This is a genomic window from Aeromonas sp. YN13HZO-058 (assembly GCF_001921245.1).
In the GTDB taxonomy this organism is placed as follows: Bacteria; Pseudomonadota; Gammaproteobacteria; order Enterobacterales; family Aeromonadaceae; genus Aeromonas; species Aeromonas allosaccharophila.
The window spans coordinates 1-55533 of sequence record NZ_MQSY01000027.1; the positions used below are offsets into that span (position 1 = coordinate 1).

Genomic DNA, 55533 nt, shown 5'->3' on the forward strand with positions numbered 1-55533 from the left:
TCCATGATGGTAGACCTCAAGGTGATGGCCTACTTCAAGATTAGCCTTTCAACACGTAATTGGGACAGAGCCATAAAAAAGGGCCACCTCTTGCGAGGTGGCCCTTTCCAAACGTTTGGTGGAGCTGGGGGGATTTGAACCCCCGTCCAAAATTACTACATCCTTGGTACTACATGCTTAGTCACTCTTTACATTCGCCAACCCGCTGCGGAGAGACACGCCACGGATTGACTAGCTCGATTGGTTTTAATGCTTCCGCCCCGAGCAGGACTTCCACACGATCCTGTGAAGGATGACCTTCCGATTCCCTAGGACACAGGCAAGCTAGGGTAGAAGGGCTCAGCGCAGGTTATTAAGCTGCGAGTGCGTAGTTTTCGTCGTTTGCGACTATTTTTTTGCGGTTTGTTAACGAGGCCTACCGCACCTCGGCATGCACCTTGGGTTTCGTGAATCTTGTCGAATCCAGAATCAGCCCCAAGTTGTCAAAAGTGATTGTACGCAAAAATGTTGTGATAGCAAGGCGTTGATGCCCATTCCCTCTGGCAACCACGCTGTTTGCCGATTTATTGTGCGCAGCTGAGTCAGGGTTCCGCTGCGCTGGGGGAAGGTGAATGGGCGTCTGGAACCGGTGGGCGGCCGATTAGCCGCGATTCTTGTTCTTCATGATGCGGGCTTTTTCCCGATCCCATTCGCGGGCCTTGGTATCTTCGCGCTTGTCGTGCTCTTTCTTGCCCTTCACCAGGCCGATCTCGACCTTGACCCAGCACTCTTTCCAGTAGAGGGCCAGTGGCACTATGGTGTAACCCTGACGGGCGGTCAGGCTTTCGAGTTTGTCGAGTTCGCGACGACTCAGCAGCAGTTTGCGGGTGCGGGTCGGGTCACAGACCACATGGCTGGATGCCGCGTTCAGTGGCAGGAAGGTGGAGCCAAACAGGAAGGCTTCTCCTTGCAAGAAGATGACATAGGCTTCGCTGATGTTGGCCTTGCCCGCCCGTAGGGATTTGACTTCCCACCCTTGCAGGGACAGACCGGCTTCCACTCTCTCTTCGATGAAGTATTCGTGGCGGGCGGTTCTGTTGAGTGCAATGGTGCTGGACCCGGCTTTGTTTTTACTGTTTTTTTTGCTCATGACGGGCGATTTCCGGCAATGACTAGGAGGCTCGTATTATACGTAGGCGTGAGCGGCTGTAAAACGCGCAGCAGGTCAAGTGGTGGCTTTGTGAGCGGTTTGGTTGAGGTTTTACCTCCACAACCCGAAACATGGTGATAAAATCGCGCCGATTGGATGAGGAAAAGCCATGCCCCGAATTACGCGCAGTGCCCTGGTGATGTTCAGTGCAGAACAGATGTTCAAGTTGGTTAACGATGTGGATGCCTATCCGCAGTTTTTGCCCGGCTGTGTCGGCAGCCGTGTCCACGAGGCTGGCGATGACTACATGATGGCGTCGGTCGATGTGGCCAAGGCGGGCATCGCCAAGACGTTTACCACCCGCAATCAGCTGGATGTGAACCGTCAGATCAGGATGGAGCTGGTGGATGGCCCGTTCCGCAAGCTGGCGGGTTGGTGGACCTTTACCCCGCTCGATGTAGACGCCTGCAAGGTGGAGTTTGATCTCGATTTCGAATTCACCTCCAAGCTGATCGAGGTGGCGTTTGGTCAGGTGTTCCGCGATCTGGTGAGCTCCATGGTCTCTGCCTTCTCAAACCGCGCCAAGGTGGTATACGGTGTCTGACCAGCTAAATATCGAAGTCGTTTATGCCTTGCCGCAGCAGCAGACGGTGATTGCGCTGCGGGTGGCGCCCGAGACCTGCGTGCAGGCGGCCATCGAGCAGTCCGGCATCGTGCAAAAGCACCCCGAGATCGATCTGGCGGTCAACAAGTTCGGTATCTACAGCCGCCCGGTGAAAGGGAGCGAGCCGCTGCACGATGGCGATCGCATCGAGATCTATCGCCCGCTCATCGCCGATCCGCGCGAGATGCGCAAAAAGCGCGCCGAGAAGGCCAAAGAGGAGGGGAGAGCCGATAGTGTGACCGGCGGCCGCCCCGATGTGCATCGCAAGCTCCGCGAGTAGCGCTCAGGTTTTTCTTGCAGAAAAAGGCGCCGAGGCGCCTTTTTTTGATCCCGTCAGTCAGTAATTGGACTGCGCGAGATATCAAGGGAGGGCCGCGTTAGCTGAGGGCTGGTTCTGTCACGCCCAGCCGGGCGCGTGCCCAGGCGGCCAGCAGTTCGACACCGCTTTGCATCACCCGCTCATCGAAATCGAAGGCGTTGTGGTGGTGCGGCGCCGCCAGATCGGCCCCCAGGATCAGGTAAGCTGCTTCGCCCCCCTGCTTTTGCACCCGCTCCATCAGAAAACCGGCATCTTCACTGGCGCCAAAGCGGCGAGTCTGGATGGTGGCGAGCCCCTGCTTGCGGGCCAGCGCCGCCAGCTCGGCTTGCAGCGCCGGGCTGTTGTCGAGGGTAATCGCCTCACCCTGTTTGATGATGCGGTAGGTGACGCCGTGGGCGAGGGCGGTGCCTTCGACGATGCGCTGCACCTGACTGAACATGTAGTCGTTGAGGGTGCTGTCGGCGCCACGGGTTTCACCGTGCAGCTCGGCATGGTCAGGAATGACATTGCGCCCGCTACCGCCGTGAAGCTGGCCGACATTGATGCGGGTCATGCCGTCGCGGTGGCGGGGAATGCCGAGCATGGCGGTGGTGGCCATGCAGGCGGCGGCCAGCGCATTGCTGCCAGCGTTGGGCTCGAGCCCGGCGTGGGCCGCGGTGCCCATAAAGTGGACGTCGAACTTGGTGGAGCAGAGAAACTCGGTGGGGTTGATCACCAGCTCGCCGCTGCCGGCGTGAATGCCGATATGGAGCGAGAGCAGGGCATCCACGTCATCGAGTGCACCACCGGCGGCCAGCGCTTTGCCACCGCGGCACCCCTCTTCGGCGGGCTGGAAGAAGAGCTTGATGCGACCGCACAGCTGCTCCTTCATCGTCATCAACTGGCTGGCCAGCCCCATGCCGATGGCGGTGTGGCCATCGTGAGCGCAGGCGTGCATCCACCCCTTGTTGTGGGAGGCAAAGCCCTCCTGCTGCGGCTGGTGCTGTTCGGCGTCGGACTCTTCTACCTCCACCGCGTCGATATCGAAGCGAAAGGCCAGGGTCGGGCCGGGACGGCCGGTATCCAGCTCTCCCATCAGTCCGGTGACATCGCCGATCCGCTCCAGCCAGTCGGGATGGGCTCCCTGACGGCGGGCGCGAGCCTTCTCGGCCGCCACATCCACATCACGGCCCATCATCAGATTGCTGGCCAGCAGCTTGTCGCCGAGCACGACGTGATAACCGAGCTCGCTCAGGTGGTGGGCAATCAGGCTGGTGGTGCGAAACTCTTTCCAGGCGGCTTCCGGCAGGCGGTGCAGGTCGCGGCGCCACAGGATCAGGTGCTCAAGGGTCATCTTGGCTTCCTTGGTGATTCGATTTGTCGGCTATTGTGCCTTTTTTCCCGGCAGACCACACGGGGCCAGCAGCTGGTCGGGGGAGCTTTGAGTGCAAGTAGTGGCAGTGGGGGTCGAGAATGGGGGTGAGCTCGCATAAAAAACGCCTCCACAATGGAGGCGTTGTCGAGATGTGGTTATCAGGCCGCGTGATGGTAAGCGGAGGCTTCAAACAGCTTCTTGTTGGCCACCAGATCGATGGGGTCAAAATCATCGACGTTGATGGTGCGCAGGCGACTTACTTCGGCGCGACGCAGCAGCTCCGCTTCGCTCTGGGTCAGTACGCCAGCGGCCAGGCCAATGTCGGCCACCTTGTCCAGCGCCATGAAGGGGCGCTTGATGCCATCAGCCTTGCAGACTTTCTCGAACAGCGGCTCGGCGGCCAGCACATCATCGAGCGCCTGTTCCAGCAGACCGAAGGGGTTGCCCTCTTCGCGGGTCAGGTATTGGCCCTTGGCCAGGCGGCTGCGGGTTTCGCTCGGGGTTTGCAGCAGACGGGCAACCTGTTGATCCAGCTTGTCGCACGGACGGTTCAGGTCACGGCCGAGTGGCAGCACCACGGCGCGCAGGGCAAGGCCAATCCAGCGGTTCGGGAAGTTGCGCAGCAGCTCGTCGATCGCCTCTTGTGCCTTGAACATGGCATCTTGCAGTGCCCAGTGCAGCAGCGGCAGATCGGCCTGCTGGCGTCCCTCGTCCTGATAGCGCTTGAGGGCGCTGGAGGCCAGATAGAGCTGGCTCAGCACGTCGCCAAGACGAGCGGAGACCCGCTCCTTGCGCTTGAGCTCGCCACCCAGAGTACCCATCGCCATGTCTGACAGGAACGCCAGGTTAGCCGAGAGGCGGGAGAGCTGCTGGTAGTAGCCCTTGGTTTGGTCCTTGTACGGTGCCGCGGCAAAGCGGGCGCCGGTGATACCGAGCCAGAAGCTGCGCACCAGGTTGCTGATGGCAAAGCCGACGTGGCTGAACACCGCCTTGTCGAAATCCTTCAGCGCCTGCTCTTTATCCGGATGGCTGGCGGCCAGCATCTCCGGCAGCACGTGCGGGTGGCAGCGGATAGCGCCCTGACCATAGATGATCATGCTGCGGGTCAGGATGTTGGCCCCTTCCACCGTGACGGCGATGGGGGCACCCTGATAGCCACGGGCCAGATAGTTGTTGGGACCCATGCAGATGGCCTTGCCGCCGTGGATGTCCATGGCATCGATGATGCACTTCTGGGCACGGTCGGTGAGGTGGTATTTGACGATGGCGGAGATGACCGACGGCTTCTCGCCAAGGTCGATACCGGTCACGGTCAGGTTGGCTGCGGCGCCCATGATATAGGCGTTGCCACCGATGCGGGCCAGCGGCTCTTCAATCCCTTCCATCTTGCCGATGGGCAGTTTGAACTGGCGACGGATGCGGCTATAGGCACCGCTCGCCAGGGCCAGCATCTTGACGCCGCCGGTACTGTTGGAAGGCAGGGTGATGCCACGACCGACCGACAGACACTCGACCAGCATGCGCCAGCCCTGACCAGCCATGGTCGGGCCGCCGATGATGAAATCGAGCGGGACGAACACATCCTTGCCCTGGGTCGGGCCGTTCTGGAATGGCACGTTGAGCGGGAAGTGGCGACGGCCAATGCCGACACCCTTGATGTGAGTGGGGATCAGCGCGCAGGTGATGCCGAGCTCTTCCTCGTCACCCAGCAGGTGTTCCGGGTCACGCAGCTTGAATGCCAGACCCAAGACGGTGGCGATCGGGGCCAGAGTGATGTAGCGCTTGTTCCAGGTCAGGCGCATACCGAGCACCTCTTTGCCTTCCCACTCGCCTTTGCAGACGATACCGAAGTCGGGGATGGATCCGGCGTCAGAACCCGCCTCCGGGCTGGTCAGGGCGAAGCAGGGGATCTCTTTACCCACCGCCAGGCGGGGCAGGTAGTAATCTTTCTGCTCGTCAGTGCCATAGTGCTGCAACAGCTCGCCCGGGCCCAGCGAGTTGGGCACGCCGACGGTGGAGGCGAGCACGGCGCTGGCGCCGCACAGCTTTTGCAGTACGCAGGACTGGGCATAGGCCGAGAACTCCAGACCGCCATATTTCTTCTTGATGATCATGGCGAAGAACTTGTTGTCCTTCAGGTATTGCCACACCTCGGGGGAGAGATCCGCGCGCTCGTGGGTCACTTCCCAGTCGCTCACCATGCGGCACACTTCCTCGACCGGACCATCCATAAAGGCCTGCTCTTCGGCAGAGAGAGTGCTGACCGGAATGGCGTGCAGTTTTTTCCAGTCCGGGTTGCCGGCGAACAGATCGGCTTCCCACCAGGTGGTGCCCGCTTCAATCGCCTCTTTCTCGGTGCGCGACATCTCCGGCATGATCGATTTGTAGATCTTGAACAGCGGCTTGGTTATTTGATTGCGGCGAAATTCCACCAGATTGAGCGGGATGGCGATCACCGCGAACAGCGCCCAGACCAGCAAGGGCACATGACCATAGATGGCGCCAAGCACCAGGGCGGCGCCGGTGACCAGGGTGGAGATGAACAGGGATGCCCGGCGATAGGCCAGGGCTCCGATAACCAGGATCACCCCGAGCAGAGTGAGGGTCGTCGTCATTGCTTGCTCCTTGCGTGGTTAGGTTGCCAACGTGGCGTAACTGATCCAGAGGTCTGACCTGTTGGATATGGCCCCTGTTGTAATTCATACGCACAAAGTTATCAAGCTGTTTACATCCTCATTACCTTCTCTCTGTGATCCCCATAACGCTCAAGTGCCGCCAGCGCTGTGGCTCGCAGGGGGGCGACTGTGCGATTCGCTTGTGCGAGAATAGCCGCGATCTACACGCACACTAAAAACAGTGGAAGAGACATCATGTACCAAGAATTGATCCGCAATGAACTGACCGAAGCTGCCAGCGTGCTGCAGGCCTTCCTGGCTGATGAGCAGAACCTGAAAAACATCGAAGCGGCCGCCAAACTGCTGGCGGACTCTTTCAAAGAAGAGGGCAAGGTGCTCTCTTGTGGCAACGGTGGTTCCCACTGTGACGCCATGCACTTTGCCGAAGAGCTGACCGGTCGCTATCGCGAGAACCGTCCGGGTTATGCCGGTATCGCCATCTCCGACCCGAGCCACCTCTCTTGTGTTTCCAACGACTTTGGCTATGACTATGTCTTCTCCCGCTACGTAGAAGCGGTCGGCCGCCGTGGCGACGTGCTGCTTGGCATCTCCACCAGCGGCAACTCCGGCAACATCCTGAAAGCTATCGAAGCGGCCCGCGCCAAGGGCATGAAAGTGATCGCCCTGACCGGCAAGGATGGCGGCAAGATGGCGGGTCTGGCGGATGTCGAGATCCGGGTGCCGCACTTTGGCTATGCCGACCGTATTCAGGAAGTGCACATCAAGGTGATCCACATCCTGATCCAGCTGGTCGAAAAAGAGATGGCCAAGTAATCAGGCTATCGCGATCAGACAAGTGCATCACCGGTTGCATGGTTCGCCATCGGCCGGTTGTTGCCAGCTACAGGGGAAGGGATTGCACCTTCCCCTGCTGTCTGTCGAACCAGCGTGCTGGTCGAACATGACACAAGACAAATCATGAAAGGAGTCTGCCGATGTGCGAACTGCTCGGCATGAGTGCCAATGTGCCGACCGATATCTGCTTCAGCTTTACCGGGTTGATGCTGCGCGGTGGCAAGACAGGGCCCCACAAGGATGGCTGGGGGATCACCTTCTACGAGGGGAAGGGCTTTCGCACCTTCAAGGATCCCGAGCCCAGCGCCCAATCTCCCATCGCCAGACTGGTACAGGCGCTGCCCATCAAGAGCTGTGCCGTGGTCAGCCACATTCGGCAGGCCAACCGTGGCTGCGTGTCACTGGAAAATACCCACCCCTTTACCCGTGAGCTGTGGGGCCGTTACTGGACCTTCGCCCACAACGGTCAGCTGACCGGCTACAAGAAGCTGCCGACCGGCCGCCACCGGCCGGTGGGGGATACTGACAGCGAACACGCCTTCTGCTGGCTGCTCGATCGGCTGGAGCAAAAATATCCCAAGCGTCCCGCCAACTTTCCCGCCATGTTTCGCTATCTCGCAACCCTGTGCGATGAGCTGAGAGCGTTCGGGGTGTTCAACATGCTGCTCTCGGACGGGGAGTATGTGATGAGCTACTGCACCAACAACCTGCACTGGTTGACCCGCTGTGCGCCGTTTGGCGAGGCGAGCCTGCTGGATGAAGAGGTGGTGATCGACTTTCAAAGCGAGACCACCCCCAACGATGTGGTGACCCTGATCACCACCCGTCCGCTGACTGGCAATGAGAATTGGGTCAAAATGGCGCCCGGCGAATTCAATTTGTTTCGCATGGGGGAGCGGGTGGCGACCAATCAGGGCGTGCCTGGGTGAGATAAAAAAATACCAGGGTAGATTCCTACCCTGGTTCTTCGCAGCAGCCATAAAAGGCAAAAGGGATGAGAGGTGTTGCTGAGCATCATCACTCTGACGGAATTGAGTGTTGATCAATTGTTAATTTGTGGCAATGAAGTTGTTGTCTTGACGGGCGTTTCTACATCGCTATTTCGATACCGATCACATTTTTTGCCACTTCATTCCCCGAGCTATCCAGTCGGATGGGTCATCACTGTCTGGCCGTGAGCCACGACATCGAAAACTATCTATAGTATGGTCTGTTTGAATACCGTTCTGGAGGAGCCTCGCATGGAGTGGGTGGATCGCAAGGTGTTGCAGCAGCTGGCAGAGGATATTGGTCAGGATATGCTGCCGGTGGTCATCGCAGTATTTATCGAAGAGGTGGGCGAGCAGCTGAGTCAGCTCAGACCCCTCTATGAGCAGGGAGAGTGGGAGGCGCTGGCCCGAGTGGCGCACAGCATGAAATCATCTTGTGGCAGCTACGGCGCCATGCCGAGCTATCAGCAGGTGATGGCGCTGGAGATGGCCTGCAAGCAGGCGGATGTGGCCGAGGCAGAGCGCCAGTTGCAACTGCTGGAGGCCTCCTTGCCCCAGGTGCTGGCGTTTCTGTCCGATTATCAGTAGCGGCGCCATGCAGGGATGCCGGGGCGCCGTGGCCGTTGCTTAACGCTGGTTGAGCAGTTGCTGGATGATTCGGTCCAGCGCCAGTTTCAGCTTCAACCGATCGTGCCGATGGGGCAGCTCAATCTCGCCCAGCTCGGCTTCGATCAACCGACCCTGCCAGGCTCCCGCATCACCCGCGCCCCGGGGGGCCAGGATGGCATCCAGCCGACCCTGACCGACCCGGGACTCCAGCCAGCGACACTGACTCATCAGATCAAGTTGGCTGGCAGGGCCGTTTTCAGCCACCAAATTACAGACGAAGACCAGCATGGCGCTGCTCTCGTTGATGGCCTGGGCAATCTCGGCCAGCAGCAGTGGCGGCATGATGGAGGTGAGAAAACTACCCGGCCCCAGAATGACCATGTCCGCCTGCTGCAGTGCCAGCACTGCTTCACGGGTTGCTTGTACCTCCGGCATCAGGCCGAGGGAGAGAGGAGGGGTTGCCAGCTGGTCGATGGACACCTCTCCCAGGATCTGGGTGCCACACTCCATATGGGCGCAGAGGTCGGTGGGAAATTCAGACATGGGTAGCAATTGTGACTCGATTTTGAGCATGTCACTGATCAGCTTGATAGCATCAAGAGGACGGACACAGAGATTATCGAGCGCCAGCAGCATCAGGTTGCCAAGGTTGTGGCCCGCCAACTCGCCTTTGCCGGCGAAGCGGTACTCGAACAACAGGCTGCCGATACTGGGATCGGTGACCAGTTGGTTCAGGCAGTTGCGCAGATCGCCCCAGGCGATGCACTCCTGACTCTTGCGCAGCCGTCCGGTCGAGCCACCATCATCGGTAGTGGTGACGATGCCGGTGAGTCGTTGACCAAGGAACGAGAGGGACGAGAGTACGCGACCCATGCCGTGGCCACCACCGATGGCAACGACCCGATCGAAGTCATTGATGTTTTTTTGCCACATGTGGGCATCCTGTCATTGGTCTCAGTTGACCGCTATGTTAGCAAGTGAAGCGAGATAATTGTTTGATAAGGGTATGATTTTTGCTTGCGACTGCTATCCGATAAAACAAGGAGATGGTGTTGAAATTTCTGACCGTTCACTCCCTCGCCCGGAATTCATCGCTGGCGGCCCAAGAGATCTGCACGCAGCTGCGCCACCATGCCGATCAGGCGCCCTCCCTGCTGCTGCTCTATTTTACCCAAGCCCATGACGGGGCGATACTGCGCGACGCGCTCAAACGCCAGTTCCCGACCACCCGTCTGCTTGGGTGCAGCTCCTGCGGTGGGGTGATGACCGAGATGGGACACCACGCCATAGAGGGGTTCGGAGTGGCGGTGGCAGCTTTTTATGATGAGAAAGGGGCCTTCGGGGTGGCCGGTGCCAGCGGTGACGGGGTGGATGTGCGGCAGTTGCTGCGTAGCGCCATGAGCGATTGCGGTCGACCGGGCGAGTTGCCCCAGCTGATCCTGTTTCACGCCAGTCCCGGCAAGGAGGAGGGGCTGCTGGCCGGTATCGAAGCCGAGCTCGGTGCCTCGGTGCCGGTGGTCGGTGGATCCGCGGCAGACAACAGCGTCAGCGGTGACTGGCAACTCTGCTGGGATGAGGCGGTGAGTCAGGATGGCATCGCGCTGGCGGTGCTCTATCCCGATTGCCAGCTGGCCTTTCAGTTTCACTCCGGTTATGTCCCTGCCGAATTCAGTGGCGAGATCACCGCCTGCGACGGGCGGGAGGTGCTCACCATCGATCACCTGCCCGCCGCCGAGGTTTATGCCCGCTGGTGCGGACGCGATCATCCCTGGCCGGTGGGGGCGATTTTGCGGGAGACCACGCTCACCCCGCTGGCCCGTCAAGTGGGATCGCTGGATGGCATTCCCTACTACAAACTGTCCCATCCCGAGGCGGTGACCGAACAGGGTGGGCTGCGGCTCTTTACCGATGTGGTGCAGGGGGAGCGTCTGCTGCTGATGTACAGCAGTCAGGAGGGGTTGCTGCAGCGCAGCCTCAATGCCATGCGCATTGAACCTGGCTATGGGGTCGATGTGGAATGGCAGCCGATCGGCGCCCTCATCATCTTTTGTGCTGGTTGCCGTTTGGCGCTAGGTGATATGTTGTGCCAATTTGTCGAGCAGAGCCAGGCTCGTCTCGGCAAGATCCCGTTTATCACCCCCTTTACCTTCGGCGAGCAGGGGCGGCTGCCCAATGGCGAACTGGCTCACGGTAACCTGATGGTATCGAGCGTGATTTTTCTGACCCGCTGAGTCGGCAGAACATAACAGAGCAGGCAACAAGATGATTGGCAGCAGTGAACTGGAAGCCCTCGGCGACAAATTGCAGACCACCCTGGTCGATCTTATGCGTTGCCGCGAGCGCGAGGCCAGGTATCGTCACGAGTCCCAGACCCTGCTGGGCGGGGTGGCCACCCTCGCCGATGCCAAGACGCTGGAGCAGGTACTGGAGAGTCTTATCCAGGTGCTCAAACCCTTTATCGGCTTTGAGCATGCGGATGTGGTGGCCTGGGAAGGGGAGCGGGGGAGTACCCACCTCAGTACCGAGCCGATGCGCGCTGCCCGCAGCTGGCACATGACCCCGGCCTTTGCCCGTGCCATCGCCGGTGAAACCCTGGTGATTTACGATCCCTCCCAACTGCCCGAGCTGGCGCCACTGGCGAACGAGCCGGGCTGGGCCAGCGTGATGCTGACCGGGCTGCAGGCACCCGGTTTTACCGCCACCCTCATCTGCCGCCACGCCCGGGCGGGCACCTTCGATCTCACCAGCAAGGCCGCCATGGAGCGTTGTCGTCCGCTTATCGCCCAGGCGCTGGTCAACATCACCTATCGGGCCCGCCTGCAGGAGCAGGTGGCGGTGAAGACCGAGGCGCTGCAGGCCAGCGAACGCCGTTTTCGCAGCTTCGCCGCCATGGCTTCTGACTGGTTCTGGGAGACCGATGCCGAGCATCGCCTCAGTTATGCCTCCGAACCGGGTTATCTGGATGAGCTGACCCCGCAGGCGATCCGGCCGACCCTCTATGACTACGTCTGCAACAAGCAGAGCTGCGAGGCGCAGCAATACCTGTGGTTGCTGGAACAGCGCCAGCCGGTGCGAGGGGTGCGGATGCAGGTGGCGCTGCTTGATGGCCCCTGCTGGATGGAGGTGAGCGCCGAGCCCTGTTTCGACCACGAAGGTCTCTTTACCGGCTATCGCGGCACTGCCCGGGATATCAGCTCCCAGATCCGCCGTGAAGAGGAGCTGGCGCGGGCGCGGGATGAGGCTGAAGCGGCCAACCGTGCCAAGTCCCAGTTTCTGGCCATGATGACCCACGAGATCCGCTCGCCCATGAATGCGGTGCTGGGGATGCTCGATCTGGTGCAGCATGCCGAGCTGGCGCCGGAGCAACAGAGCCTGCTGCGCCATGCCACCCACTCGGCCAGATTGCTGCAAACCATCATCGATGACGTGCTCGATTTTTCGAAAATCGAGTCGCAAACCCTGGTGTTTCACTGCGAGACCCTGCAACCGATCCAGCTTTGCCAATCCCTGGTCGAACCGCTGCAGGCCCGCGCCATCGCCAAGGGGATTACGCTGGTCTATCGGGTCGATGACTCCGTCCCTCTAGAGTTGCAGGGGGACCCGATGCGTCTGTCGCAGGTGATGGGAAATCTGCTGGACAACGCCCTCAAATTTACCGAGCAGGGGCAGGTCACACTGCACCTTGGCTGGCAGGATGAGAAGTTGCGGATCTCGGTCTCCGACACCGGGATCGGGATCGCTGACGCTGATCAGGCGCGGCTGTTTGAACCCTTCTCCCAGGTTGACAACTCGGCGACCCGGTGTTTTTCCGGAACCGGCCTCGGCCTTGCCATCAGCAAGCGTCTGGTCGCCCTGATGGGGGGGGAGATCCACCTGAAGAGCGAGCCGGGCAAGGGAAGCTGCTTCTGGTTCGAGCTGTCGGATATGGCGCTGCCTTGTCATTGTCAGCCACTGCGGGAGGAGAGCGTTGCTGCGTTGCTGCCGCTGGATGTGCTGGTGGTGGAGGATAGCCCGGTCAACCAGCTGGTGGTGTCGTTGATGCTGCAAAAGCTGGTAGGCAAGGTGCGGCTGGCCGCCAATGGTCTGGAGGCGCTGGCGCAGGTGGATGAGCAGTTCCCGGATCTGATCCTGATGGATATGCGGATGCCTCTGATGGACGGGCTGGAAGCGACCCGACGGTTGCGGGAGCTGGGATGCACCATGCCTATCGTCGCCCTGACGGCCAATGCGATGGCGGAGGACAAGGCGTGCTGTCTGGCGCAGGGGATGGATGATTTCCTCGCCAAGCCCATCACCTTGTCACGGCTGAGAGAGTGTTTGCAGCGTCACTTTGGTCAGCGGTTGCCGACGCGCGGATAAAAAAAATGGTCAACTTTGTGGGTTGACCAGTTCTTCAGCAAATACTGAAGAGAGCACGGGATAAATCGGGTTGTATCAATCTATATGAAAAATATGTGCCAACTTTTTTGGGACTCTTTCGTGTTCAATTTTGGCCGTTTAGCGCATCGGCTCTCGTTTGTAATGCTTTGTCGTTCTTTTTGTTAATTGCAAAATGCGAATATCATATTTTCATTATTGGAATAATTGCAATTTGCAACGCTGTGTCTGTCATTGTGAAATCAGGCGATGCAGGAATTTACGTGCCGCTTCGCTGTTTTGTTTGGCAATCAGCATCTGCTTTTCATAAATCGGCATCGGCAATATCTCGAGCCAGCGCTGGCAGAGCCAGGCGGCATCTTCAAAGCGCTTGTCCGGATAGAGCTCATCAAGCTCCGGATACTGCTCGAACACTTCCCGCAGGCGATTGACCAGCAGCTTGTCGTTGAAATCGGAGTGAATGCTCGGCCAGTTCGGCAGCATCTCCACCTTGGCCCGGCGCAGGCCCATCTCATCTGTTTCCATTTCGTGGATGCAGAAGCGCTCCAGTCCCAGCACCGTCACCCCCAGCAGGCCATCATTAAGGGTGTAGAAGTCGGTCACCTTGACCCGGGTACCCACCGGCAGGATGCGACCGGATTGTCCCGAGGTGGTGGACTCTTCCATCACGATGCCAAAGCCCTGATCGTTGATGAACGACTCCTTGAGCATCTGCAGGTGGCGTGGCTCGAACAGACGCAGAGGAAGCTTGCCGCCCGGCAGTATGTGGGAAGGCAAGGGGAACAGTGCCAAAGGTTGTAGTTTCATGTTCCATCCTCCATTGAGTAGTTGCTGAATAGGACAATGCAGCGACTGTGCCAGAGAATGAAAAAAGCCACCGGACGGTGGCTTTTCGGCAGGAAGAGGGCGCTTAGTTGCGCTGCTCCAGATACATGACAGCCGCTTCCACGCGGCTTTGCGCCTCGAGTTTCTTCAGCAGGCTCTTCACGTGAACCTTGACCGTTCCCTCGGAGATATGGAGCACCGAGGCGACCTGTTTGTTGGAGAGGCCTTTTGCAATTTCACGCAGGATTTGCATTTCGCGACGCGTTAAGCTTTCCAGTTTCTGCTGCAGGTGATCCAGCTCGTAGATGTTTTCGAGGTAGGGGCGCAGCGGTTCGCTCAGGATCTGCTTGCCGGTCATCACGTCGGCCAGCTGGGCCAGCAGCAGATCAGGCTCGGTATCCTTGAGCAGGTAGCCATCGGCACCGGCCTTGAGCAGGGCCACCACATCCTGACGGGCATCGGAGACGGTGAGGATCACCACTCGGGAGGTGATCTCTTCGGCCCGCAGTGCCTTGAGGGTATCTAGGCCGGAGAGCCCTTTCATATTGAGGTCGAGCAGGATCAGGTCCGGCTCGGCCTCTTTGGCCAGTGCCACGGCATCTGTGCCGTTGGAGGCTTCACCGGTCACCTCCATGTTCTCTTCCAGAGCCAGCAACTGCACAATCCCTTTGCGCATGAGGGGATGGTCATCTACGACCAGAACACTGTATTTCATCTCGTCCATCAGGCGTCTCTCGTTAGGCTGGTGGGAAAGGTCAGATGCACGCGGGTGCCTTGTGGTTGCTGCTCGTTGATGGTCAGCAGACCATGCAGTTTGCTGGCGCGCTCGTTCATGATGCTCAAACCGTAATGGTTGATCGCCGAGCTGGCGAGTCCGATCCCGACCCCGTCATCTGAAATCTGAACCTCGATGTTACCACTGGCGAGGGTCTCACAGCTAACATCAATCACTTGCGCGTTGGCATGTTTGATGGCATTGAGCACGGCCTCACGGATCAGTTGCAGAATGTGGATATGCTGGCCCGCCTCCAGGTCGTTGTCGGCCAGTCCGTAATGGAACCGGATTTCGGCCTTGGTCTGAGGTTGCAGCTGGTCGAGCATCACCCGGATCGCTTCCCCCAGATTGGCATCGCCAATGGTGAGGCGGAAGGTGCCGAGCAGTTCGCGCAGCTGGGTATAGGCATTGCTGAGCCCTTCGTCGATCTGCTGCATCGCCTCCTGCGCTTTCTCCTGTTGCCCCTTGGCGTAGGAGCGCTTGAGCAGGGTGGACTGGATCTTGAGGTAGGAGAGGGCCTGCGCCAGCGAGTCGTGCAGTTCCCGGGCGATCACCGCCCGCTCCTCCATCAGCAGCAGCCGCTGCTGTTGCAGCAGGGTCTGGTCTTTGTGCAGCACCTGGGCCAGCAGCATGGTGAAGTTTTTGATCAACCGCTCGTCGATGGGGTGCTGGCTGATGATGTCGAGGCGGCCGAACTCCTGCTCATCCATCTGCAGATAAAAGCTGGCGACCGCATCGAGATCGCCGGGCCAGCCGGTGCGCCCGGAGATATAGACCGGCATGGCGTTGTGCTCGAAGCGGGTCAGCCGGATGTGGTCGATATGCTGGTGGGCGGCGGCGCGGTCCAGCAATTTGATGAGGGTGCGAGTGCTGAGCGGGGCGGCGTGTAGCTTCTGGGCGGTCGAATAGAGAAACGAGAGGGTGTCGTTGGCCTGCTGCAGTTTGGCGGTTTTCTCCTCCACCTTGTTCTCCAGCTCCCGATAGAGCTTGCCCAGCTCGTCGGCCATGGTGACGAAGGCGCGCGACAGCTCCCCCAGCTCATTTTCGCCGTGGGCGGGCAACTGGAGGTCGAAGTCTTGCCGCTGGATCTGGCGGGCACAATAGACCAGCTGGTTGAGGGGGGCGACCACCTGCTGGCGAGTGAAGCGCACCGTGAACCAGGCGATGGTGATGATGGCCAGCAGGCCGAGCCCCTCCGCCAGCGCCAGCATTCGCACCTTGAATTCCACGTGGTACTGCATCTGATTGACGAAATTGTCGATGGCTGCCACAAACTGCTCGGTGTTATCGGTGTACCGTCTGGGAGTGCGATCCTCGATGTGCTGGCGCATCACTTGCCACTGGCCGAGCACCTCGCCATAGGTGCGACGCAGGGAGGCGGGCGTGATCCAGCGCTGGGTCTCCTGCAGCTCTTCGGCGTGCAGGGTCTCTTCAAACTGGGAGAGGCGCCCCAGCACGCTGTCGCCCCGCTCGATTTCGTAGGCCATCCGGTAGGCCTGCATCCGCAGCGAACCGGAGAGGTTGATCGCCTTGGCATCGGGTACCGAGTAGAAGAGGGTGACCATGGCGACCAGTGCAATCAGGCTGGCCATGAAGAGGATCAACACCATGGCGCGGCCAATGGCGCTGCTGACCGAATGGACCCTGAGCCGTTTTCCCATACTGATGCGCACCTCTGGATAGTGATAAGGACCCCGCAAGATGCGTGGGAGTGTACTCCAACTTGTGTTAGCATCGAAAAACTAGATGAACTCCGAGCGGTTTTGCCTACGTCCTAGCGATAGGGGGAAACCAGCCGTCAGCCGACAGTTGAACACAATCGTCGAGCTGTAAGGGTCAGGAAAGAAATGCCCTGGCCTCCCGTATTTGGAAAGGTGTTTATGTTGCCACTTGAAGATGGTTTTTCCCGTCGTTTTTACTATTTGCGTCTGTCAGTGACCGATGTGTGCAATTTCCGTTGCACCTATTGCCTGCCAGATGGTTATCGCCCCCCCGAAGGTCACAAAGCGGGGCGTCAACCCTTTCTCTCGATTGACGAGATCCGCCGCGTGGTCAGCGGTTTTGCCGCCATGGGCACCCGCAAGGTGCGTATCACGGGGGGCGAGCCCTCCTTGCGCCGCGATTTCACCGAGATCGTCAAGGTGATTGCCACCACCCCGGGTATCGAGAAGGTCGCCATGACCACCAACGGCTATCGCCTCAAGGAGCGGGCCCAGGAGTGGTTTGATGCCGGACTCAACGCGCTGAATGTCAGTGTCGACAGTCTCGACCCGCGCCAGTTCCACCAGATCACCGGTGAGAACAAGCTGGCGGAGGTGATGGAGGGGATCGAAGCGGCACTGGCCGCCGGTTTCAAATCGGTGAAGATCAATGCGGTGCTGCTCAAGGGGCTCAACGACTACCAGCTCGATGCCTTTCTGGGCTGGATCAGGCACAAGCCCATCGAGCTGCGCTTTATCGAGCTGATGCAGACCGGCGAGATGGATAACCTGTTTCGTGACCACCATGTCAGCGGCGAACAGATCAAACAGCGCTTGCTGGAGAGCGGCTGGGTGCAGCAGTTGCGGGGCAAGGATGACGGCCCGGCGCAGGTCTTTATGCACCCTGATTCGCAGGGTGGCGTGGGTCTCATCATGCCCTACAGCAAGGATTTCTGTGCCGGTTGCAACCGGCTGCGGGTCTCCTCGCTGGGGAAGCTGCATCTGTGCCTGTTTGGCGACAACGGCATCGAGCTGCGGGATCTGCTCGGCGCAGATGCGCAGTCCGATGAGCTGCAACAGCGCATTCGCGCCGCGCTGGCGGGCAAGAGTGCCACCCATCGTCTCCATGAGGGCAATGCCGGTATCACCCCTCATCTCGCCTCGATCGGCGGATAACCGCAAAAAATCGCCAACGATTAAATAGCAATCCTCACATGGAGGTATTTTAACCGATACCTCCATTTTTATTGTGCTGCAAGGCTTTGATCTGGCGCAAGAATCCCCCCTGTTTATCTCCCTGGTGGTATATCCCTGACCTTGTCAGGGCCGCAATATACACCCACTCTTATAATTGGTATCAAGAATGCCAATCATGGACTCGCACTGTCCCCTTCTTCACCAGAACAGGAGTCAATATGCCGGATGAGATCGATCTTGCCCGCCGCGGCCTGTTCCGGGGGCGGTTGAGAACTGCCGAACCGCCGGTGCAGTTGCCCTGGTCAGTCAACTGGTCGGCATTTGTCGCCGACTGCACCCGCTGCGGGGACTGTCTGGCCGCCTGTCCGGAGCAGATCCTGGTGAGTGGCGAGGGCGGTTTTCCGGTGGTCGATTTCCAGCGTGGCGAGTGCACCTTCTGCACCAAGTGCGTCACGGTCTGCAAGGCGCCGCTGTTTCGCCCGACCAGCGAGTCCCCCTGGCACTACAAGGCCCATATCGAGGCCAACTGTCTGGCCAATGGTCAGGTGTTCTGCCAGCGCTGTCAGGACAGCTGCGAGCCCAATGCCATTCGTTTTATTCCGGTGCTGGGGCGTGTGCCCACCCCGACGGTGGAGCCGGATCGCTGTAACGGTTGCGGCGCCTGCGTGCAGGATTGTCCGGTTGGCAGCATCAAGGTCGACGGGCGAGTCGCCCCATCCGGTGGTGCGAGCCAGCCCACCCTCAAGCAGGAGTCAGAATGAGTCAGAAACCGTGTGACACAGAAGCCACAATGGATCAGGAGTTCCATGTATCGAGTCTGGTGGTGCTGACCCAGCCCCCCTTGCGCCATCAGCTCGCCGAGCAGATTGGTGCCCTTGAAGGGGCCGAGATCCACGCCGTCAGTGACGAGGGCAAGCTGGTCGTGACCCTGGAAGGTCCGAGCCAGCGGCCGATCATGGCGGCCATTGATGCGATACAGGCGATGCCGGGCGTGCTCTCTGCCGCCCTGATTTACCACCAGTTCGATGAACTGGGCGGTCACTGAAAAGAGTGATGGGATGCCGGGCGTACCATCTACCGCTGATGGCTGGCTCCCGTTCGACAGATTCGACAACTATTACGCGATAAGCAATGTGAGGATATGCCATGAAGCTGAGTCGACGCGACTTTATGAAGGCCAACGCGGTGGCAGCTGCCGCTGCCGTGGCCGGTGTCAGTGCCCCCACGCTGGCAGCCAATCTCATCACCAGTACCGACAAGACGGCCATCCATTGGGATAAGGCACCTTGCCGCTTCTGCGGTACCGGCTGTTCCGTGCTGGTGGGCTCTCAGGATGGTCGGGTTGTGGCGACTCAGGGCGACCCCGATGCACCGGTCAACCGTGGCCTCAACTGCATCAAGGGCTACTTCCTCTCCAAAATCATGTATGGCCAGGATCGCCTGACCCAGCCGATGCTGCGCATGAAGAATGGCCAGTTCGACAAGGATGGCGACTTCGCCCCCATCAGCTGGGATCAGGCGTTCGACATCATGGCCGAGAAGTTCAAGGCGACCCTCAAAGAGAAAGGGCCTACCGCAGTCGGCATGTTCGGCTCCGGCCAGTGGACCGTCTGGGAAGGCTATGCCGCCGCCAAGCTGATGAAGGCCGGCTTCCGCACCAACAACATCGACCCCAATGCCCGTCACTGCATGGCCTCGGCGGTCGTTGGCTTCATGCGTACCTTCGGCATGGACGAGCCGATGGGCTGCTACGACGATATCGAGCAGGCCGATGCGTTCGTGCTGTGGGGCTCCAACATGGCCGAGATGCACCCCATCCTCTGGTCGCGGATGTCCGATCGCCGTCTCTCCAATCCGGATGTACAGGTGCACGTGCTCTCTACCTTCGAGCACCGCAGCTTCGAGCTGGCGGACAACGGCATGGTGTTCACCCCGCAGACCGATCTGGCGATCCTCAACTATGTCGCCAACTACATCATCCAGAACGACAAGGTGAACTGGGACTTCGTCAACAAGCACACCGTGTTCAAGAAGGGGGTCACCGACATTGGTTACGGCCTGCGCCCGACCGATCCGCTGCAGCAGAAAGCGAAGAACCCGGACAGCGGCGATGCCACTCCGATGACCTTCGAGGAGTTTGCCAAGTTCGTGGCGGATTACGATGTGGAGTCGGTCTCCAAGCTCTCCGGCGTATCCAAAGAGAAGCTGGAAAAGCTGGCCAAGCTCTATGCCGATCCGAGCAAGAAGGTGGTCTCCTACTGGACCATGGGTTTCAACCAGCATACCCGTGGCGTCTGGGCCAACAACCTCTGCTACAACATCCACCTGCTGACCGGCAAGATCTCCGAGCCGGGTAATGGTCCTTTCTCACTGACCGGTCAGCCCTCTGCCTGTGGCACCGCGCGGGAAGTGGGTACCTTTGCCCACCGCCTGCCTGCCGACATGGTGGTGACCGAGCCCAAGCACCGCGCCATCGCCGAACAGATCTGGAAACTGCCGGAGGGGACCATTCCCGACAAGGTGGGTTTCCACGCCGTGCTGCAAGACCGCATGCTCAAGGACGGCAAGCTCAACGCCTACTGGGTGATGTGTAACAACAACATGCAGGCCGGTCCCAACATGAATACCGATCGCCTGCCGGGCTATCGCGATCCGCGCAACTTCATCGTGGTCTCTGACCCGTACCCGACCGTCACTGCCCAGGCCGCTGACCTCATCCTGCCCACCGCCATGTGGGTGGAGAAGGAGGGGGCCTACGGCAACGCCGAGCGCCGTACCCAGTTCTGGCACCAGCAGGTGAAAGCGCCGGAAGGAGCCAAGTCCGACTTGTGGCAGCTGATGGAGTTCTCCAAGCGCTTCAAGGTTGAGGAGGTGTGGCCGGCAGACCTGATTGCCAAGATGCCGGAAGTGAAGGGCAAAACCCTGTTCGACATGCTCTATGCCAACGGTCAGGTCAACCAGTTCCCGAAAGAGCAGAGCAAGGGGCTGCTGAACGACGAAGCTGAACACTTCGGGTTCTACGTCCAGAAGGGGCTGTTCGAGGAGTACGCCACCTTCGGTCGTGGTCACGGCCACGATCTGGCGCCGTTCGATCAGTACCACGAAGCACGCGGTCTGCGCTGGCCTGTGGTAGATGGCAAAGAGACCCTGTGGCGCTACCGCGAAGGGTTTGACCCCTATGTCAAAGCGGGCGAGGGGGTGCGTTTTTATGGCAAGCCAGATGGCAAGGCGGTCATCTTCGCGCTGCCGTTCGAGCCCGCCGCCGAGTCACCGGATAAAGAGTACGATCTGTGGCTCTCCACCGGTCGCGTGCTGGAACACTGGCACACCGGCACCATGACCCGTCGGGTACCCGAGCTCTATCGCGCCTTCCCGGATGCGGTGCTGTTTATGCACCCGGACGATGCCAAGGCCCGTGGCGTGCGTCGTGGTGAAGAGGTGATCGTCTCCTCCCGCCGTGGCGAGGTGAAGACCCGTGTCGAGACCCGTGGTCGCAATAAACCGCCCAAAGGTCTGGTCTTCATGCCCTTCTTCGATGCGAGCCAGCTGGTCAACAAGCTGACCCTGGACGCCACCGATCCGCTCTCGAAAGAGACGGATTACAAGAAGTGCGCCGTCAAGGTGATGAAGGCATAAGGCGGGGGGCACGAGATGAGTCGTAGTCGTCGCCAGTTTCTGGTCGACATGGCCTCTCTGGCAAAAGGGGCTTGCGGTGTAGGCCTGCTTGGCGTGGGGCTCGGTGGCGTGGCCCGCCAGCAGGCACACGCTGTGCCTGCCCAGGCGCTGCGTCCGCCTGCCGCTCTCGACGAAGGGGAGTTCCTCAGCGCCTGCGTGCGTTGCGGGCTCTGCGTCGAGGCGTGCCCCTACGACACCCTCAAGCTCGCCCGGCTGTTTGACCCTGTGACCACCGGCACCCCCTATTTCAAGGCGCGTGCCGTGCCGTGCGAGATGTGTGATGACATCCCTTGCGTGGTGGCCTGCCCGAGCGGGGCGCTGGATCAGCAGATGACCGACATCGATCAGGCGCGGATGGGAGTGGCAGTGCTCATCGATCACGAGACCTGCCTCAACTATCTGGGTCTGCGCTGCGATGTCTGTTATCGGGTCTGCCCGCTGATTGACAAGGCGATCACCCTGGAGTTGCAACATAACCAGCGCACCGGTAAGCACGCCATGTTCCTGCCCACGGTGCACAGCGATATCTGCACCGGTTGTGGCAAGTGCGAGCACGCCTGCGTGTTGGAGGAAGCTGCCATCAAGGTGGTGCCACGCCAGCTCGCCAAGGGGGAGCTGGGTCATCACTATCGACTCGGTTGGGAAGAGAAGACCAAAGCGGGGAACAAGTCGCTCATCGGCGATCGGCTCACCCTGCCGACCCGCAAACCGGAGGGGTTATGAGTCGTTATCCGGGGGAAGAGGCTCGCATCAAGCTGGGGTGGTGGCGTTCCCACCGTTTCCTGTTGCTGCGTCGCCTCAGCCAATTCAGCGTACTCGGGCTGTTCTTGCTGGGGCCGCTGGCGGGTATCTGGATCCTCAAGGGCAACCTCTCCAGCTCGCTGTTGCTGGAGACGGTGCCGCTGACCGATCCCCTCACGCTGTTGCAGTCGCTGGCGGCGGGTCACTGGCCCATCACCACTCTCTGGCTGGGGGCTGCCATCGTGCTGATCGGTTACTGGCTGGTCGGGGGGCGGGTGTTCTGCTCCTGGGTCTGTCCGGTCAACCTCATCACGGATGCTGCAGCCTGGCTCAGGGGGCGACTTGGCCTCAAGGGCAATGGCCAGTTCAGCCGTGCGACCCGCTACTGGCTGCTGGCCATGGTGCTGGTGGTGCCAGCGGTGGTCGGGGTGATGGCGTGGGAGCTGGTCAATCCGGTGTCGCTCGCCATGCGTGGTCTGCTGTTTGGCATGGGGGCGGGCTGGGCCCTGCTGGTGGCGCTGTTCCTGTTCGATCTTTTCGTGGTTGAGCGGGGCTGGTGTGGTCATCTCTGTCCGGTGGGGGCCTTCTATGCCCTGGTCAACCGGGTCGGATTTATCAAGATTTCTGCCAAGGGGCGCGAGCGGTGCAACAACTGCATGGATTGTTATGCGGTCTGCCCGGAGCGTCCCATTCTGCGCGGGCCTGTTCACGGTGCCAAGCGCGGTCACGGGCCCTTGATTGCGGCTCAGGAGTGTACCAACTGTGGCCGCTGCATCGATGTCTGCGCGGAACAAGTTTTTGAAATCACTGTAGGTTTTGCCGTCAAGGCAGAAAAAACGTCGGAGAACAAATAATGAAAAAGCTGATTGGAGCAATGCTGGCCTGCCTGATGGCGGGATCCTTGATGGCAGCGGCACCCGAGATCACCAATAGTACCGGTGGCCTCAAGTCCGAGCGTGGTGCCACCGATCTGGTGACCGAAGACACCGCTGCACCGCTGAAAAATTTCCGCAAGGATGGCGCGCCCTATGATCGCCAGTACATGCATCAGCCGCCGCTGATCCCCCACGACATTCGCAACTACGAGGTGGATACCAAGGTCAACAAGTGCCTGGCCTGCCACAGCTTCAAGAATGCCAGCGCCATGAAGGCACCCAAGATCAGCCCGACTCACTTCGAGACCCGCGACGGCATGACCCTGGGTGAAGTGTCGCCGCGTCGCTACTTCTGTCTGCAGTGCCATGTGCCGCAAGCGGATGCCAAGCCGCTGGTGGAAAATACCTTTAAACCGGTTGAAGCGCTGAACTGAGGAGCCTATCGATGAAATTACCCGGCTTTATCCAGCGTCTGTGGACCACCTTCAAGTCTCCGTCGAAGGCGGCCCTCTGGGTGTTGCTGCTGATGGGCTTCTTCGGCGGCGTGATTTTCTGGGGCGGCTTCAACACCGCCATGGAAGCGTCCAACACCGAAGCCTTCTGCACCAGCTGTCACGAGATGAAGGACAACGTGTTCGAGGAGTACCGCGACACCATCCACTACGCTAACCGCTCCGGCGTGCGGGCCAGCTGCCCGGATTGCCACGTGCCGCACGAGTGGACCTACAAGATCATCCGCAAGGTGCAGGCTTCCAAGGAGCTGTGGGGCATGATCACCGGCAAGGTGGATACCCGCGAGAAGTTCGAGTCGCACCGGCGCGAGATGGCAGAACGGGAGTGGCAGCGGATGAAAGAGACCGATTCGCGCGAGTGCCGTAACTGCCACAACTTCGAGTACATGGACTTCTCCCTGCAGGGGCAGCGTGCCGCCAAGATGCACTCGGCCAACCTCGGCAAGGAGGGGCAGGGCACCTGCATCGACTGTCACAAGGGGATTGCTCACCAGCTGCCCGACATGACCGGGGTGAAAGGTTTCTGATCCTGCAACGACAGGCCGGGTTTCCCCGGCCTGCGTTTTGTTCATATCTGGGACAAGCATCAGATTTGTGTGTCTTTTAAATCCCATATCTCGTGAAACCTTTGATAGAATCAGCCCGCCGTCACACGCTTGAGCAAGTTGGTCACTCCTGTCTGCGTCAGTTTTTGCGCCCTGACAGCTGGCCTCTCATACCCCTTATCTTCCTGCCTCGTTGACGGCCCATAGCCACAAGGAGCTGCCCGATGGGACAGAAAAACAACGCATTTATTCCCCTCAAGATCGCCGTGCTGACGGTCTCCGACAGCCGCACCGCCGCCGATGACAGCTCGGGTGACTATCTGGTCTCGGCCCTCACTGATGCGGGCCATCAACTGGCCGATCGGGCGCTCTGCCCGGACAACCTGTTTCGTATCCGCGCGCGGGTGAGCGAGTGGATCGCCGATGAAGGGGTGCAGGTGGTGCTGATCAATGGCGGCACCGGCTTCAACGAACAGAACCGGGTACCGGAAGCGGTCGGTGTGCTGTTCGAGCGTACCGTACAGGGCTTTGGCGAGATGTTCCGTCAGCTCTCTTTTGCCGAGATTAAAGGCTCCGCCATGCAGAGCCGTGCGCTGGCGGGACTCGCCAATCGCACCCTGATCTGCTGCCTGCCGGGCTCCACCGGCGCCTGCCAGCTGGGCTGGGAGCAACTGATCCGCGATCAGCTCGATGCCCGCACCAAGCCGTGCAACTTTGTCTCCCACCTCTGAGAGCAAACGATGAACCAGACCGATCCCAAGCAGACCCAGCCTAACCTGACGCATTTGAACCAGAGCGGCGAAGCCCATATGGTGGATGTGACCGACAAGCAGGTGACCGAGCGCGAAGCCCGTGCCGAGGCGTTTGTTGCCATGGCCCCAGAGACGCTGGCGCTGATCCTGAGCGGCCAGCATCACAAGGGTGACGTGTTCGCCACCGCCCGCATCGCCGGCATTATGGCAGCCAAGAAGACCTCCGATCTTATCCCCCTCTGCCATCCGCTGGCATTGACTAGGGTCGAGGTGGAGATAGTGCCGTTACCTGAGCAAAACAGGGTTCATATCCGCACTCTCTGCAAACTCTCCGGCAAGACAGGGGTGGAGATGGAGGCGCTGACGGCGGCATCGGTAGCAGCGCTGACCATCTACGACATGTGCAAGGCGGTACAAAAGGACATGGTGATCGAGCAGGTGCGACTGGTAGAGAAAAAGGGCGGCAAGTCCGGCCATTTTCAGTTGGGGTCAACGAGCGGGGAGCAAGCATGATCAAGGTACTGTTTTTTGCGCAAGTAAGAGAGCTGGTAGCGTGTGACGAGCTGAGCCTGCCCTGCGACTACGCTACAGCCGAAGCACTGCGTGCGGCGCTCTGTGAGCGTGGCGACAAGTGGGAACTCGCCCTCGAGGCGGGCAAACTGCTGGTCGCGGTCAACCAGACGCTGGTGCCCCTCGACACGCCCCTCAATGATGGCGATGAAGTGGCCTTTTTCCCGCCGGTGACCGGAGGCTGACGATGAGCGACGCAACCATCACCGATCGCATTCTGGTGCAGCGGGCCGATTTCTCGCTGGCGGACGAATATGCCCGCCTCGCCACCCGCGCTGACAGTGGCGCCATTGTCACTTTCGTTGGCAAGGTGCGCGACTTCAATCAGGGGGAGGAGGTGAAGGGGCTGGCCCTCGAACACTACCCCGGCATGACCGAGAAGGCGCTGGCCGATATCGTGCAAGAGGCCCGTCGCCGCTGGCCGCTGCAGGAGTGCACCCTGATCCACCGCATCGGCGAGCTGTGGCTTGGCGATCAAATCGTGCTGGTGGCGGTGAGCAGTGCCCACCGTGACGCCGCCTTTGACGCCTGTCACTTCATCATGGATTTCTTGAAAACCCGGGCGCCGTTCTGGAAAAAAGAGCTGACCGCCGAGGGTGTGCAACGCTGGGTCGAGGCCAAGGAGAGCGACAACGCCGCCGCCGCCCGCTGGCAAGCCTGACCTGTTCATCACGAGGGGCGCAGGTTCAACGGGAACCACGGCCCCGTTTAGGGGCGCGGATGTGCGGGCCCCATCAGGAGAAAGGGAATGAAACCGCTGTTATCTGTTGTCATCGCCGGCATTTGCGCCGCCACCTTGCATACCGGTGCCGTGCAGGCCGATGAAGTGAAGGTGGCCGTGGCCGCCAACTTCAAGGGCACTATCGAGCGTATCGGCAAGGAGTTCACCGCCAAGACCGGCCATACCCTGGCCATCTCGTCTGCCGCCACCGGGGTGCTCTACACCCAGATCAGTCACGGCGCACCATTCGATCTCTTCCTCTCCGCCGATGTGGCGACCCCCGAGAAGCTGGAAAAAGAGGGCAAGGGGAGCGATCGCTTCACCTACGCCATCGGTCAGCTCGGGTTGTGGAAGAAGGGGGGCCCGGCCCCTGATGAAGCGACGTTGCGCAGCTGGAAAGGCAACCTCGCCATCGCCAATGCTCGCACAGCCCCTTACGGCGCTGCCGCTATGGCGACCCTCGATCATCTCAAGATCGATCCCAAGCAGTATCGGCTGCTGACCGGCGCCAACATCGGCCAGACCTGGCAATTTGTCGACACCGGCAATGCCGAGCTGGGCTTTGTCGCCTGGGCCAATCTGGTGGAAGCGGGCAAGACCGGCGAAGCTTGGGCTGTGCCTGCCGACTTCTATCCCCCCATCGAGCAGCAGGGGCTGGTATTGAAGAAAGGCGCTGCGGTCGAGGCGCTGGTCGCCTGGCTCAAGGGGCCGGGTCAGGCGCAGATCAAGGCTGCGGGCTATGCCCTGCCCCGATAAGGGGATGGGCCGGATGCGATACCCTGAGTGGTCGGCCTTCGGGTCGGCCACTCTTTGCAATGGGGATGTAGTGCATGTCGTTAGGGGCATTTATCAACCGGGAGGTCGGCAATGAGTGAAGGGGATCTGCTGGCGGTCTGGCTCACCCTGAAGCTCGCGGCCTGTACCACCGCGATTTTGCTGTTGCTGGCGCCGCCGCTGGCATGGTGGCTGTCGCGCAGTCAGAACCGACTGCGGCCGTTGGTGGAGGCGCTGGTGGCGCTGCCGTTGGTGCTGCCCCCCACTGTGCTGGGGTTTTACCTGCTACTCGCCTTCTCGCCCGAATATGGTTTCGGTGCCTGGTGGCGCGACACCTTTGGCGCCCCCCTTGCCTTCAGCTTTCTCGGCCTGCTGTTCGCCTCCATTCTCTATTCACTGCCGTTTGTGGTGCAGCCGCTCACCTCCGCCTTCGTCAACATGGGCAACAAGGAGCTGGAAGCCGCTGCGACCCTGGGGCTCGGCCCGCTGGAGCGCTTCTTCCACATTATTTTGCCGATGACCCTGCCCAGCTTCGTGATGGCGGCGGCCCTCGGCTTTGCCCATACCCTTGGGGAGTTCGGCGTGGTGCTGATGATTGGCGGCAATATTCCGGGCGAGACCCAGGTGCTCTCCATCGCCCTGTTTGATCATGTGGAAGCGATGGATTACCGGAACGCCCATATTCTGGCAGGCGGCCTGATGGCCTTCTCGCTGGTGATGCTGGTGCTGGTCTATGGTGTGCTGCAACGCAGACAGCGGAGAGTGTTTGGATGAACCAGCCAGCTACTATGCCGCTAGGTAATGCTCTGCACCGCCATGCCCTGAACCTCCATGTCCGGCGCGAGTTTGGCCCCTTTACCCTCGATTGCGCACTGACCCTTGAACTGGGGGGGATCCTCGGTCTGTTTGGCCCCTCCGGCTGCGGCAAGAGTACCCTGCTGCGCATCATTGCAGGGCTCGATCGCCAAAGCGGGGATCGCTTGTTGTGGCGCGGGCGGGAGAGCGCCGCGCTGTTGCCCGAAGCGCGCCGGTTCGGACTGGTGTTTCAGGACTCGCGCCTCTTCCCCCATCTGACGGTGCTCGGCAATTTGCAATTGGCGGCCCGCAAGGGGCGAGGGCGCTGGCAGCCCGAGACGCTGGCGGCGCGACTCGGCTTTGCCGAGCTGCTGGGGCAGCCTGCCCATGCCCTCTCTGGTGGTCAACGCCAGCGGGTGGCGCTGGGGCGGGCGCTGCTGGCCGAGCCCGACCTGCTGCTGCTCGATGAGCCATTTTCTGCGCTCGATCGGCGCAGCCGCATCCATCAGGCCCATGTGCTCAAGGGGTTGCAGCAGGAGAGCGGTATCCCGATGATCTTCGTCAGCCACGCCATGGAGGAGGTGAGCCTGCTCTGCGATCAGCTGGTGCTGCTCGAAGGTGGCAGGGTCGAGGCGCAAGGCAGGCCGAGCGAGATCTTCGCCCGCACCGATCTCTCGCTCGCCAGCCGTGACGATGCCGGGGTGATGCTGGATGCCACCTTGGCCCACTACGATGACGATGAACAGATGGCGACCCTGCAACTCGGCGAGCAGCGACTGCGGGTCACCATGACCCATGTGCCGGACGAGAGCGGCCCCTTGCAGATCAAGGTGGCGGGGCGGGATGTGGTGATCGCCACCGCTCCCATCGAGCACTCCAGTCTCTCCAACTGTCTCGTCACCCGTCTGCTGTCTGTGCGCGAGGTGCGCCCCGGCCAGACCCTGTTGCAGTTGGCGCTGGGTGAGCAGATACTGCTGGCCCGGATCACCAGCCGCTCTGCCAGGCGGCTGGTGTTGGCGCCGGAGCAGCAGATCTACGCTTATATCAAGGCGGTGAGTCTGGTCAGCGAAGGCTGATTGGGCGGCGCGCTGATAACGTGGCAGGATGGCCACGGGCAACATAACAACAAGAGATGGTTCAGGTGATAAGTCGAGAGGCAATACACTGATGCGCCGCAATCAGGTGATGAAATTCAACGGTCTTGCCCTGCGCAGTGCGGGGGAGGGCCCCTTGCTGTTGCTGCTGCACGGGCTGGGCTCCTCCATCCTCGACTGGCAGGCGCAGATCGAACGGTTTTCCGAACACTACCGGGTGGTGGCGCTGGACCTGCGTGGCCACGGCCAGAGCATGCAGGAGGGGCCGTTCGACGTATCAACCCTGGCGGCCGATGTGGTGAGCTGGCTTGATGCTCAGCCCGAGCCCGCCTGGGTGGTGGGATTGTCGCTGGGGGCCATGGTGGCGCTGGAGCTGGCGCTGCAACTGCCCCACAAGGTGCAGGGGCTGGTGCTGGTCAACGGCTTTAGCGAGTTTCTGCTGGAAACACCCAAAGAGCAGGAGCGTTATGCCCAGCGCCTCAAGTGGCTGCGCTGGTTTGGCATGCGCCCGCTCGCCTGGTGGCTGGGGCGCGAGCTTTTCCCGGGCCCGGATCTGGCGCAGGTGCGCCACACCTTCCGGCTGCGGTTCGTGCGCAATAAAAAGAAAACCTACAAGGCACTGCTGGAGGCGCTCCCCGGCTGGTCGGTGCGCGCCCGGCTTGGCACCATCTGGCAGCCGGTGGCCATCATCTCCACCAGTCATGACTACCTGCCGCTGGCCAAACGGGTGGAGCAGTTTGCCGCCCTGCCCAACGCCACCATCCATACCCCCAATGGCCACCACGCCTGGCCGGCGGAAGATCCCTCGGGGTTCAACCACCTGCTGCAGCGGATCCTCTCCACCCACTGAACGTGGGTCCGGGATACAAAAAAGCCGAACCACAGGGTTCGGCTTTTTTGTGGGTATCACTCGGGTTCAAGGATGGGAGCAGACCGGGCAGTCGGGGCGCTTGGGCAGCTTCATCTCGCGGAAGGTGCCGCTTAGGCCATCGATCATCAGCAGGCGGCCGCTGTAGCTCTTTCCCATGCCGGCCAAGAGCTTGATGGCTTCCAGTGCCTGCAGGCTGCCCACCAGACCCACCACGGGGGCGAGTACCCCCGCCTCGACGCAGGTGAGGGCCTGCTCGCCAAACAGGGCGCTGAGGCAGGCGTAGCAGGGCTCATCTTCCTGCCAGGTGAAGCTGCAGAGCTGGCCCTCCAGCCGGATGGCGGCGCCGCTGACCAGCGGCACGCCGTGCTGGCGGGCCTTTTGGTTGAGCAGATTGCGAATGGCCAGATTGTCGGTGCAATCGAGTACCAGCTGATGTTGGGGCAACAGGACATCGAGCAGCGCCTCATCGGCCACGGCGGCGTGGGTCTCCACCGCTAGCCAGGGGTTGAGGGCGCGCAGCGAGCGGGCGGCAGAGTCCACCTTGTGGTGGCCAATGCGCTCATCGTTGTGCAGCACCTGACGCTGCAGGTTGGAGAGCTCCACCTTGTCGAAATCGACCAGGGTGAGCTGGCCAACCCCGGCCACCGCCAGATACTGGCTGGCGGCGCAGCCAAGGCCACCGGCGCCGATCACCAGCACCCTGGCCTGCTTGAGCGCCTCCTGCCCCTCGAAGTCGAAGGATTTGAGGATGATCTGGCGGTTGTAGCGCAGCAGTTCGGCGTCGCTCAGGATCTCGCTCACAGCAGTAATCCCCCGAACGGTTCGACGGTCACCGTCTCGCCTGCGGCGACGCGGCCCCGTTCCCGTTCAAGAACGATGTAGCAGTTGGCCCGCGACAGGGAGCTGAACACGGCGGAGTCCTGCGAGCCGGTGCTGCGTACCTCGAGGCCGTTTGGCCCCTGGCTCAGAATGCCACGTTGGAAGTCGAGTCGGCCCAGGCTCTTTTTGAGTGGCTCGGCGGCAGTGGCTTGCAGCTGGAGCGGGCGCTCGAAGCGTTGGCCCGCCAGCTTGGCCAGCGCCGGTTGCACCAGCTGATCGAAGGTAACCATGGCGGAGACCGGGTTGCCCGGCAGGCCGAAGAACCAGGCGCGGGGCAGGCGACCGAAGGCAAACGGCTTGCCCGGTTTGATGGCGAGCTTCCAGAAGCCAATCTCGCCGAGCTCGTCCAGCAGTTGTTTGGTGAAGTCCGCTTCCCCCACCGAGACGCCGCCGGTGGTGATCAGCACATCGGCCTCTTCATCGGCGCGGATAAAGGCGGCGCGCAGTTGGGCGGGATCGTCGGGAATAATGCCAAGGTCGAGGCAGTCGCAGCCCATGCGTGCCAGCATGGCCCGCACGCCGTAGCGGTTGGAGTCATAGATATCGCCGTGGGCAAGCGGGGTGCCGACCGGTTTGAGCTCGTCGCCGGTGCTGAAGATGGCCACCTTCAGTGGGCGGCGCACCGCGACGGTGGCCACGCCAAGGGAGGCCAGCAGTGGCATCTCTCTTGGAGTGAGGCGAGTACCAGCTGGCAGCACGCAGGCGCCCTTGCCGATATCGCTGCCGGCGCGGCGGATGTTCTGGCCCGGTTCGGGTTGCGCCAGAAAAGTGATCCGATCGCCATCGGCCTGCGTTTCTTCCTGCATAACCACAGCATCTGTGCCGGCCGGTACCGGGGCGCCGGTCATGATCCGCACGCAGTGGCCAGCGGGCCACTCGCCCTGATAGGGCTGACCGGCAAATGCCTTGCCTGCCATGATGAGCGGGGTGCCGCTGGCGAGATCCGCAAGGCGCACGGCGTAACCATCCATGGCGGAGTTGTCGAAGGGGGGCACGGCGAGGGGGGAGGCGATATCGCTGGCAAGTACCCGGCCAAGGGCCTCTGGCAGGGGCAGCTGCTCGCTGTCGCAGCAGCAGGCGAGTTGTTCCAGCATCCCTTGCAGGGCATCGCTTAAGGGGAGTAGTCCGCTGGTATCAAATCCCATCGTCATGACCTCTTTTATGATTGAAGGCGGGATTATCACAAAATTCCCCGGGGATGGGCAGGTTATCTCAAGGGAATCTCGAGGTAATAGGCGCTGAAACGGGGTGAGATGGCCATAAAGTATGAGGTGACGCACAAGTTGACTTGAATCTTGGCGGCAATGGCCGTTTACTATGCCGCCATAACAGATGGCCGTCACATCCCGTGTGGCTACCATTACAGCGATGCCGTCGGCCCTGTGCGCCGCCATAACATAAGGGGTTGCTCCTTGAGCGGCCCTCACAGTCCCTGAGCGTGGGAGAGAAGATAATGACAACCTTAAGTCCGGAAGCCTTGCTGGTCAGGGCTGCCCTCGAAGCCCAAGGACTGGAAACCCCCTTGGTCGCCAACGAGCTGAACAGCCAGCAGAAGCGGGAGAAGATCGAAGGCCATATGCGCTCCATCATGGAGACGCTGGGGCTCGATCTGGCCGATGACAGCTTGGCCGAGACGCCGCACCGCATCGCCAAGATGTACGTCAACGAGATCTTCTCCGGCCTCGATTACTCCACCTTCCCCAAGGTGACGGTGATCGAGAACAAGATGCAGGTGGACGAGATGATCATGGTGCGGGACATCAGCCTCACCAGTACCTGCGAGCACCACTTCGTCACCATCGACGGGCTGGCCCATGTGGCCTATATCCCTCGCGGCAAGGTGATTGGCCTGTCGAAGATCAACCGCATCGTGCAGTTCTTTGCCCGCCGTCCCCAGGTGCAGGAGCGGCTGACCCAGCAGATCTTGCTGGCGCTGCAGACCCTGCTTGGCACCAAAGACGTGGCCATCAACATCAGGGCGACCCACTACTGCGTCAAGGCACGCGGGGTGATGGATTCGACTTCTTACACCACTACCACCTCCCTCGGTGGGGTGTTCAAGACCCAGCCCGATACCCGTGCCGAGTTTCTCGGTGGCCTGCGCGGATAAAATAGCGGTTATTTTGTAACCGCACTCATGAATAAACGAGACGCCAGCAGCCATTGCTGGCGTTTTTCATTGGCCGTGGATGAGAGCGGCGGCCTGCAACGGCTGGGCCCGCGCGGCTTGCACTATGTAAACGTTATGCATTTTTTCGATTTATTCATCTGAGCGGTATATTTAATCGGGCACGAAAAATCCCTCGCTTTCACCTTACAAAAAGTAACCAGGCAGACTCTTTCCGAACCGCCACAATCCGGTTACTCTAGCGCCCCCTCACGGCTCTCGCTGCCGCTCATGGAATTCAGAGATATTCATCAAGGTTGGATGGTGCGCCACTGAACAAGTGGCCAGATAGTTCATGCCAGGAGGGCGTGAACCGGACGAGTGCAACGAATTTAACGACCACCAGGATACGCCATGAATACCAGTTCCATGACCATAGGCAAAAAACTCACCGCCGGCTTTGCCGTGCTCGGTTTGATGGTCGCCTTTATCGGCGGCTTCTCGTTGCTGGAGTTCAGCAACATGAACCGGGCGGCTATCGGTTTTACCGACAGCATCCTGCCCGCAGTCAACCGCACCAATGACATCGGTGACAGCATCAGTGAGCTGCGTCGTTATGAGCTGGCCCTGTTCCTGGTGGCCTCTGATCCCCAGAAGCGTGCCGAGTACCGCACCATGGCCGCCCAACTGGTGGAACGCCTCAAACAGCAGATGATTGACCATGACAAGACCATCTGGGCGCAGGACGTGGAAGAGCGTCGCACCTTCGATATCGTCAAGGGTGACTGGGCAAGCTACCTGGCCCTGCACCAGCAGGTTAAGCAGTTGCAGGATAGCGGCCTGATGAGCGAGGCCCAGACCGTCTTCATGGATCAGGGGATCCCCCTCTACAACAACCTGCACAAGTCGGTGGCGGAGCTGATCCGCATCAACCACGGTTATGCGACCGAGTCGCGCAAGGTCGTGGTTGCCTCCTATGATTCCGCCAAACTGAGCGTCACCATCGCGCTGGTGCTCGGTCTGGTACTGGTGGTGGTGCTCTCCATGGTACTGACCCGCCAGATCCGCGATCCGCTGATCATGCTGGCCCGTCAGGCCCAGCGTATTGCCAATGGCGATCTGGGGCAGGGCGAACTGCAGCAGTGGATCCGCGACAGCCGCTTCAACCGCGACGAACTGGGTCAGCTGGGTTCCGCCATCAACCGGATGCAGGGCTCCCTCTCCGATCTGGTGAGCGAGATCGCCGGTTCCGTGAGCCAGCTCAGCAGCGCAGTGGAGGAGGTGAGCGCCATCTCCAGCCAGTCTGCCAGCGGCATGGCCATCCAGCAGAGCGAAGTCTCCCAGGTGGCGACTGCCATGAACGAGATGCAGTCCACCGTTAACGAAGTGGCACGCAACACCACGGATGCCATGAGCGCCGCCAAGGATGCCTCCCGCACCTCCGCTGCCGGCAGCGAAGTGGTACGCAGCTCCATCGCCAGCATCGAAGAGGTGTCGGTCAAGATTGAACAGGCGGGCACCGTGGTGCAGCAGCTGGAGGCCGACAGCGCCAACATCAGCGTGGTGCTGGATGTGATCCGCGATATTGCCGGTCAGACCAACCTGCTGGCCCTTAACGCCGCCATCGAAGCAGCCCGTGCCGGTGAGCAGGGCCGTGGTTTTGCGGTCGTTGCCGATGAAGTGCGCTCCCTGGCCCAACGTACCCAGGACTCCACCGCCGAGATCAGCAAGATGATCGAGCTGCTGCAGAGCCGCGCCGCCGAAGCGGGCAACGCCATGCAGCTGAGCCGTCACCAGATGCAGGAGAGCGTCGGTCTGGCACGGGATGCCGGTACCAGTATCGACACCATCAATGGTGCTGTGGTGCGCATCACCGACATGAACACCCTGATCGCCACCGCCACCGAAGAGCAGAACGCGGTGACCGAGGAGCTCAACCGCAGCATCGTCAACATTCACAATGCCGCTGACGAGAATGCCCAGGGCGCCCATCAGATTGCCCAGGCGTGTGGCGAACTGAGCAAGCTGGCCAACACCCTGCACCATATGACCCAGCGCTTCACCCTCTAAACCGTGACGCCTGGATAACAGAAGGCCCCGCCAAATTGGCGGGGCCTTGTTGTTTCTGGCGTTGTGGAAGGGCTCAGCTCAGGCCGACTATCTCGCCATTTTCATCGATATCGATATGGCGATAGGCGGGCAGACTGCCTAGCCCCGGCATGGTCATGATGGGGCCCGCCAGCGCATAGATGAACCCGGCACCGGCGCAGAGCTTCACCTCGTCGATGGGCACCTCGAAATCGGTCGGCACTCCCTTGAGAGCGGGATCGTGGCTGATGGAGAGCGGCGTCTTGGCCACGCAGATGGGCAAGTGGTCCCACCCCTCGGCGGAGAGTTGCGCCAGCTGCTGGCGGGCTCTGTCGGAGAGCTGCACCCCGCGACCACCGTAACCGCACTCAACCAGGGTCGCCAGCTTGGCGTCGAGGCTCATCTCGTCGGGGTAGAGCAGCGTCAGCTTGCCGGGCTGCTCACAGGCGGCGACCACGGCGCGGGCCAGCTCGCTGGCGCCTGCTCCACCCTGGGTGAAGGCGTTGGAGATAGCCGCGCCACAGGCACCGGCTTGCTGTGCTTCATGGGCCAGCAGCGCCAGTTCGGCCTCGCTGTCGGTGGGGAAGCGGTTGATGGCGACCACCACCGGCACCCCGTAGCGACGGGCGTTCCGGATATGCCAGGCGAGGTTGGCGCAGCCCTGCTTGAGGGTCGGCAGATCCTCCCCCTGCAGGCTCGCCGGCAGCGGTTGGCCCGGGCGGATATCGAGCAGGCCGCTGTTGGCCTTGAGGCCGCGCACTGTGGCCACCAGTACCACGCAGGCGGGGCTAATGCCTGATTGGCGGCTCTTGATGTTGAAGAACTTCTCCAGCCCCATGTCGGAGCCAAAACCCGCTTCGGTCACTACATAGTCGGTCAGGCCAAGGGCGATGCGATCGGCGATCACCGAGGAGTTGCCGTGGGCGATGTTGGCAAAGGGACCCGCATGCACCAGCACCGGCGTCTGCTCGGTGGTCTGCATCAGGGTCGGTTGCAGCGCGTCTTTCAGCAGCACCGTCATGGCGCCCGCCACTTCCAGTTGTTCGGCGGTGACGGGCTTGCCGTGAATATCGCGGGCCAGCTGGATGCGGCCGATGCGCTGGCGCAGGTCTTTAAGATCGCTTGCCAGCGCCAGAATGGCCATCAGCTCGGAGGCGGCGGTGATGACGAAGCGATCGCTGCGTTCCACACCATCGGCAGCGCCCCCCTGACCTATGGTGAGGTGGCGCAGGGCGCGGTCATTCATGTCGAGGGTACGCGGCCAGAGGATGTTATCGGCATCGATATCAAGCCGCTGCAGGCCGGTTTTGGCGGTGAACTCGGCACCCAGTTTCTGTTCGTGGAACAGGCGGGCATCGAGGGCCGCCGCCGCCAGATTGTGGGCCGCCGTCAGGGCGTGAAAATCGCCGGTGAGGTGAAGGTTCATCTCCTCCATCGGTACCACCTGAGCGTGGCCGCCACCGGCTGCCCCCCCCTTGACCCCGAATACCGGCCCGAGGCTCGGCTGGCGGATGGTGGCGATGCTGGGCTGGCCGATATGGTTGAGCCCCATGGAGAGGCCAAGGGTGGTCACCGTCTTCCCTTCACCGAGCGGGGTGGGGGTGATGGCGCTCACCAGTACCAGCTTGCCGCTCTGTTCGGGCTGAGACTTGAGCAGGTCGAGGCTGAGCTTGCCTTTGTAGTGGCCATGGGGGCTGAGCAGGTGCTGGGGGATGGCGAGGCGTTCGGCCAGCGCGTGAATGGAGAGACGGGGGGACTGGCGGGAGATCTCGATATCGCTTAGCATCAGCACCTCGTTGGCATATCGGGGTAAAATATGCGGCGCAGTCTAGTGGAATATAACGGGTAATCCAATGACGAAAACGATTTTATTTGGTGATGGTGAGGTTCGTCAGAATCCTGTTCTGCTGGATCTCAACGAACTCTATCATCCCCCCAAGCAGCCGATGACGGCGCTGGGGATTGTCAGTGCGCTGGTGCCGCTGTTCGGTTTCGGCTGGCAGGCGATGACTCAGGACCCGGAAACCCAGCTGCGCCACGAGATCCGCAAACGGGTCAACAAGCACAAGACCGACGAGGCAAACCTCATCCTGATCCTGCAGTTGGCCGCCATGTTTGACTGTACCGAGCTGGAGGTGGCGCTCCCCTATGCCCTCAGTGAGCCGCAGTTGTCGGTGATCCGCACCCGTCTGCCGCGCTGGCAGTTAAGCCTCGAGCAGGAGCGTCTGCTGGCGAAGCTGGTTCCGGCCGCGGCCCCTGGCCAGCGCTAGGTTGCAAGCCGGGCCAGCAGGCCGGACATTCAGGCCGTACTCTCTGCTCTGGTAATCAGGTCGGCGTATCCCACTGTTGCGGGGCGAGATAGCGCTCCTGTACGAACTCGATAAAGCAGCGCACCTTGGCTGAAACGAAGCGGCGGTGCGGATAGACCGCATAGAGCCCCACCTCCCCCTTATCCCACTCCGGCAGCAGGCTCACCAGTTGCCCTGCCCGCAGCGCCTCCCCCACGATAAAGGTGGGCTGCAATATGATGCCCTGATCATCACAAGCGGCGCGGGTCAGCGCCACCCCGTTGTTGGCCCGCAGCGGCCCCTGCGGCCGGATGTTCTGCGCCTCGCTCCCCTGTTTGAAGTGCCACTCCGGCTGGGTCAGGGTATAGACCAGACAGTCGTGCTGCTTGAGATCCTCCGGGCTCTGTGGCGTCCCCTTGTGAGCCAGATAGGCGGGGCTGGCACAGAGTTCCAGTTTGATGGTGGCCAGCTGGCGCGCCACCAGCGAGGAGTCGCTGAGGTGGCCGATGCGCAGCGCCAGATCGAATCCCTCTTCCACCAGTGCCACCCGCCGGTCGCTGTACTCGATATCGAGCTTGAGATCGGGAAAGCGCTGGCGAAACAGCGGCAGGGCGGGGGAGAGGTGCAGATAGCCAAAATCCATCGGCACCGAGAGCTTGAGGGTGCCGTTGGGTTGCTGGTTGTGGTGGGTCAGCTGGCTGTGAGTCTCTTCCAGCTCTGCCAGCAGTGCGAGGGATCGCTGGTAGTAGAACTGGCCCGCCTCGGTGGGATTGACCTGACGGGTGGTGCGCGACAGCAGCCGGGTGGCGAGGGACTCTTCCAGCTGCTGCATCAGTTTGGAGGCCATGGCGACCGAGATGCCGAGCTGGTTGGCGGCCTTGGTAAAGCTCTGGCACTCCACCACCTTGATAAAGGTGCGCATGGCGGCGATCTGGTCCATTTTCCATCCTCAGTAAATAATTAATTTAATAAATCACTGATTATTCATCTTCAGAACGAGGTTAGCATTTTAGCCACTGATGTGAACCCCAAGATGAAGGAACGAACGGATGAAAATGACCAAGGCTCTGCTGGCCTCCTGCCTGTTTATGGCTACCCCTCTGATGGCGGCGGATTACGATGTGGATGCGGCGCACACCACGGTGCAGTTCAAGGTGGGTCACCTGGGCTTCTCCGAGCTGGTGGGTCGCTTCAACACCTTCAGCGGTACCTTCAGCATGGATGACGCCAACCCGGCGGCGGCCAAGGCGAGCTTTGAAGTGGATGCCGCCAGTGTCGATTCCAACCACGAAGCCCGCGACAAGCACCTGCGCAGCCCTGACTTCCTCGACGTGAAACAGTATCCCAAGATGACCTTCGTCAGCTCCGCTTACGAGGGCACCAAGGATAAAGGCGTGCTGAAAGGAACCCTGACCCTGCACGGCGTCTCCAAGGAAGTGGCCTTCGATCTGGTCAAAATTGGCGAAGGCAAGGATCCCTGGGGCGGCTACCGCAGCGGCTTCAACGCCTCCACCACCATCAAGCGCAGTGACTTTGGGGTGAGCTACATGCTGCCCGGCATCCCGGACGAGATGAACATCAACCTGTTTGTCGAAGGCGTGCGCAAGTAATGGGCGCGGAACTTCTGCTGCAAACCCTGGCGGCTCCTCTGGGAGCCGCTTTGCTATCGTGGCGCTGGCCGCGACTGGGGTATCTGTGGGGCGCGCTGGCGCTCTTGCTGGTGGGATCCTTGCTTGGCGGCCTCTATGGCATCCCGGCCAAGGCGTGGCAGTGGCTGCCGCTGACCCTGCTGGTGCCCGCCATTGCGGCTCAGGTGAGCGACCTGCGCGGTTCGCTGCTGCTCTTTGCGGTGTTCAGTGCGCTGGTGTGGTGGCAGGGATTGGCCTCAGTGCTGGCCAGTGAGCCTGTGATCTGGCTGGCGCTGCTGCCCGCCATCCTCTGGTTTGGCTGGAGCACCTTGCGCTGTGACAGCCGCGAGGGGCTCGGGTTTGCTCTCGGCTTTATCTGGCTGGCGCTGGTGATCGGCATCGATGGCAGCCTGCTGATTGCCCAGCTGGCCGGTGCGCTGGCCGCTTTCGCCGGTTTTCGCGCCCTGCTCGCCACCTTTGTTGGCATCAAGGTGGCGCCCGCCGGTCTGGCGCTGGCCCTCGCTTTTGTCCAGATGCTCGCCTGGCAATATGTGGAGGTGCCGCTGGTGGTGTTGCTGCCGGTCTGGCTGCTGCCGCTGCTGGAGTGGATGCTGCGTGACACGCCGTGGCCGCTGCGCTGGGGGGCACTGCTCCTGCTCGCCGCCGCGGGAACCGGACTCAGCCTGTGGTGGGTGTGGCCAGCTGCTTCTTTGTACTGATTTTTGCATGAAAAACAGGCAATTACAGTCATTTTTGCATACCCGCTCATACTCTTGGCAGATAATGATTGAGCCCCCTATGTGTTTCAGATAAAAAGGATTTTCATTTTATTTGGACACACACAGAACCCGGCCGCGCCGGGTTCTGTTTGCCTGCTTTGCGGCACATAAGGAGGCCACAGTTGCGCAGTCAAGGATCTGAGCATCTGTTTTTTCGCCATTTCACCGGACAGGGACGTATCGACGGTCTCTGCATTCTGCTGGTCACTCACCTGCTTCCCGATCGCCCCCGTTTTATCGAAGCGCTTTCCCGGATTGGGCGGATCGGCGCCATTTTGCCCAAACCGAAATCGGTACACGGCCCGACCCTGGAGTGGGTATCCCAACACTATCCGGTGCAGCCCCTCAACCGCCACTGGACCAATGATCCCGACAGTCTCATCCAGCAGATTGCACCGCTGGTGGCCCCCCACGAGCGGCTGCTGATCCTCGATATCGGCGGTTACTTCGCCAGAACCCAGGCGATCTTGAGCGAGTACTTCGGCCCCCGTTTCCTCGGTGTGGTAGAGATGACCGAAAACGGCCATCAGCGCTATGAGCAGGAGGTGCTGGCGACCCCGGTGGTGTCGGTGGCGCGCAGCCCCCTCAAGCAGGCCGAGGATATCCAGATTGGTCTGAGCGTGGTCTACTCCGCCGAGTCGCTGGCGCGCACCCTCAACCGCACCTTCAACGTCTGCGAAGCCGTGCTGTTTGGTTATGGCAAGGTGGGGCGCAGCATCGCCCGCGACCTGCGCTGTCGTAACCTCCATCTCGGACTGGTGGAGACCGATGTGCTGCGACAGGTGGAAGCGCTCTCCCACGGTTTTCGCCTGATCACCAAGGCCGAGGCGTTGAGCCGTGCCGAGCTGGTGATCTGCTCCACCGGCAACGGTTCGCTGGACTTGGCGGATCTGCAGGCGCTGCGCCCCGGCACCATGGTGGCCTCGGTCACTTCGGCCGACGACGAGTTCGCCTTCTCGCTGGCCCAGCTGCCGTGGCCGAGCGAAGAGGTGTGCCCCCATGTGCTGGCCCTCAACCGGCCGGATGGCAGCCAGATCTACCTGCTCAACCGGGGCGAGGCGGTTAACTTCGTCCATGGCGCCGTGATTGGCGAATACGTCTATCTGGTGCTGGCGGAGATCATGGAAGGGATCCGGATGCTGGCGGCAGGCCCCCTTGCTCCCGGCCTGTTCGAGCTGCCAGAATCGGCGATGCGTACCATTGCCCGCCATTGGCTGGCCGATTTTCATGGTGTAGACCAGCATTGATTTGACCAAACCGGGATCGGCCATTGGGCGGCGGTACGCCACTTCCCGCCATTGGCCGCTTTTTTTATGGAGTCACTCATGACCGAGTCTGAAACCCTGATCAGCAAACCCCGCATCGAGATCCGCTACTGCACCCTCTGTCGCTGGATGCTGCGCGCCGCCTGGCTGGCGCAGGAGTTGCTCTCCACCTTCGACAGCGATCTGGGAGAGGTGGCGCTGGTGCCGGCCAGCAAGGGGGAGTTCCGCATTCTGGTGAACGGGGTGCAGGTGTGGGATCGGGTGGTCGATGACGGCTTCCCCGAGGCCAAGGAGATCAAGCAGCGGGTGCGCGATGTTATCGCCCCTGAGCGGGATCTCGGCCACTCGGATCGCAAGGCGGCCGAGTAACGCCAGATGGGCCGAGCGGCTCGAAAAGGTGCTGAGCATTAGAGCGAAAGGAGAGGGAGGCGATGGCCTCTCTCTCCTTTTTTGCATTTGGCTGTTTGCCTGGCTCCAGCTGGGTTATAAGCGCGGCTCGGCCAGATGACTGCCGATATAGCGGGCCCGCTTGTGGGACTTGATGCGGCTCACATCCACCCACACCAGCCCGTCGATGCAGTGGTTGAAGTCGGGGTCGATGCCAAAGTCCATAAACTGCACCCCGCCTGGCTCGCACAGCTCGGAATACTGCTTGTAGAGGGTAGGGATGGCGCAGCCCAGATTGTCGAGGCGGGCCTTGAGTGCTTTGAGATCGGCGCCGTAATCCAACCCCTCGAACAGAGGCCGCGTCTCGGGGTAGGGACGGCGGGAGGGGGCCAGCGCCAGCTCGGGGGCAAAGTGCTGGCGGTAGAAGCTCACCAGCAGATCCTTGGCCGCTGGCGGCAGGCTGCCGGAGAGCGACACCGGGCCAAACAGGTAGCGGTAGCGGGGATAGCGGGCCAGATAGGCACCGATGCCGAACCAGAGATAATCGAGCCCCCGCTTGCCCCAGTAGGCGGGCTGGATAAAGCTGCGGCCAAGCTCGATGGCCTGCTCCAGCCGCGGCAGCAGCTTCTCCTCAAAGCCGAACAGGGTGTGGCTGTAGAGGCCATCCTTCCCCTTGCTGGCCAGCAGCTCCGCCACCGGGGCGAACCGGTAGGCGCCGATGATGTCGAGCCGGGCCGGATCCCAGAGGATCAGGTGGTGATAGTCGTTGTCAAAACCATCGAGATCCCGCCGCTTGCCTGACCCTTCCCCCACCGCGCGAAAGGCGATCTCCCGCAGCCGCCCCAGCTCGCGCAGGATCACCGAGTGGCTCAGTTCGTGGCGGCGGTAGAGGTAGATCCCCTGACCATCCGGGGTGGTGCCGAGCTGTTCGCAGCTTTCGATGGCCTGTTTGAGCTGGCGGCGATCCTCCGGCAGGGCGATGGGGGCCTCGGTCTGCAGCCGTCCCGCCTTGCCCCGGCCAATCCGGTAGAGGTGGCTGCGCACCAGCCGCGCCGCCGTCTTGGCGGGCAGCTCCTGAAAACTGCCGAGCGGAATGCGCGCTCCTATGGTCACCGGCAGGGTCTGCCCCTGCTGGCGAAACAGCTGGCGCACCAGCAACAGGGCGGAAGCGGGCTTGTTGAGCCAGGAGGCGAAATAGAACCAGAGGCTGTTGCGCCCCCCCAGATGGATGGGCACCAGCGGGGTGTGGGTGCGCTGGGCCAGCTTGATAAAGCCCGCCTGCCAGGGGCCATCTTTCACCCCCTTGAGGCCAAGCCGGGAGACTTCGCCAGCGGGGAAGATCACCAGCGCCCCTTCATGGGCGAGGTGTTCGTTCATGGCGAGGATGGCCTGTCGGTCGGTCTTGCCCGCCATGTTGTCCACCGGCAACAGCAAAGGGCGCAGCGGCGCGAGTTGGGCCAGCAGCTGGTTGGCGACGATCTTCACATCGGGGCGAATGCGGCCGAGCAGCTGCAGCAGCGCCAGTCCATCCAGCGAGCCGATGGGGTGGTTGGCGACAAGTATGACCCGGCCGCTGGCGGGAATGTGCTCCAGCTGCGCCTCGCTGACCCGATAGTCGAAATCGAGCAGGGTCAGCGCCTGCTCGACAAAGTCGAGGCCGCGCAGATGCGGGTAGCGGGCGGCAAAGTCGGCAAAGGCCCGTTCGTTGAGCAGCCAGCCCAGCAGCCGCTTGCACAGCGGGGTGAGCAGGGGATAGCCAAGCAGGCGAGGGAAGTGCTGGGTCAGCAGGGTATCGATAGTGAACATCTGGAGGGCTCCGGCGATCCGTTGCCCCCAGCATGGTGTGGCACTGTTCCCGCGACATGTCAGCGGGATGACAGTTTGATGGCAGCGGCGGCCAGTTGCCCTCGTACTGCGCTCTGCGGTTTCCCTTTCCTGATGCGTGATGGCCAGATAGCAAAAGGGGGGGAGCCGGTTAACCGGCTCCCCCCTCGGTGGTCGTGGTAATGATAGCGACCCGATTAACCGCGCCAGGCCGCGGTGAGGCGCACCAGCTCCACCAGGGTGGCGACCGATTTCTCCATGGATTGCAGCGGGATGAACTCGTGCTTGCCGTGGAAGTTGTGGCCACCGGTGAAGAGGTTGGGGCAGGGCAGACCCATAAAGGAGAGGCGGGCGCCATCGGTACCGCCGCGAATGGGCTTGATCTTCGGCACCACGTCGGCGGCTTCCATAGCGGCCTTGGCCAGCTCGACGATATGCATGTGCGGCTCGATCTGGCTGCGCATGTTGCGATAGCTGTCGGTCAGGGTCAGCTCGATGCGCGCCTTGGGATACTCGGCCTGCGTGGCAGCCACCCGGCTTTGCATCTCGGCCTTGCGCGCGGCGAAACGCTCGTCGTCGAAGTCGCGGATGATGTAGTGCAGGGTGCTCTCCTCCACGGTGCCGCTCATCTGGGCCAGATGGAAGAAGCCCTCATACCCGTCGGTGCACTCCGGGGTCTGCTCGGCAGGCATGGCGGCGTGGAAGCGGGCGGCCAGGGTCTGGCTGTTGATCATGCTGCCCTTGGCGGTGCCGGGGTGGACGTTGTTGCCGACAAAGCGCAGGTTGGCGCTGGCGGCGTTGAAGTTTTCATACTCCAGCTCGCCCAGTTCGCCGCCATCCACGGTATAGGCCCACTTGGCCGGGAATCTCTCCAGCGGGAACAGGTTGGCGCCTCGGCCAATCTCTTCGTCCGGTGTAAAGCCGACCCAGATATCGCCGCGCGGGATCTCGGGGTGGGTCTGCAGGTGATCGATGGCGGTGAGGATTTCGGCGATACCAGCCTTGTCGTCAGCGCCGAGCAGGGTAGTGCCGTCGGTGGTGATGAGATCCTGACCCAGATAGTTTTTCAGGAAACGGTAGTCACGGATGGCAAGCACCTCGTCACCCTTGCCAAGGCAGATGTCGCCACCCTGATAGTTTTCGATGATCTGGGGTTTGACCTGCTCCGCCTCGTAGTCAGCGGTGTCCATGTGGGCAATCAGGCCGATGGCGGGGGCGTCCGGCTGGTTGCCCGGCAGGCAGCCGGTGAGGTAGCCGTGCTCATCCAGGGTGACCTGGGTCAGCCCCAGCGCCTTCATCTCTTCTTGCAGGGCACGGGCGAAGATCAGCTGGCCTTCGCTGCTGGGGCAGGCAGGATTGGTCTCATCGGAGCGGGTATGAAAAGTCACGTAACGCAGAAAACGCTCAAGCAGGGTATCCATTAGTCAGCCTCTAACCGATTGTGAGCGGTCATTGTGGCCAATCCGTGCAGGCGACTCATTGCGTCAGCGCAGGTTTTTCCCATTTTTTGACGCAAGGGGAGGGCGGGAAATGTGCGGCGCACAGCGCAACCTCGGGGAGGGAGAGCGCATAAATGTGGCATTTATCGCGATATTTAGGCGCTGGCGGTGGCGGCCAAATTCCCCTCGGCCACCGCACAGCAAGGCATCAGCGCCGTCATGGCGTTTTCACACACTTTTCAAGGGGAAAGCGGGCTGTCGCATAACCTGCGCCATCCCAGAGCCCGCCTGCCCGCCAGCAAGATTTGATCGACTTATTAAAAGGGGATTTTGAACACTATTTTTTATTGTCACCGCCTGCGGTAAGTGTGTACACTCCGCGCCGATCCAAGGGCAACCCTGAAGCAGGCAGAGCCGCCAGAAACCCGACCGATCATACGCCTATAGGGCGAGGCACGCAGAAACGACAGACACTGCTGGGGAATGGTTTCTTTAATACCGGTTAGGCTCCGGTATCAGGGAGAACAACAGACTCTCATCCTTCATTTGACCGAGTGGGCCACCGGCTCATCATCTTCCCTTGTCATGGGCGGTCACTGACGGTGAGGTGGGCTGTGGTTGTTGTCGTCTATCAACACGCATGCGTGCTGGCGCCTTCGCTTCTCTTCCTTGGAACCCTCTCCTTCTGTCGGGATCGCTGCCGAATGATGAACTGACGGCGTGGCTGATGTCGTCTGTCATCAAAGTACCGCGGCGCCCCGTTTAAGGTGGCACCGCATACCGTTGAGCTTGATGTAAAGCCACCAGCCCCACATCAAGACTCGTTACTTCCCCAAGATCCACCAGGCAGCCTCTGGCTTGCCGCGATGTGCAAAGCGTTGGTTAGTGTGGCTGCGTCTCGTGATGGCAGCACCCGCCGCACTCTGCACTAGATGGTCTGGATGTGATTGAGGGTAACGAAGGCGACTTCTGGTCGCTCATTTGCGAGGCATAGCCCATGACTAACTGGTCCAGCAAGGACTCCTTGAAGGTCTACAACGTTCCCTACTGGGGTGCGGGTTTTTTCAATATCAATGACGCCGGTCATGTGACCGTCGCCCCCGACAAATCACGCCCTGACGCGCATATCGTCATCTCTGATGCCATCGAACAGCTGCGTCAGTCCGGGCTGACCACCCCCGTGTTGCTGCGCTTCCCCGACATTCTCAAGAGTCGGGTCGATGCGCTGTTCAACGCCTTCGGTCAGGCCATCGAGAAGTCAGGCTATGAAGGGGACTACCTCTGCGTTTACCCGATCAAGGTAAACCAGCAGCGTCGTGTCATCGAGACCATCAGCCAGTCCTACAGCGACAAGCCCCGGCTTGGCCTGGAAGCTGGTTCCAAACCGGAACTGCTGGCCGTACTGTCCCATCACCATGAGCAAGGCTCGGTGATCGTCTGCAACGGTTACAAAGACCGCGAATATATCCGCCACGCCCTCTTGGGCAACCTGATGGGCCACAAGGTCTACATCGTGGTGGAGAAGCCCTCCGAGCTGGAAATGGTGCTGGACGAGTCAGCTCGTCTCAACATCAAGCCCAACATCGGGGTGCGTGCCAAGCTCGCTTCCACCGGCTCCGGCATGTGGGAATCGAGCGGCGGCTCCATGTCCAAATTTGGTCTCTCCGCCTCCCAGATCCTGGCGCTGATCGAGCGTCTGCGCGGCTTGGGTAAGCTGGATTGCCTGCAACTGCTGCACTTCCATCTGGGTTCCCAGATCGCCAACATCCGCGACATTCAGGGCGGCATCCGCGAGTGCGGCCGTTTCTACGCTGAACTGCGTCGCCTCGGTGCCAACATCGAAGTTGTTGACGTCGGTGGTGGCCTGGGCGTGGACTACGAGGGAACCCGTTCCCAGAGCCACTGCTCCGCCAACTACAGCCTCTCCGAGTACGCCAACAACGTGGTGTGGGGCATCGGCGATGTTTGCCGCGAGTTCGACCTGCCGCACCCGACCATCATCAGCGAGTCTGGCCGTGCCCTGACCGCTCACCACGCCGTGCTGGTGACCAATATCATTGGTGCCGAAGGGGTGGAGATGAACGACATCAGCGCACCGGGCGAAGATGCACCGACCATTCTGCAGAACATGTGGCAAGGCTGGCTGGATCTGCGCAGCGAAGATCCCTCCCTGCTGGAGATCTTCCACGACTCGGTTGCTGATCTGGGCGATGTAAACACCCAGTACACCATGGGTCTGCTCAACCTTGAGCAACGTGCCTGGGCCGAGATGCTGCACCAGAACACCTGTCTGGCGCTCAAAGAGCTGCTCAACCCGGTCAACCGCAACCACCGTGCGCTGGCTGATGAACTGAGTGAAAAGCTGGCAGACAAGTGCTTTGCCAACTTCTCCCTGTTCCAGTCCCTGCCGGATGCCTGGGGTATCGGTCAGGTGTTCCCGGTGATGCCGCTGGCGGGCCTCGAGCGTCCGCTCACCCGTCGCGGTATCCTGATGGATATCACCTGTGACTCCGACGGTCAGGTCGAGCACTACGTCGATGGTCTGGGGGTCGAGAGCACCCTGCCGATGCCGGTCTATGGCGAGAACGAGGAGTGCCACGTCGGCTTCTTCCTGGTCGGCGCCTATCAGGAGATCCTGGGCGACCTGCACAACCTGTTCGGTGACACCCACTGCGCGGAAGTGTGGCTCGATGATGAAGGCAAGATGGACATTCGCAACGTGGTGCGCGGCGACACAGTCGATCAGCTGCTGCGTTACGTTAACATCGACCCGTCAGTGATCCGCGAGAACTATCAGCGGATCGCTTCCCACCCGGCGCTGGACGATGCCACTCGCAAAGCCCTGCTCGACGAGCTGGAGCTGGGCCTGCAAGGCTACGCCTATCTGGAAGACGAATAAGCCTCTGGCTTGTTTGCCCCGTCGATGAAAACAACATGACGGGAATGAAAAAACGGCGCCTGCGGGCGCCGTTTTTGTTGCCGGGGGGCATCCGGCGATATGACGGGGCGCTCGACCCATCTTCATTCGGATAACCTATGGTGGCTCGGGGCATTCGCAGGCCACAGATCTGGCAGATATCTGTCCCTTTCAGCCGCTTCCCTTGATCTGCATCAAGCTTGAACCTCGGTGGTTATTTTACGGTCAGGAGTGATGTTGATGGGATGTAACAAAAGGATGTGCATATGGAACTGAAAAGGGACCCGAGATGCTATACCGACGTCTGTATCGACGGTAAGTGGTATCACTACGACCACTGCAGCACCAACGTCTACATGCTGATGGGGGGCGCCGCGCCGAGCCTTCAGCTCGCTTATGAGCCCAGCAGCGAAGAGGAGCTGATTGAGATGCTCCAGCAGTTGGCCCGCTTCTGAGTCACAAGATTAACGCCTCGCCATATGGCCATCGGGCACGTTGCCACGATGGCCACCACTCTTCATCGCTGCAGCTTATCTCAGCGCGTTTTATTGCCCAATAGCCCCTTGCCAATCTCCAGCATGGCGATGGCCGCGGCGTAGGCGCTATCGGATTTGCCAATCTCGTCCGCTACATAGAGAAAATTGGATTGGTACTTCTCGACGGCCTCTCGCGGGCTGGTTGCGTCAATAAAATCCTCCTCCACCTCGAACCCTTGGGTCAGCAGTGCCGCCTTTTCATGTAGAAAAGTCGGGGATGCCATGTCGATAAAGGTGTATTGCTGCCGATTGGACGCCGGAACGGTAAAAAACTGGTATCTGGCCATGGGTAACTCCTCGCTTGAAGCGGGTAATAGATGACATGACGCTGGTTTTAATCTGTGGCTCGCAGGCGGCTTGGTTTCCCTCGACATCGCAGACAGTGCGTGTCGGGAATGCCGCATTTCGTTTTCGTTCGAGACTACTTTGTTGGCCTCTGTCCGGCAAGTGGGGCGCAGGGATTTTCTGGATGATCCGTGCAACTGAGGCGTTGTGGGCAGGCGTGAGGTCGGGGTAATGCCGGGCTCATATTGAGCCCGGCTTGTCAGCGTTCTGTCACAGCACGAAGCTCTGCACCATGGCGCGCAGCTGTTCGGTGAGCTGGTGGATCTGGCGGGCGGCATCGCGAGCGGCGTTGGCCACTTGCAACGCCTCGTCGCTGCCATCCGAGATGCGCACCACGTTGCGTTCGATCTCGTTGACCACGGCGCCCTGCTGCTCGATGGCGCTGGCGATGATGGCATTGGTATCGACCATCCGATCCACCTTCTCGGTGATGGCGCCAAAGGCCTGTTGCGCCTCCTGCGCCAGACCGACCCCCTCCTGCGCTTCATGGCTGGCCGCCGACATTGCGGTGACCGAGGCGCGAGCGCCGGATTGCAGCTGTTCAATCATCTGCTGGATCTCGACGGTGGCGCCCTGGGTGCGGTTGGCCAGGGATCGCACCTCGTCGGCCACCACCGCAAAGCCGCGTCCCTGTTCACCGGCCCGAGCCGCTTCGATGGCGGCGTTGAGGGCCAGCAGATTGGTCTGTTCGGCGATGCCACGGATCACGCTGATGACGCCGCCAATCTGGCTGCACTGCTGCTCCAGCTGGCCGATGGTCTCGGCGGTGCGCAGCACTTCGCGGTTGATATGGTCGATGGCCTTGATGGTGCGCTCCACCACATCCTCGCCCTGACCGACCACGTTCTGTGCCTCCTGCGTCATGCGAGCGGCTTGCAGGGCGTTGCCCGCCATGTCTTGTGAGGTGGCGGCCAGCTCTTTGATGGCGGTGGCGACCTGATGGGTCTCCCCTTGCTGATCGGCAATCACCTCCTGCGAGCGGCAGGTGCGCGCTTCGATCTCGGTGGCGCTCTCCACCACGGTGACGCCATTTTCCCGCACCCGCAGCATCAGGGTGCGCAGGGTCTCCAGGGTCACGTTGTAATCCCGGCTGATGGCCGCCAGCTCGTCCTGACCGACGATTTCGATATGCTGGCTGAGATCCTGGGCGTTGACCCGGGCAGCAATATCACGCACCCGCGCCACGGTTTCGCGCAGGGAGAGATAGGCGCCGATCATCAGGTAGAGGTAGAGCAGCAAGCTGGCGGTCAGCGGCGCGGTGACCCACCAGAAGTGGCGTTGGTTGGCGGCCAGCCGCTGACGCAGATCGGCCTCCAGCCGCTGGCGTACGTGGCCTGCCAGCGCGGTGATGGCCTCGTCCATCTTATCCCCCAGTGCCTGCACCTCCTTGGTAGAGAGCTGCACCAGCTGATCCTTCATCATCTTGTTTTCCATGGTCTCGACCCCCTGACGCACCAGCTGCATCAGGGCATCGGTCTGCTGACCCAGCTCGGCGCGGTAGGCCGGTTCGATCTGGTAAAGCAGGGTCAGATCGGCCTCCAGCTCCTGCAGGGTGGCGCTGATAAGGTCGAGACGAAAACGCAGGCCGCTGTAGCCCTCAGCCTGAAACAGGCCGAAGTCGGCTATGGTGGCGGCGCGATCCCGCACCTGGGCCAGCAGGTCGCGCAGTTGCGGCAACCGCTCGCTGGTGAGGATCACCATGTAGTAGGTACCGAGCGCCGGATCCTGGATCAGGCTGCTGCTGGCTGTGATGTGCTTGTAGAGGTGGCGCACCTCGGTCAGCAGCTTGTCGTGGCGCAGGTTGCTCTGTTCCACTTCCAGCTTGCCCGCTTCACTCTGCAAGGCGGCCCAGCCCTGCTGGATCACCTCAAAGGAGGGATTGTTCTGGCGGGTGTCGGCAAAGGCATGCAGGCTCTGCTCCACCGCTTGTGCCGCTGCCTTGAGCTGATCGTCACCGACCGGATCCACCTCATAGGCGTGGCGGGTCATCAGATTGCGATGGGTGAGCAGGGCCTGCTCGATGGCGGGCACTGGGGCGAGATTGACCACGCCAGCCAGCTCCCGGTTGGCCTGCGCGTTGTCATCCTGCAGCCGCCCCAGCAGATTGGTCATGCTGTAGGCCAGTGGCAGCAGCATCAGGCAGGACCAGAGCAGGAATTTGTATTTGAAGGAGAGCTGATTGCCCAGCCGGATGGCCGGGTTGAAAATCCATTTCATATGAGGCCTCGATACCCGATAGGACGGGTCTATGCGGTGATGCCTGAATAGTACTCTGCGCAGGCCCCCTTGGGGGAGGCCGCATTGCAAGTTGTGATCTCTCTGGCTTTTTGCCCAGACGCATCCTCTGACGCAATAGAAAACGGGCCACCCGAAGGTGACCCGTTATTGATGAAGGCATGTCGGGTTGCAACCGATCAGTTGAACGCCAGGAAGGGCGAGACACAGAGCAGCAGGCCGGTGACGATGATGATGTAAAGGGAGGTGCCCTTGTACTTGTGCAGCGCCGGTACCTGATAGACCAGATAGGCCGGGATGAGGCAACCCACCATGCCGAAGATAGGGCTGCAGATGGAGGTGAAGCTCAGTACAGGTGCGTTGAGCACGATGGCGCCCCAGGAGAGCATGACGGTAAACACCATGATCCCTTTGCCCACCAGATCCCGGTTGATACGGTTTTCCGGCATCACGCGGCGCAGCAGGTTCATCGCCAGACCCTGACAGGCTTCACGGAAACCGAGGTAAACGCCGAAGTAGGCGGTCATCACCGCGAAGATGTTGAGAGTCAGGCTCAAGAGCTTGAGGGTCTGGCCGGGCATCCCCTGGGCCACCAGGGCCAGCGCGGAGATGTTCTCCTCGGAGGCTTTGACCGCCTGATCGTGACCCATCGCCAGGGTGAAGGAGACCGCGTAGAAGAACACCACCACGAACAGAATGCCGAAGGCGATATTCATGGCGCGCATCGCCTTGAAGCGAGCCACTTCCAGCGACTTCTCCCGGGAGCGGTAGGAGATCACCATGGGGCTCAGGCTCTGGATAAAGAGGATGGAGGTGAGGGTGAAGGGCAGCATGATGATGGCATCCTTCATCCAGTCACCGGCAGCGGGCATGGCGGTGATGTTGGCCGCATCCCACTTGTCCACCATCATCAGGCCAAGCACGGCCACCACGGTGATCTTGGTCAGCACCATAAAGGTAGAGATCTTGAACAGCATGTTCTCGCCGCGCGACGCCAGTGCCACCAGACCGCAGATCAGCACCAGACCGTAGAGCGGATTTTCGGAGAGCAGGCCGTCGGTGACGCCGAAGCTCTGCAGGAAGGAGGCGCTGTCATTGGTGATGGCGGTGGAGTAGACGAAGACCCAGATCACCAGCATCACGAAGTAGAGCGCGCCGAGCAGCATGCCCCAGTTCTTGCCGAGGTAACCGGTGATGACGCTGGGGTAATCCTTGCACTCCGGCGAGGTGGCCAGGGTGTTGATAAAGAGGCGCTGGAACATGTACATGGCCGGGTAGCCGATCACCGCAGAGAGCAGAAAGACCCACAAGCCCATCAGACCCACCTGTACCGGCAGGAAGACGATCCCTGCGCCGATGGCCATGCCGATGCTCATGATGATCCAGCCCCAGTCGGTGCTGTCGAAGCGAACCGCTTCTTTCCATTCCAGGGTGCCCATCGCGGGGCTGGTGAGAGTAGTGCTGTGCGCGTCCATTAAAACCTTCTTTTTTGTAGGGATGTGGGAAAGCGGCGCAAATATAGTTGAATGAATGCGTTGCAAACAATGCCCAAGACGATACTTTTGTTCAAATCAGGACCGTGATCACGGTTTATATTGAGACCGAAGATGCTTTTTTACGCCATTTTTGTATCTTTTTGTTGTATGGATAAAATAAAAAGCAAATAATGTTGAGCGAAAAGAGATTCATGATTGCAAAAAAAATTGCATAAATAGGAGTGGCTATATGAAAAGCATCATCACAGCAGCAGCGGCACCTGACGCTATCGGTCCCTACAGCCATGGCACTGCCTACGGCGATCTCATCTTCACTTCAGGTCAGTTGCCGGTCTGCAAACAGTTGGGCGGCGTGGTCGAAGGGGGCATTGCGGCCCAGACCCGCCAGTCACTGGAGAACCTGAAATCCGTGCTGGAAGCCGCGGGTGGCTCGCTGGATACCGTGCTCAAGACCACTTGCTACCTCGCCGAGATCAGCGATTTTGCCGCGTTCAACGAGGTCTATAAAGCCTATTTCCAGAAAGATTGTCCGGCGCGCAGCTGCTTTGCAGTGAAAGATCTGCCGATGGGCGTCAAGGTTGAAGTGGAAGCGATCGCCCATATCGCTCGTTAATGCTGATAAAAAGGTTCAAGTGATGAAACAAGCGTGGCAGCAGTATCTGCAGATTATTCAACAGGTTGTCAAACCAGCGCTGGGTTGTACCGAGCCAATCGCCGCCGCCTATGCCGCGGCGGTCGCCGCCCGGCAGCTGGGCTGTGAGCCCCGCCGCCTCGAGGTCGCGGTGTCGGATAATCTCTACAAAAACTCGATGGGTGTCTATGTACCGGGCACCGGCAAGATTGGTCTGGCCATTGCGGCTGCCGCCGGTGCTATCGGCGGTAACGCCGATGCCGGACTGGAGGTGCTGGCCGCCATTCAGCCCGAGCAAGTAATCACAGCCCAGGGGCTGATCGATGCAGGCAACGTGCAGGTGAGCCGCACCGCTGCCCCCGAGTTTATCTTCTGCCGCGTGACCGTTTATGGCACGGATGATCATGGTGAAGAGCACAGCGCCGAAGTGACCCTGTGTGGCGGCCATACCCGCATCGTCGAGCAGCGTCGCGATGGCGAGGTGACCTTCACCGCCGATCAGAGCCAGAGCGGTGCCACCGGTTCCATCTGCGATGGCGTTGATATCAGCATCGCCACCATCTACGAGTTCGCCACCCAGGTGGAGTTCGAGCAGATCAAGTTCATCCTCAAGGCCTCCGAGCTCAACGGCAAGCTCTCTGCCGAGGGGATGAACAACCCCTATGGCCTGGAGATCGGCCGCACCATGCAGCAGAACATCGATGCCGGCCTCATCGGCGAGGATGTGATGAACCGCATCGTGATGATGACGGCGGCGGCATCCGATGCCCGCATGGGGGGCGCGACCCTGCCAGCCATGAGCAACTTCGGCAGCGGCAACCAGGGCATTGCCGCCACCATTCCGGTGATGGTGATTGCCGAGCGCTTTGCGGCCAGCGAAGAGCAGCTGGCTCGCGCCCTTATCATGAGCCATCTGGGCGCCATCTATATCAAGTCCCACTATCCACCGCTGTCGGCCTTCTGTGGCAACACCGTGACCAGCGCGGCCGCCTCCATGGCCATGGTCTATCTGGCGGGCGGCAGCTTCGAGCAATCCTGCTTCGCCATCCAGAACGTGCTGAGCGACAGTGCCGGCATGGTGTGCGACGGGGCGAAAGCCTCCTGCGCCATGAAGGTGAGTACCTCCTCCGGCGCGGCGGTACGCGGCTTCCTGATGGCCCTCAACAGCCACTCGGTGTCGGGTCAGGGAATTGTGGCAGGCAACGTGGATCAGACCATCCGCAACGTGGGCCAGATGGTGAAGGAAGGCATGTCTGCCACAGACACCACCATTATTGATATCATGTCCGCCTGATGTCCCTGTCGGTTGCTGTACTGCCATCCCCCCGCGTGCAGCAACCCTTGCAAGAAGGTCCCATTGTGAAGCTGCAAGAGTTGAGTCCGAGCGATTTTGAGATCCTCAAGTCGATGGAGAACATAGTGGACGGCATCGCCGCCATGTATGGCCAGCACACCGAGGTGCTGCTCCACAGTCTGGATGTGCGCAATCCCTCGATCGTCAAGATTGCCAACGGCCATATCACCGGCCGCAGTGTCGGCGCCCCCATCACCAATCTGGCGATGATGAAGCTCAAGAGCGGGCAGGATATCTCCAGCCCCTACATGACCAAGTGCGCCACCGGCAAGACCCTGCGCTCCATCACCACCGTGATCCGCAACGGGGAGCACAGGGCCATCGGACTGCTCTGCATCAACAGCGACATGGATGCCCCGTTGCAATCCGTGCTGCGCACCATGATGCCGGAGTGCATGCATCCCCACGAGAGTCATGCCACCCCGGAGGTGTTCGCCCGCAACATCGACGAGGCGCTCAACAGCACCATCGACACCGTCAGTGCCGAGGTACGTGGCAACGAGGCGGTGCCCCCGTCCCAGAAGACCCGGGTCATCGTCAACCAGTTGCACGATATGGGGATCTTCGAGTTAAAAGACAGTGCCCAGATCGCCGCGCGCCAGCTCGGCATCTCGGTCCACTCCATCTACCGCTATCTGCGGGAGATCAAGAAGGGCTGAGCCGGTTCACTCTGGCCAAATTGACAGCAAACGGGTCGGCACTGACCCGTTTTTTACGCCTGCGTTTACACGTCTGTTTGGGCCATCCCCCGGGCTCATCTGCTATCATCGTCCCCCTTATTTTTCTATCTATCTGAACGTGCTGGAGAAACCATGTCCCGACTCATCTATCTGCTGCGCCACGGCCAGACCCGATTCAATGCCGAGCAGCGTCTGCAGGGGCGTTGCAACTCCGATCTGACCGACAAGGGCGAGGCGCAAGCCATCGCCATGGGGCGGCGGCTTGCCGACGAACTGGCGGATCCCGCCCGCTGGACCGTCTATGCCAGCCCGCTCGGCCGTGCTCGCCAGACTGCGCTGCTGGTGTGCGAGCAACTGGGGTTGGCGGCGGATCGCATCGTCTGGGACGATCGTTTGATGGAGCTGGGCATGGGGGAGTGGGAGAGCTGCCAGATCCCGGCACTGCGGCTTGCCCACCCCGAACTCGATACCGGCAAGGGGGACTGGTATCTGCAGGCACCAGGGGCGGAGAGTTTCGAGAGCATTCAGCGCCGGGCACACCAGTGGTTGCAGGATCCCGCGCTCGCCGAGCGGGCTATCGTCATCTCCCACGGCCTGCTCGGCGCCATGCTGCGCGGCGTCTATGCCGATCTCGACTATGAGGCGACCTGGGCACAGGAGTTGCCGCAAGATGCCTTCTACAAGCTGCAGGATGGTTATATCACCCGCATTGCCTGCTGACAGTCGCTGGCGGCGGTGAGCGTGGGAGACGTTGGATTGAATGGGGTTGCGATCAGGGGATCAGGATCCACTCTCGTCTGACCCCGTTGTATACCGAGCTCAGGTCATATTGTTGCCAGATGTCGGCCATGGCATCGTCGAATACCCCCAGCGTGAGGGCGGCGCGCAGGCGTTTCACCGTGTTGGGTGGCAGTTGCGGGTGACAGGCCAGCCAGCGTTCGACCCGGGCCAGCACCATCACCCGCTGGACCGGTTTCCCTTGGACGGGGGCGCTCACCAGCTCGGGGAGTACGTCACTGATCAGCAGATCGAAGCGACCCGCCTGCAGCATGGCGATACCCTGGCCAGCCTTGGGTAGCAGTTCGTAGCGGATCGCCGCATTGTCGAGGATCTCTCTCAGCTCGGCCACATCGATCGCACCAATGCGATAGTTGCGCAGCGCCTCGATATTGCTCAGCGGTTTCACTGTGCCCTGCCGGGCATAAACTGCCAGGGTGATCGGGGCAATACGTGCTACATAGCGGAGGGTTTCGGCATTTTCGGCGGAAAAGTGCACGGCAAGCCCGCAGCTGTTTGGCTCGGTCGTCACTATCTTGAGCAGG

General features: G+C 60.9%; 53 protein-coding genes, 1 other RNA gene and 1 riboswitch (1 of these 55 only partly in view). Of the genes, 36 read left to right on the plus strand and 18 right to left on the minus strand.

What is annotated here, in order from left to right; genetic code table 11:
* Positions 1-116 precede the first annotated feature (116 nt).
* Positions 117-476, minus strand: a transfer-messenger RNA (tmRNA) gene (gene ssrA / locus BSP75_RS05910).
* A 164-nt stretch (positions 477-640) separates the two neighbouring features.
* Positions 641-1129 carry an SsrA-binding protein SmpB gene (smpB, locus tag BSP75_RS05915; protein WP_042062518.1) on the minus strand — a complete coding sequence of 163 codons (489 nt, stop codon included), beginning with the start codon at positions 1127-1129 and terminating at the stop codon, positions 641-643.
* A 169-nt stretch (positions 1130-1298) separates the two neighbouring features.
* Between smpB and BSP75_RS05920 the strand changes: the two genes are divergently transcribed.
* Positions 1299-1733 carry an SRPBCC family protein gene (locus BSP75_RS05920; RefSeq protein ID WP_042062520.1) on the plus strand — a complete coding sequence of 145 codons (435 nt, stop codon included), beginning with the start codon at positions 1299-1301 and terminating at the stop codon, positions 1731-1733.
* Positions 1726-2073: an RnfH family protein gene (locus BSP75_RS05925; protein WP_040065214.1), complete on the plus strand. Its 348-nt coding sequence runs from the start codon at positions 1726-1728 to the stop codon at positions 2071-2073. Before BSP75_RS05920 ends, BSP75_RS05925 begins: the two co-directional genes overlap by 8 nt.
* Before the next feature lie 97 nt (positions 2074-2170).
* Here the strand turns inward: BSP75_RS05925 and BSP75_RS05930 are convergent, their stop codons facing one another.
* On the minus strand, positions 2171-3445 hold the full coding sequence (locus BSP75_RS05930; RefSeq protein ID WP_075112551.1) for an amidohydrolase: 1275 nt from the start codon (positions 3443-3445) through the stop codon (positions 2171-2173).
* 179 nt (positions 3446-3624) lie between these two features.
* Complete coding sequence (gene fadE / locus BSP75_RS05935) at positions 3625-6081, minus strand: acyl-CoA dehydrogenase FadE (RefSeq protein WP_075112552.1); 2457 nt, start codon at positions 6079-6081, stop codon at positions 3625-3627.
* 255 nt (positions 6082-6336) lie between these two features.
* Here fadE and lpcA point away from each other — a divergent pair, with 255 nt between their 5' ends.
* The 3 genes from lpcA (at position 6337) to BSP75_RS05950 (ending at position 8513) form a co-directional block, all read left to right on the plus strand.
* Entirely contained in the window at positions 6337-6915 is a 579-nt protein-coding gene (lpcA, locus tag BSP75_RS05940; protein WP_005334485.1) for a D-sedoheptulose 7-phosphate isomerase, read from the plus strand.
* A 161-nt stretch (positions 6916-7076) separates the two neighbouring features.
* Entirely contained in the window at positions 7077-7865 is a 789-nt protein-coding gene (locus BSP75_RS05945) for a class II glutamine amidotransferase (RefSeq protein ID WP_075112553.1), read from the plus strand.
* Between the two features lie 312 nt (positions 7866-8177).
* Complete coding sequence (locus BSP75_RS05950) at positions 8178-8513, plus strand: Hpt domain-containing protein (protein ID WP_042058094.1); 336 nt, start codon at positions 8178-8180, stop codon at positions 8511-8513.
* A gap of 39 nt (positions 8514-8552) precedes the next feature.
* Here the strand turns inward: BSP75_RS05950 and yvcK are convergent, their stop codons facing one another.
* Positions 8553-9467, minus strand: coding sequence for a uridine diphosphate-N-acetylglucosamine-binding protein YvcK (gene yvcK, locus BSP75_RS05955; RefSeq protein ID WP_075112554.1), 915 nt, complete (start codon positions 9465-9467; stop codon positions 8553-8555).
* Positions 9468-9580: 113 nt separating this feature from the next.
* Here yvcK and BSP75_RS05960 point away from each other — a divergent pair, with 113 nt between their 5' ends.
* Together BSP75_RS05960 and BSP75_RS05965 are read left to right on the plus strand one after the other, a co-directional pair.
* Positions 9581-10765 (plus strand): FIST N-terminal domain-containing protein, encoded by a 1185-nt coding sequence (locus tag BSP75_RS05960; RefSeq protein ID WP_075112555.1) that lies wholly within the window; start codon positions 9581-9583, stop codon positions 10763-10765.
* Between the two features lie 31 nt (positions 10766-10796).
* Positions 10797-12893 carry an ATP-binding protein gene (locus tag BSP75_RS05965; RefSeq protein ID WP_075112556.1) on the plus strand — a complete coding sequence of 699 codons (2097 nt, stop codon included), beginning with the start codon at positions 10797-10799 and terminating at the stop codon, positions 12891-12893.
* Between the two features lie 249 nt (positions 12894-13142).
* On the opposite strand, the gene BSP75_RS05970 is transcribed toward BSP75_RS05965, so the two are convergent.
* The 3 genes from BSP75_RS05970 to narQ form a co-directional block, all read right to left on the minus strand.
* Positions 13143-13718: an LON peptidase substrate-binding domain-containing protein gene (locus BSP75_RS05970; RefSeq protein WP_075112557.1), complete on the minus strand. Its 576-nt coding sequence runs from the start codon at positions 13716-13718 to the stop codon at positions 13143-13145.
* 103 nt (positions 13719-13821) lie between these two features.
* On the minus strand, positions 13822-14460 hold the full coding sequence (gene narL / locus BSP75_RS05975; RefSeq protein ID WP_075112558.1) for a two-component system response regulator NarL: 639 nt from the start codon (positions 14458-14460) through the stop codon (positions 13822-13824).
* Positions 14460-16172: a nitrate/nitrite two-component system sensor histidine kinase NarQ gene (gene narQ / locus BSP75_RS05980; protein ID WP_042655933.1), complete on the minus strand. Its 1713-nt coding sequence runs from the start codon at positions 16170-16172 to the stop codon at positions 14460-14462. The genes narL and narQ overlap by 1 nt, the downstream gene beginning before the upstream one ends.
* A 78-nt stretch (positions 16173-16250) precedes the next feature.
* Positions 16251-16404: riboswitch (molybdenum cofactor riboswitch) on the plus strand.
* Here narQ and moaA point away from each other — a divergent pair.
* From moaA to BSP75_RS06060, 16 genes are all read left to right on the plus strand, one after another.
* Positions 16392-17387: a GTP 3',8-cyclase MoaA gene (gene moaA, locus BSP75_RS05985; RefSeq protein WP_075112559.1), complete on the plus strand. Its 996-nt coding sequence runs from the start codon at positions 16392-16394 to the stop codon at positions 17385-17387. It overlaps the preceding riboswitch by 13 nt.
* Positions 17388-17626: 239 nt before the next feature.
* Positions 17627-18169, plus strand: coding sequence for a ferredoxin-type protein NapF (gene napF, locus BSP75_RS05990; protein ID WP_075112560.1), 543 nt, complete (start codon positions 17627-17629; stop codon positions 18167-18169).
* A gap of 29 nt (positions 18170-18198) precedes the next feature.
* Positions 18199-18453, plus strand: coding sequence for a chaperone NapD (locus BSP75_RS05995; protein WP_031227438.1), 255 nt, complete (start codon positions 18199-18201; stop codon positions 18451-18453).
* A 101-nt stretch (positions 18454-18554) separates the two neighbouring features.
* On the plus strand, positions 18555-21044 hold the full coding sequence (napA, locus tag BSP75_RS06000; protein WP_075112561.1) for a nitrate reductase catalytic subunit NapA: 2490 nt from the start codon (positions 18555-18557) through the stop codon (positions 21042-21044).
* Between the two features lie 15 nt (positions 21045-21059).
* On the plus strand, positions 21060-21806 hold the full coding sequence (gene napG, locus BSP75_RS06005; protein WP_075112562.1) for a ferredoxin-type protein NapG: 747 nt from the start codon (positions 21060-21062) through the stop codon (positions 21804-21806).
* On the plus strand, positions 21803-22678 hold the full coding sequence (napH, locus tag BSP75_RS06010; protein WP_075112563.1) for a quinol dehydrogenase ferredoxin subunit NapH: 876 nt from the start codon (positions 21803-21805) through the stop codon (positions 22676-22678). The genes napG and napH overlap by 4 nt, the downstream gene beginning before the upstream one ends.
* The gene (locus tag BSP75_RS06015; RefSeq protein WP_042058072.1) at positions 22678-23133 is read left to right on the plus strand and encodes a nitrate reductase cytochrome c-type subunit; all 456 of its coding nucleotides are present in this window, start codon (positions 22678-22680) and stop codon (positions 23131-23133) included. The genes napH and BSP75_RS06015 overlap by 1 nt, the downstream gene beginning before the upstream one ends.
* An 11-nt stretch (positions 23134-23144) precedes the next feature.
* A complete protein-coding gene (locus tag BSP75_RS06020) occupies positions 23145-23738 on the plus strand; it encodes a cytochrome c3 family protein (protein ID WP_042058070.1) in 594 nt (197 codons plus the stop codon).
* A 242-nt stretch (positions 23739-23980) separates the two neighbouring features.
* A complete protein-coding gene (moaB, locus tag BSP75_RS06025; RefSeq protein WP_075112564.1) occupies positions 23981-24487 on the plus strand; it encodes a molybdenum cofactor biosynthesis protein B in 507 nt (168 codons plus the stop codon).
* 9 nt (positions 24488-24496) lie between these two features.
* Positions 24497-25021 (plus strand): cyclic pyranopterin monophosphate synthase MoaC, encoded by a 525-nt coding sequence (gene moaC, locus BSP75_RS06030; RefSeq protein WP_075112565.1) that lies wholly within the window; start codon positions 24497-24499, stop codon positions 25019-25021.
* A complete protein-coding gene (gene moaD / locus BSP75_RS06035; RefSeq protein WP_075112566.1) occupies positions 25018-25263 on the plus strand; it encodes a molybdopterin synthase sulfur carrier subunit in 246 nt (81 codons plus the stop codon). Before moaC ends, moaD begins: the two co-directional genes overlap by 4 nt.
* A 2-nt stretch (positions 25264-25265) precedes the next feature.
* Complete coding sequence (moaE, locus tag BSP75_RS06040) at positions 25266-25739, plus strand: molybdopterin synthase catalytic subunit MoaE (RefSeq protein WP_042655942.1); 474 nt, start codon at positions 25266-25268, stop codon at positions 25737-25739.
* An 87-nt stretch (positions 25740-25826) separates the two neighbouring features.
* A complete protein-coding gene (modA, locus tag BSP75_RS06045; protein ID WP_075112567.1) occupies positions 25827-26555 on the plus strand; it encodes a molybdate ABC transporter substrate-binding protein in 729 nt (242 codons plus the stop codon).
* Positions 26556-26666: 111 nt separating this feature from the next.
* On the plus strand, positions 26667-27347 hold the full coding sequence (gene modB, locus BSP75_RS06050) for a molybdate ABC transporter permease subunit (RefSeq protein ID WP_075112568.1): 681 nt from the start codon (positions 26667-26669) through the stop codon (positions 27345-27347).
* Positions 27348-27361: 14 nt separating this feature from the next.
* Complete coding sequence (modC, locus tag BSP75_RS06055; protein ID WP_171971582.1) at positions 27362-28444, plus strand: molybdenum ABC transporter ATP-binding protein; 1083 nt, start codon at positions 27362-27364, stop codon at positions 28442-28444.
* A 91-nt stretch (positions 28445-28535) separates the two neighbouring features.
* Positions 28536-29312 (plus strand): alpha/beta fold hydrolase, encoded by a 777-nt coding sequence (locus tag BSP75_RS06060; RefSeq protein ID WP_075112570.1) that lies wholly within the window; start codon positions 28536-28538, stop codon positions 29310-29312.
* Positions 29313-29378: 66 nt separating this feature from the next.
* Here the strand turns inward: BSP75_RS06060 and moeB are convergent, their stop codons facing one another.
* Both moeB and moeA read right to left on the minus strand, forming a co-directional pair.
* Positions 29379-30134 carry a molybdopterin-synthase adenylyltransferase MoeB gene (gene moeB / locus BSP75_RS06065; RefSeq protein WP_075112571.1) on the minus strand — a complete coding sequence of 252 codons (756 nt, stop codon included), beginning with the start codon at positions 30132-30134 and terminating at the stop codon, positions 29379-29381.
* Positions 30131-31357, minus strand: coding sequence for a molybdopterin molybdotransferase MoeA (gene moeA, locus BSP75_RS06070; protein ID WP_075112572.1), 1227 nt, complete (start codon positions 31355-31357; stop codon positions 30131-30133). Before moeA ends, moeB begins: the two co-directional genes overlap by 4 nt.
* A 308-nt stretch (positions 31358-31665) precedes the next feature.
* Between moeA and folE the strand changes: the two genes are divergently transcribed.
* Positions 31666-32322 (plus strand): GTP cyclohydrolase I FolE, encoded by a 657-nt coding sequence (gene folE / locus BSP75_RS06075; RefSeq protein WP_075112573.1) that lies wholly within the window; start codon positions 31666-31668, stop codon positions 32320-32322.
* Between the two features lie 411 nt (positions 32323-32733).
* Positions 32734-34389, plus strand: a complete 1656-nt coding sequence (locus BSP75_RS06080) for a methyl-accepting chemotaxis protein (protein WP_075112574.1) — start codon at positions 32734-32736, stop codon at positions 34387-34389.
* 73 nt (positions 34390-34462) lie between these two features.
* Here the strand turns inward: BSP75_RS06080 and BSP75_RS06085 are convergent, their stop codons facing one another.
* Complete coding sequence (locus tag BSP75_RS06085; RefSeq protein WP_075112575.1) at positions 34463-36193, minus strand: formate--tetrahydrofolate ligase; 1731 nt, start codon at positions 36191-36193, stop codon at positions 34463-34465.
* Positions 36194-36260: 67 nt separating this feature from the next.
* On the opposite strand from BSP75_RS06085, the gene BSP75_RS06090 reads away from it, so the two are divergent.
* Positions 36261-36677 carry a hypothetical protein gene (locus BSP75_RS06090; RefSeq protein ID WP_075112576.1) on the plus strand — a complete coding sequence of 139 codons (417 nt, stop codon included), beginning with the start codon at positions 36261-36263 and terminating at the stop codon, positions 36675-36677.
* A 55-nt stretch (positions 36678-36732) separates the two neighbouring features.
* On the opposite strand, the gene BSP75_RS06095 is transcribed toward BSP75_RS06090, so the two are convergent.
* The gene (locus BSP75_RS06095; RefSeq protein ID WP_075112577.1) at positions 36733-37635 is read right to left on the minus strand and encodes a LysR family transcriptional regulator; all 903 of its coding nucleotides are present in this window, start codon (positions 37633-37635) and stop codon (positions 36733-36735) included.
* 109 nt (positions 37636-37744) lie between these two features.
* Here BSP75_RS06095 and BSP75_RS06100 point away from each other — a divergent pair, with 109 nt between their 5' ends.
* The 4 genes from BSP75_RS06100 to BSP75_RS06115 all read left to right on the plus strand — a co-directional run bounded on the left by BSP75_RS06100 (position 37745) and on the right by BSP75_RS06115 (position 40736).
* The gene (locus tag BSP75_RS06100; protein WP_005334411.1) at positions 37745-38305 is read left to right on the plus strand and encodes a YceI family protein; all 561 of its coding nucleotides are present in this window, start codon (positions 37745-37747) and stop codon (positions 38303-38305) included.
* Positions 38305-39042, plus strand: coding sequence for a hypothetical protein (locus BSP75_RS06105; protein WP_075112578.1), 738 nt, complete (start codon positions 38305-38307; stop codon positions 39040-39042). The genes BSP75_RS06100 and BSP75_RS06105 overlap by 1 nt, the downstream gene beginning before the upstream one ends.
* A 182-nt stretch (positions 39043-39224) precedes the next feature.
* Positions 39225-40349, plus strand: a complete 1125-nt coding sequence (locus BSP75_RS06110) for an adenosylhomocysteinase (RefSeq protein WP_075112579.1) — start codon at positions 39225-39227, stop codon at positions 40347-40349.
* Positions 40350-40427: 78 nt separating this feature from the next.
* The gene (locus BSP75_RS06115; RefSeq protein ID WP_005344153.1) at positions 40428-40736 is read left to right on the plus strand and encodes a SelT/SelW/SelH family protein; all 309 of its coding nucleotides are present in this window, start codon (positions 40428-40430) and stop codon (positions 40734-40736) included.
* A gap of 114 nt (positions 40737-40850) precedes the next feature.
* Here BSP75_RS06115 and BSP75_RS06120 read toward each other — a convergent pair whose 3' ends face one another.
* Together BSP75_RS06120 and pepT are read right to left on the minus strand one after the other, a co-directional pair.
* Positions 40851-42560 (minus strand): GNAT family N-acyltransferase, encoded by a 1710-nt coding sequence (locus BSP75_RS06120; protein ID WP_075112580.1) that lies wholly within the window; start codon positions 42558-42560, stop codon positions 40851-40853.
* Between the two features lie 215 nt (positions 42561-42775).
* Complete coding sequence (pepT, locus tag BSP75_RS06125; protein ID WP_075112581.1) at positions 42776-43999, minus strand: peptidase T; 1224 nt, start codon at positions 43997-43999, stop codon at positions 42776-42778.
* Positions 44000-45014: 1015 nt separating this feature from the next.
* Between pepT and speA the strand changes: the two genes are divergently transcribed.
* On the plus strand, positions 45015-46916 hold the full coding sequence (gene speA, locus BSP75_RS06135; RefSeq protein WP_075112582.1) for a biosynthetic arginine decarboxylase: 1902 nt from the start codon (positions 45015-45017) through the stop codon (positions 46914-46916).
* 284 nt (positions 46917-47200) lie between these two features.
* Positions 47201-47389: a hypothetical protein gene (locus BSP75_RS06140; protein ID WP_042655959.1), complete on the plus strand. Its 189-nt coding sequence runs from the start codon at positions 47201-47203 to the stop codon at positions 47387-47389.
* An 80-nt stretch (positions 47390-47469) separates the two neighbouring features.
* On the opposite strand, the gene BSP75_RS06145 is transcribed toward BSP75_RS06140, so the two are convergent.
* From BSP75_RS06145 to BSP75_RS06155, 3 genes are all read right to left on the minus strand, one after another.
* Positions 47470-47757 (minus strand): hypothetical protein, encoded by a 288-nt coding sequence (locus BSP75_RS06145; protein WP_075112583.1) that lies wholly within the window; start codon positions 47755-47757, stop codon positions 47470-47472.
* A 268-nt stretch (positions 47758-48025) separates the two neighbouring features.
* Positions 48026-50032, minus strand: coding sequence for a methyl-accepting chemotaxis protein (locus BSP75_RS06150; protein WP_075112584.1), 2007 nt, complete (start codon positions 50030-50032; stop codon positions 48026-48028).
* A gap of 197 nt (positions 50033-50229) precedes the next feature.
* Positions 50230-51525 carry an amino acid permease gene (locus BSP75_RS06155; RefSeq protein ID WP_075112585.1) on the minus strand — a complete coding sequence of 432 codons (1296 nt, stop codon included), beginning with the start codon at positions 51523-51525 and terminating at the stop codon, positions 50230-50232.
* A 250-nt stretch (positions 51526-51775) separates the two neighbouring features.
* On the opposite strand from BSP75_RS06155, the gene BSP75_RS06160 reads away from it, so the two are divergent.
* The 4 genes from BSP75_RS06160 to BSP75_RS06175 all read left to right on the plus strand — a co-directional run bounded on the left by BSP75_RS06160 (position 51776) and on the right by BSP75_RS06175 (position 54931).
* Positions 51776-52159, plus strand: a complete 384-nt coding sequence (locus BSP75_RS06160; RefSeq protein WP_075112586.1) for a Rid family detoxifying hydrolase — start codon at positions 51776-51778, stop codon at positions 52157-52159.
* Between the two features lie 22 nt (positions 52160-52181).
* Complete coding sequence (locus BSP75_RS06165) at positions 52182-53471, plus strand: L-serine ammonia-lyase, iron-sulfur-dependent, subunit alpha (RefSeq protein ID WP_075112587.1); 1290 nt, start codon at positions 52182-52184, stop codon at positions 53469-53471.
* Positions 53472-53536: 65 nt separating this feature from the next.
* Positions 53537-54190: a PAS domain-containing protein gene (locus tag BSP75_RS06170; protein ID WP_040065159.1), complete on the plus strand. Its 654-nt coding sequence runs from the start codon at positions 53537-53539 to the stop codon at positions 54188-54190.
* A 153-nt stretch (positions 54191-54343) separates the two neighbouring features.
* The gene (locus tag BSP75_RS06175; protein WP_075112588.1) at positions 54344-54931 is read left to right on the plus strand and encodes a histidine phosphatase family protein; all 588 of its coding nucleotides are present in this window, start codon (positions 54344-54346) and stop codon (positions 54929-54931) included.
* A 52-nt stretch (positions 54932-54983) separates the two neighbouring features.
* On the opposite strand, the gene BSP75_RS06180 is transcribed toward BSP75_RS06175, so the two are convergent.
* Positions 54984-55533 carry the 3' portion of a hypothetical protein gene (locus BSP75_RS06180; RefSeq protein ID WP_148140629.1) on the minus strand. Its footprint extends 200 nt past the window's final position, so 550 of the gene's 750 nt are visible here — the last part of the coding sequence; its start codon lies beyond the right edge, outside the window; the stop codon is at positions 54984-54986.

What these genes read in the sequence shown, in the direction of transcription:
- BSP75_RS06155 (WP_075112585.1), bottom strand. Translation starts at nt 51,525, where the DNA reads ATGGACGCGCACAGCACTACTCTCACCAGCCCCGCGATGGGCACCCTG.
- moaD (WP_075112566.1), top strand. Translation starts at nt 25,018, where the DNA reads ATGATCAAGGTACTGTTTTTTGCGCAAGTAAGAGAGCTGGTAGCGTGT.
- BSP75_RS06100 (WP_005334411.1), top strand. Translation starts at nt 37,745, where the DNA reads ATGAAAATGACCAAGGCTCTGCTGGCCTCCTGCCTGTTTATGGCTACC.
- napF (WP_075112560.1), top strand. Translation starts at nt 17,627, where the DNA reads ATGCCGGATGAGATCGATCTTGCCCGCCGCGGCCTGTTCCGGGGGCGG.
- napH (WP_075112563.1), top strand. Translation starts at nt 21,803, where the DNA reads ATGAGTCGTTATCCGGGGGAAGAGGCTCGCATCAAGCTGGGGTGGTGG.
- BSP75_RS06015 (WP_042058072.1), top strand. Translation starts at nt 22,678, where the DNA reads ATGAAAAAGCTGATTGGAGCAATGCTGGCCTGCCTGATGGCGGGATCC.
- pepT (WP_075112581.1), bottom strand. Translation starts at nt 43,999, where the DNA reads ATGGATACCCTGCTTGAGCGTTTTCTGCGTTACGTGACTTTTCATACC.
- narL (WP_075112558.1), bottom strand. Translation starts at nt 14,460, where the DNA reads ATGGACGAGATGAAATACAGTGTTCTGGTCGTAGATGACCATCCCCTC.
- speA (WP_075112582.1), top strand. Translation starts at nt 45,015, where the DNA reads ATGACTAACTGGTCCAGCAAGGACTCCTTGAAGGTCTACAACGTTCCC.
- napA (WP_075112561.1), top strand. Translation starts at nt 18,555, where the DNA reads ATGAAGCTGAGTCGACGCGACTTTATGAAGGCCAACGCGGTGGCAGCT.
- yvcK (WP_075112554.1), bottom strand. Translation starts at nt 9,467, where the DNA reads ATGTGGCAAAAAAACATCAATGACTTCGATCGGGTCGTTGCCATCGGT.
- narQ (WP_042655933.1), bottom strand. Translation starts at nt 16,172, where the DNA reads ATGGGAAAACGGCTCAGGGTCCATTCGGTCAGCAGCGCCATTGGCCGC.
- BSP75_RS06020 (WP_042058070.1), top strand. Translation starts at nt 23,145, where the DNA reads ATGAAATTACCCGGCTTTATCCAGCGTCTGTGGACCACCTTCAAGTCT.
- smpB (WP_042062518.1), bottom strand. Translation starts at nt 1,129, where the DNA reads ATGAGCAAAAAAAACAGTAAAAACAAAGCCGGGTCCAGCACCATTGCA.
- lpcA (WP_005334485.1), top strand. Translation starts at nt 6,337, where the DNA reads ATGTACCAAGAATTGATCCGCAATGAACTGACCGAAGCTGCCAGCGTG.
- moaE (WP_042655942.1), top strand. Translation starts at nt 25,266, where the DNA reads ATGAGCGACGCAACCATCACCGATCGCATTCTGGTGCAGCGGGCCGAT.
- modA (WP_075112567.1), top strand. Translation starts at nt 25,827, where the DNA reads ATGAAACCGCTGTTATCTGTTGTCATCGCCGGCATTTGCGCCGCCACC.
- BSP75_RS06140 (WP_042655959.1), top strand. Translation starts at nt 47,201, where the DNA reads ATGGAACTGAAAAGGGACCCGAGATGCTATACCGACGTCTGTATCGAC.
- BSP75_RS06080 (WP_075112574.1), top strand. Translation starts at nt 32,734, where the DNA reads ATGAATACCAGTTCCATGACCATAGGCAAAAAACTCACCGCCGGCTTT.
- moaB (WP_075112564.1), top strand. Translation starts at nt 23,981, where the DNA reads ATGGGACAGAAAAACAACGCATTTATTCCCCTCAAGATCGCCGTGCTG.
- BSP75_RS05960 (WP_075112555.1), top strand. Translation starts at nt 9,581, where the DNA reads ATGGTGTTGAAATTTCTGACCGTTCACTCCCTCGCCCGGAATTCATCG.
- BSP75_RS05965 (WP_075112556.1), top strand. Translation starts at nt 10,797, where the DNA reads ATGATTGGCAGCAGTGAACTGGAAGCCCTCGGCGACAAATTGCAGACC.
- BSP75_RS06150 (WP_075112584.1), bottom strand. Translation starts at nt 50,032, where the DNA reads ATGAAATGGATTTTCAACCCGGCCATCCGGCTGGGCAATCAGCTCTCC.
- fadE (WP_075112552.1), bottom strand. Translation starts at nt 6,081, where the DNA reads ATGACGACGACCCTCACTCTGCTCGGGGTGATCCTGGTTATCGGAGCC.
- BSP75_RS06105 (WP_075112578.1), top strand. Translation starts at nt 38,305, where the DNA reads ATGGGCGCGGAACTTCTGCTGCAAACCCTGGCGGCTCCTCTGGGAGCC.
- BSP75_RS05995 (WP_031227438.1), top strand. Translation starts at nt 18,199, where the DNA reads ATGGATCAGGAGTTCCATGTATCGAGTCTGGTGGTGCTGACCCAGCCC.
- BSP75_RS06085 (WP_075112575.1), bottom strand. Translation starts at nt 36,193, where the DNA reads ATGCTAAGCGATATCGAGATCTCCCGCCAGTCCCCCCGTCTCTCCATT.
- moeA (WP_075112572.1), bottom strand. Translation starts at nt 31,357, where the DNA reads ATGGGATTTGATACCAGCGGACTACTCCCCTTAAGCGATGCCCTGCAA.
- BSP75_RS05950 (WP_042058094.1), top strand. Translation starts at nt 8,178, where the DNA reads ATGGAGTGGGTGGATCGCAAGGTGTTGCAGCAGCTGGCAGAGGATATT.
- BSP75_RS06120 (WP_075112580.1), bottom strand. Translation starts at nt 42,560, where the DNA reads ATGTTCACTATCGATACCCTGCTGACCCAGCACTTCCCTCGCCTGCTT.
- modB (WP_075112568.1), top strand. Translation starts at nt 26,667, where the DNA reads ATGAGTGAAGGGGATCTGCTGGCGGTCTGGCTCACCCTGAAGCTCGCG.
- moaC (WP_075112565.1), top strand. Translation starts at nt 24,497, where the DNA reads ATGAACCAGACCGATCCCAAGCAGACCCAGCCTAACCTGACGCATTTG.
- BSP75_RS05945 (WP_075112553.1), top strand. Translation starts at nt 7,077, where the DNA reads ATGTGCGAACTGCTCGGCATGAGTGCCAATGTGCCGACCGATATCTGC.
- BSP75_RS06165 (WP_075112587.1), top strand. Translation starts at nt 52,182, where the DNA reads ATGAAACAAGCGTGGCAGCAGTATCTGCAGATTATTCAACAGGTTGTC.
- BSP75_RS05920 (WP_042062520.1), top strand. Translation starts at nt 1,299, where the DNA reads ATGCCCCGAATTACGCGCAGTGCCCTGGTGATGTTCAGTGCAGAACAG.
- BSP75_RS05930 (WP_075112551.1), bottom strand. Translation starts at nt 3,445, where the DNA reads ATGACCCTTGAGCACCTGATCCTGTGGCGCCGCGACCTGCACCGCCTG.
- BSP75_RS06160 (WP_075112586.1), top strand. Translation starts at nt 51,776, where the DNA reads ATGAAAAGCATCATCACAGCAGCAGCGGCACCTGACGCTATCGGTCCC.
- modC (WP_171971582.1), top strand. Translation starts at nt 27,362, where the DNA reads ATGCCGCTAGGTAATGCTCTGCACCGCCATGCCCTGAACCTCCATGTC.
- napG (WP_075112562.1), top strand. Translation starts at nt 21,060, where the DNA reads ATGAGTCGTAGTCGTCGCCAGTTTCTGGTCGACATGGCCTCTCTGGCA.
- BSP75_RS06145 (WP_075112583.1), bottom strand. Translation starts at nt 47,757, where the DNA reads ATGGCCAGATACCAGTTTTTTACCGTTCCGGCGTCCAATCGGCAGCAA.
- BSP75_RS06115 (WP_005344153.1), top strand. Translation starts at nt 40,428, where the DNA reads ATGACCGAGTCTGAAACCCTGATCAGCAAACCCCGCATCGAGATCCGC.
- BSP75_RS05970 (WP_075112557.1), bottom strand. Translation starts at nt 13,718, where the DNA reads ATGAAACTACAACCTTTGGCACTGTTCCCCTTGCCTTCCCACATACTG.
- BSP75_RS06175 (WP_075112588.1), top strand. Translation starts at nt 54,344, where the DNA reads ATGTCCCGACTCATCTATCTGCTGCGCCACGGCCAGACCCGATTCAAT.
- BSP75_RS06060 (WP_075112570.1), top strand. Translation starts at nt 28,536, where the DNA reads ATGCGCCGCAATCAGGTGATGAAATTCAACGGTCTTGCCCTGCGCAGT.
- BSP75_RS06090 (WP_075112576.1), top strand. Translation starts at nt 36,261, where the DNA reads ATGACGAAAACGATTTTATTTGGTGATGGTGAGGTTCGTCAGAATCCT.
- folE (WP_075112573.1), top strand. Translation starts at nt 31,666, where the DNA reads ATGACAACCTTAAGTCCGGAAGCCTTGCTGGTCAGGGCTGCCCTCGAA.
- moaA (WP_075112559.1), top strand. Translation starts at nt 16,392, where the DNA reads ATGTTGCCACTTGAAGATGGTTTTTCCCGTCGTTTTTACTATTTGCGT.
- BSP75_RS06095 (WP_075112577.1), bottom strand. Translation starts at nt 37,635, where the DNA reads ATGGACCAGATCGCCGCCATGCGCACCTTTATCAAGGTGGTGGAGTGC.